The following is a 57,671-nucleotide window of genomic DNA, read 5'->3' as shown; positions in this document are numbered from 1 at the left end:
AGTCCGCCGACGGGTCATTTTCAAAATATTTTGCAACACTTGCGATCAGCGCCGCAAAGTACACGCACATCCGCGGATCAATATCCGGATTGTTGTCCCGCAGGTCATAGTCCTGCACGCCGATCAGCATCATGTGGGATGCCTCCCAGTCCCGCTCGAGCACCGGAAGGAAATCATCGATATCATCCTCATCATTTCCCACACAGAAAAAAATCTCAATATTGTTCTTCATCGTGTCAAAGCACCGGTAAAAATATGGGAGGTGTCCCTTCTCTGTCTCCCGTATAAATTCCGTCAGCTTCTCCAGGTCGTCGCGCATCGTCCTTAATTCTTTTTTTCCGATTTTCATAGGCCTTTCCTCTTGCCCGCGCCTCGAAAATACCACCAAGTCCTATCAGTATAGCATACTTGTATATACCGGGTCGAAAATGTCTGCATTTGAAGCAAAAATCTCTTGACAAGTCCTATATGAATAGTGTATATTAATCAAGGCGCACAAATGATGCGCAGATAAATAAGCTACCTTGGCGCAGTCGGTAGCGCGCATCCTTGGTAAGGATGAGGTCGGCGGTTCAAGTCCGCTAGGTAGCTTTTTAAAAACTTCTGAGATCGCAGATTTCAGAAGTTTTTTGTTTTTCTACGGTATTTCTGCTCTTTTACAGTGTATCCGAATCAAGCAGAACTGTGAACGGTCCGTCGTTAACCAGACTCACCTTCATATCCGCCCCGAATCTCCCGGTCTGCACCACGGGAACACTCTCCCGGCACTTACGGATGATATATTCGTAGAGAGCGTTCGCCTTATCCGGCTTCCCCGCTTCAATAAAGCTTGGCCGGTTGCCTTTCCTGCAGTTTGCATAGAGGGTAAACTGGGATACGAGAAGCAGGCCTCCCTCCACATCGGCAAGTGAAAGGTTTGTCTTACCTTCCGCATCTTCAAAAATGCGGAGCCCGATCATCTTTTTTACCATTTTATCGGCCACTGCCTCCGTGTCAGAATCCGACACCCCGATCAGCACCAGATACCCTTTCCCGATCTCTCCTGCTGTCTCCCCGCCGATCTGTACCGCAGCTTCGGTCACTCTCTGTATTACAAATCTCATGGTCTTTTTTCCTCCTGAACCTTTTTCCCTTTTTCTCCCACACGCAGCTGGATCAGTAACAGTGATGCCACCAGAAGCGGAATACTCTGGAGGATCAGCATCACCTGTCCGTACTGAGGGATAAACGTGCTCTCAAGCTCCACGAGCACTGTCCCGAACAGATTGAACAGGAAGTGCAGGAACATGGGAGCGAGAAGACTTTCGTAACGGTCTGCCAGATATCCCAGAAGGAACCCCATAACAACCGCATAGATCCCCTGAACCAGATTCTGGTGATAGATGCCGAAGCAGACTGCCTGGATCAGATTCGCCAGGATGAATCCCGCTCCTGCCCGCCTCAGATATCCGAGGATCAGCCCCCGGAAGATGATCTCTTCCGTAACCGGCGGAAGGATCAGGGTTCCCACGAACCAGAGCAGAGAATAATTGTTCATTCCGCTCACCTCGATCATCTGCGTATATTCATTCATGGCATTTGGAGCGAGCGCCGCAACCAGCATCATGATAAGCGATGTGGCATGCTGTGCCGCAAACGCAAGAAGAAGCATCCACACAAAGGACAGGGGACTGAACTGCGCCACACTGCCGCGGGCATAGCTCTTCATTCCTGTCTTCTGAACAAAGGCAAAGTAATACCACAGGCCGAATACAGACAGCACGATCAGATATACCAGCACGCTGTACAGATTCATGTTATCCATCAGATAGCTGTATACCCTCCCGGCTCCGTTCATTCCCTGCAGCAGGACAGCCGCAAGTGATATTCCGAAAGTAAGCACGCCGGCAGCCAGATACATCAAAAGCATGGTAAGACCGAATACCAGCAAAGCCAGCAAATAGTTGAATTTTCCTGTTGATTTCCGTGTCATATTTCATTTCTCCTGGTCTGTATTAATCCGGGCTTTGCAGCATCTTCTCCGCCTTGCCCCTTATCCTCTGAAGCGCGTTGTCTATGGACTTCGGGCTCTTTCCCAGAAGCTCCGCAATGGTCCGGTAATCCGTGCCCATCAGGTGCAGATAAAGCACATGATTTTCAAGAGGGCTTAAGCTGTCCTTGAGCTGTTCCACAAACGCTTCCGTATACTCTCTGCTGAAATACAGTTTCTCCGGGTCATTCTCCTGGGGCGGTTCGATCGTATCGATCAGCGGGGTCTTCCTGCCGTCGTCCGCGGAGGTATCGCTCTCCTCATAGAGAGAAACGTAGGAATTCAGCGGGAGATGCTTCTTCCTTTTTGACATCTCGATGGCCGAATACATCTGCCTGGAGACGCACAGTTCCGCAAAGCTGGAAAAAGAGGTCCCCTGGGAAAGATCGTAATCCCTCACCGCTTTGATCAGCCCGATCATGCCCTCCTGGATCAGGTCGTCGTTATCGCCCCCGATCAGGTACATGGCACGCGCCTTCCTCTTCACCATGGACTTGTATTTCACCATAATATAGTCCATCACATTCCGGTCCCCTTCCCGCAGTTTCCGGATCAGTTGCTCATCTGTCAGTCTTTCATATTTTCCCATCTGGTTCTCCCTGCTATCGCCTTCCATCCGGCGTTTATTTCCTCCCGAGCCGCTGTCTGACGATCTCATATGCCAGGACACCTGCTGCCACCGATGCGTTCAGGGATGTGATTTCGCCCTTCATGGGGATTCCTGCGATAAAATCGCAGTTTTCTTTCACAAGCCTTCCCACGCCCTCTCCTTCGCTTCCGATCACCAGACCGATCGGGCCGGTCAGATTCAGGTCATACATGGATGTCCCGTCCATGTCCGCACAGACAAACCAGATGCCTCTCTTCTTCAGGTCCTCCATAGTCTTTACCAGATTTGTCACCTTGGCCACCGGGGTATAATTGAGCGCTCCGGCAGAAGTCTTTGCCACAGTCGCCGTAAGTCCCGCCGCCCGGCGCTTCGGGATGATGACGCCGTGGGCTCCTGCTATGTTTGCCGTCCGGATGATGGCTCCCAGGTTATGGGGATCCTCGATATTATCCAGCAGAATCAGGAAAGGATCTTCCCCCCGCTCTTCGGCCAGCCGGAGCATGTCCTCCACATCCGCATAGTCATAGGCGGCCGCAAATGCAATCACCCCCTGGTGCTTTCCCGTCTCTGAAAGGTGGTCCAGACGTTCCCGGCCCACGAAATTGAGAATGGTGCCATGCTTCTTCGCCTCTCTTACAATCGTCCGCACCGGGCCGTCCTGACAGCCGTCAAGCACAAAAAGCTTGTCGATGGTGCGCCCGGAACGAAACGCTTCGAGAACGGCGTTCCTGCCCTCAATCGTGAGGGTGTGTTCCATCCGGCCGTTCTCCTCCTCTCTTCTGCTTTCGCTGTTTCCTTTTGTATACTGATCCATTTTCCACTCCCTGCCGTATCACTTATTTTTCTTGTTTTCCCGGTTCCTTCTCCGCGTCCTCCATGCTTTTCAGACCGATGGAGACCAGCTCCGTCAGCCGGGCATACTCCCGGCGAAGATACAGATAGCCGATCAGCGCCTCGAACCCTGTGGCGCGCCGGTAGTCTGTAATCGACTGGTTTTTCGCGGGAGTCACACTTCTCGTGTTTCTCCCCCTGCGGTAAATCACATGTTCCTCCTCCGTCAGATGTTCCTGAATGGCGCGCATCATAAAGGACTGGGAAGACGCCTGCACGTAATGGCTTGTCTCCTCATGGAGCCTGTGTACCTGACGGTTTCCGCGGCTTATCACCAGAGACTTGATAATCAGGTCAAACACGCAGTCCCCGATAAAGGCAAGCGCCAGAGGGGAATAGGTCTTTACATCCGTCTTCCCCATACCGGGCATATTCTCTATATAATGTTCCAGGCCAAATTCTACGCTCTTTTCCATTTTACTCCTTCCCGTGTATCTTCCAGGATAATCCCCTTTTCCAGCAGCTCGTCACGAATCCGGTCCGCAGTTGCGAAGTCTTTCGCCTTTCTCGCCGCCTGTCTCTCCTCGATCAGAGCCTCAATATCCGCGTCCAGGATCTCTTCCTTCCGCTCGATGATGATTCCAAGCACGTCTGTCAGCTTTTTCATCTGCGCATAGAGGGCATTCAGATACCCCTTTGAACTGTCGGATCCTGCTGTTGTATTGATGAACTTCACCAGGTCGAATACCGCAGCGATGGCGTCTGCTGTATTGAAGTCGTCCTCCATCGCCTTCTCGAAGCTGCCTGTAAATGCAGCCGCTTTCTCCAGATTTTCCTTCTCTTCCTCAGTCAGGCTGTCTGTCCCGGCATTTCCCAGAAGGAATTTCAGATTTTCCGCAGCCGTCACAATTCTCTCAAGACCGCTCTTTGCCGCTTCCATCAGCTCAGCGCTGAAATTCAGCGGGCTTCTGTAGTGGGCGCTGAGCATAAAGAAACGGAGCACCTGGAGATCGTACTTCTCGCTGATCTCCCTTACAGTGAAGAAGTTTCCGAGGGATTTGGACATCTTCCGGTTGTCAATGTTGAGGAAACCGTTGTGCATCCAGTATTTTGCAAACTCCTTGCCGTTTGCAGCCTCGCTCTGCGCGATCTCATTCTCGTGGTGGGGGAAGATCAGATCTTCTCCTCCCGCATGGATGTCAATCTGCTCACCCAGATATTTCTTGGACATCTCCGAACACTCGATATGCCATCCCGGGCGTCCTTCGCTCCAGGGTGACTGCCACGCAGGTTCCCCCTCCTTCTTCGGCTTCCAGAGCACAAAGTCAAGAGGATCTTCCTTCTCGTCCTCACCGGTCACAAGAAGCGTCCTTCCCCCGGACTGCAGATCGTCCAGATTCTTGTGCGAGAGCTTCCCGTAGTCTTTGAATTTCCTCGTGCGGTAATAGACCGTTCCGTTCTTCTCATAGGCATATCCCTTGTCGATCAGCGTTTTGATCATCTCGATCATGCCTCCGATCTCCTCCGTAGCAAGGGGATTCTTTGTAGCCGGCTCAATGTTCATGCCCTCCATATCCTTTTTGCACTCCGCGATATACCGCTTGGAAATCTCGTCGGCGGACACGCCCTCCTCGTTGGCCTTTTTGATGATCTTGTCGTCCACATCCGTAAAATTGGATACGAAATTCACATCGTAGCCCTTGTACTCGAAATATCTTCTGACCGTGTCGAAAACGATCATCGGACGCGCATTACCGATATGAATCAGGTTGTATACGGTAGGCCCGCACACATACATCTTGACCTTTCCCTCCTCAAGCGGGACGAATTCTTCTTTTTTCTTTGACATTGTATTATAAATTTTCACTGTTTTCTCCTCCTTTTTCATTCTTCTGCAGGCATTCCACCTTTTCAAGCAGGCCGCGCAGCTCCTCATGGAGCCGGATATTCTCCTGCTGAAGCTCCCGGATATCGTTGAGCACTGGATCCGGCAGATGCACCTGGTCCATGTCCAGTCTTGGAATCTTCTTATTGTTCATGCGCACGATACGCCCCGGCACGCCCACCACAGTACAGTTGGGCGGCACTTCCTCAAGGACTACCGAACCCGCGCCGATCTTCGAGTTCTCCCCGATTGTAAAAGAGCCGAGAATCTTGGCGCCGGCGCTCACCATCACATTGTCCTCCAGGGTGGGATGACGTTTCCCTTTCTCTTTCCCGGTTCCTCCCAGAGTCACGCCCTGATAGAGAGTCACATTGTCTCCGATGATGGCGGTCTCTCCGATGATCACGCCGCTTCCATGGTCAATGAAGAGTCCCTTGCCGATAGTGGCTCCGGGATGGATCTCGATTCCCGTTTTGCGGACTCCCCTCTGGGAAATCCACCGTGCAAGGAAGTAATGCCCTTTCAGATACAGCTTATGCGCCACGCGGTAGCGGAGTATCACCTTAAAACTCGGGTAGAGAAATACTTCCATATTCGACTTGATTGCCGGATCCCGCTCACGGATCACCTGCATCTCTTCTTTAATATAAGATATAATGCCCATTTTTCCTCCTTCTGTACATCTGTCGCGGAAAATAATATTACGGGTGTATGCCGCACATAAGAAGAAAACTCCGCCTCCTGTTAGAGACGAAGTTTTCCGCGGTTCCACTCTAATAAAAGAATCTCTTCTCTTTCCGCAAAAGAGACGCTGTTCTTTCCCTTACATGCATGTAACGTATGCCAGACGTACGCCGCTACTCTTCCTTTCACAGCGTCGGCTCCCGGATGCACTTCACTGATCCTCTGTTCACAGGAACGTTTTCAGCCGGTGACGTTCCCTCTCTGTGTGCGTCGTATCAGTTACTCTTTCCGCTCACTGCCTTTTCTCTGATTCAGACATATACTTATATTATTCAAGTTTGGCCGTTTTGTCAACAAAGACTTTTCCCCGCTGTCTCACTGACTTTTCCCATAACGTCCCACTGACCGGAGAACTTCCCGGCCCCGGAGGCGGAAAGCTCAGACAGCTCCCGGGAAAAGGGCGCCCTCGATATAGGTCAGATCCGCCTCGGAGATGGTGTAAACATTGTCCTCATCCCGTGTGACATTGACCTGAACCTCCTGGGTGTCTCCATATTCGCAGGATGAGACGGCGTCATTGAGATACCCGTTCAGAGAGGCAATGTATTTTGTCTCGTCGTATGTCCCGTCGGCAACCGCCTGCTCTGCCCTGGCAGTCATCTCTTCTTCCAGATTGGCGAAGATCATGCAGGGCTGTACTTCCACAGTTACCACATAGTTGCCGTCCTTCTCCACGCTTCCGGTCACCTCGTATTTTGCCAGTTTATATACATTGACAATAGCGTCGGAATATGCCTGTTTGTCTTCCTCGGAAGTCACGGTATCCCCGAGGAAAGCCTCATCGACCGTGGACTGAAAATCCCCTTCCAGATCCGATTTTGCCTCGTCCGCACTGATGCCGACCATGTCCGCATAGGCATCGTACTCCCTCATGTAGAGAGCGTCCAGACAGGCTTTCACATATCCCTCCGCATCAAAATCCCGGGCGCAGCCACACAGCATGGCAAGCGTCATAAAAGCAGTGAAAATAACTGCCGCAGTTTTTCTGACAGTACCTTTCATAAACCTTTTCCTCCTCACAGCTGTTTCTTTACATCACACAACTTCGTTTAAAAATACCTTTGTCAGCTTCCGGATCTTTCCCAGCTCCGCCTCCAGTCTCCCGGAAAGGATCACGCCTTCCCTTCCTTTTAATTCTCCGGGGCGGACTCTTCCGAACAGCAGCTCTGTCAGTTCAGCGACCGGGAGAACCCCCTCGGAATCCTCGGTCTCACGCACATGGACCGCTTCTTCCTCTTTGCCGCTCTCCAGCTTCCACCCCCGGCTGTTCCGTGGAATAACCGGATCAATTACCGCAAACGAACAGCTCATTTCCGTACCCTCCGGCACTTTAAGCGCTTCCAGAAATGTGCGCAGACAGACAATCCTTGCCATAATGACCGGCTTTGTCTCCCTCCTGCCGGCAGATTCGGAATCACAGAGGCTGTCCCCGTAGACAGGAATGGACTCCTGACCGTCCTGCGCAAGGTCTTTGAGAGCCGACCGCATCGCCTCCCCGCAGCCGTCCAGGCAGAGGGGTTCCCGGATCTCTGTCGCCTCTTCCCTGGCATATGCGGCCATGCCAACGATCCTGCCATCCTTCTTCAGCAGACGCACGCCGCCTCTCTCACTTTGCTGCTCCATAATCATGGTCTGGTAATACCCGGCATCCCGCACCGCATACACCTGCCATCTGTCCTCAAAGCCATCGTGGAAAAACTGTGCCATCGCCTCTGCATCCCACAGCCCCGCATCTGCCGTCTGGTAAGACGCATCGCAGGGTGCGGCAGCACCCCCACCCTCTCTTTGCAGGTTTCCCTTCACCTGATCGTAGATGAACCGGAAATCATAGGGCGTATAAATCGCCTCCGCCGCAGGCATGAGAAAAGTGAAGGGAATCTTCTGTCCGAACATGTCATTCAGCGACCGGATGAGAAGCGCCCGCATATATCCTCTGCTGCGGTATTCCTTCTCTGTCGCAACCGCTATAATATAATTGCCCGGAAACGTCTGCCCCTCAATCCGGATCTGGTAGGGATTGAGCTGCAGCATGGAGACAATCTTCTCATCTTCCTCGATCACATAGATCTGGTTGCTGCGTGTCTTGATAAAATAGTAGTAGTCCAGGAATGCTTTCGTATCTTCCGGGAAAACCTTTTCCCACAGTTCTCTTGTCTTCCCATGTTCCTCTGTATTCAGCAGGCGCAGCTTCATGACTCTTCCTCCCCGGACGCCATGGAGGCACAGCACCCGCCGCAGCCCGGCATTGTGCCGGAATCTGTCACATCCACACTTGCATAGTTGGTGAACTTCTCAAGCAGGCACACCGCCTGGGAGGAGATCCCTTCCCCGGATCCGGTAAATCCAAGTCCCTCCTCTGTAGTCGCCTTTACATTCACCTGATCTGTCCCGATGTGAAGCGTCTCCGCAATATTCTCCCGCATCCGGTCTATATAGGGGCGCATCTTCGGACGCTGGGCGATAATGGTGGCATCGATATTTTCAACGATATATCCCTTCTCATCCAGAAGTGCTCCCACATGCTCCAGAAGCCTGATACTGGAAATCCCCTTATATGCCGGATCCGTATCCGGAAAATGCTTTCCGATATCTCCCAGCGCCGCTGCGCCAAGGAGTGCGTCCATGATGGCGTGCAGCAGCACATCTGCATCCGAATGTCCCAGAAGCCCCTTCTCATAAGGAATCTCCACGCCTCCCAGGATCAGTTTCCGGTTATCTGTCAGTTTGTGAACGTCATATCCCATACCGACACGCATTTGCATCTCTCCTCTCTTTTTCTTCTAAACCGCAGAATAAATATAAAACGCGGACGGACTAATTATCCTCTGCGGATTTTTCATCCGTGGATTCCGCCTGTGCGGTTTGCCCTGACTGCTCTTTATTATCCCGCGCACCGGAAGCCCCGGTCTCTTCCGCATTCTCCCGTGTGCCGGAAGTCCCGGTCTGTTCCGCATTCTCCCGTGCGCCGGAAGTCCCGGTCTGTTCCCCGGTATCCGGCGTATCTGCCCCCAGATCTGTCACCGCGGCAGGCGCCACACCGCGTTCCGGCGCTGCCGGCTGCTGTGCTGCCGTGTTCTGCGCCTGCGATGCGGCATGTACAGCCATGTCATCGATTACAGGCAGTTCCTGTGTCTTGTCCAGATCCCGTACGGCTTTTTCATTCTTCAGAATCTTCCACAGCTTTCTGCCGGAATAGATGGCATAAGCCACGCCAAGGATCATATAGACCACGGCAATAAAAGACATTGCCCCCATGTTGGCCGGTCTCTGCTCTATCATCACATACAGGAGCCTGCCGCCGAGAAAAGCCAGATATGCGGCCAGTACAATCCGGAAAATGTATGCGTATTTACTGTTCATGCTTTTATCCTCCGTAACCTTCTCTGTCCCCCATTTTAACATAGAATCCGCGGCAGTTCCACCGCAAAAAAGCTCCCGTCAGCAAAGCTGTCAGGGATTTCAACGTATTTTCCCCGCCACTTTTGCATACATCGCGATCATCAGGATGTTAAAAATAATCAGGTATACCGGAAACAGAGATACCGAGATATGATTGGCAATCAGCCCGAACAGGGGCGGCATAAAACAGGAGCCCACATAGGCGCTTGCCATCTGTACCCCGATTACCGCCTGGGACTTATCCGCCCCGAAAATAGCCGGTGTCGAATGGATGATGCAGGGATAAACCGGGGCGCACCCGCAGCCGATGATCACCAGTCCGGCGACTGCGGCAATATTGCCGAAAGGCAGAACGAGAAGCAGGATTCCCAGAGTAATCAGAGCCTGTCCTCCCCGTATCATCTGTTTGTCATTGAAACGCATGGTGAGAAAACCGCTGACAAACCTTCCTCCGGTGATGCCGATGCAGAAAAGGCTGGCATAGGCTGCCGCCTCCTGCGCTGTAATGCCATTATGCAGCACCATATAACTGCTCCCCCAGAGCATGGACGTCTGTTCTACCGTTGTATAACAGAAAAAGGCGGTCATGGTTGCCTTCGCTCCGGGAATCGCAAAAATTTCTCTCAGAGAAAGTGCTCTTCTCTCTTTCGGCACACCTGTTTCCGCTTCTTTCGCCGCTTCCTGCTTTCTCCAGACCGGAAGGCTTAAAAAGAGTCCCGCGCTTAAAACAATCTGAATTACAGAAATAATAAAATACCCCCGGTTCCATGTCATCCCGTTGGTCAGCGCATAGCCCATGACATTAGGCCCCACGATCGTCCCCACGCCCCACATGCAGTGAAGCCAGCTCATATCCCGGCTGGAATAATGAAGCGCCACGTAGTTATTCAGCGCAGCATCCACGCTTCCCGCTCCAAGGCCGTACGGAACCGCCCACAGGCACAGGGCACCGAAAGAGCCGCTGACCGAAAACCCGAACAGGGCAGCCGCAGTCATCGCAACACTGATGGCAGTAACCATGCCTGCTCCCAGTTTCTTTGTCAGGCGGTCGCTCTGCAGGCTGGATACGACCGTTCCCATGGAAATAATCATGGAGATAATTCCGGCAAAAGATACCGGCACGCCGAACTCCCCGTACATCGTCGGCCAGGCTGACCCGAGCATGGCATCCGGCAGCCCGAGGCTGATAAATGCGACATAGATAATCGTTAACAATAAATGAACCATGTTTAATATCTTTCCTCCTGCTACAATATATTTCATTGGCGCTTACCGGCATCCAGATTGTGTCCGCAGGATGTCTCTGAGCGCTTTTACAGACCACTGTCAGAAGCGGTGCACCCGCAAGAAATACACCTTCAGCATGTCAGGTAATAATTTCAAAGTTCTTTAAAATCCGGCCTGACTTTTTACTTGCGGGCTTTTCTGGGGACTGAATTTTATGTACAAGAGACATTTTAAGGTTTGAAGCACTTTTTGTCCATACATTCCTGTCATATTTTTTCTGATCTTCTTTATTCTGTCTAAATCGTATCTATGCCGATTTTCAAGAGTATATTATAGTATGGGAAGGGGACGGCAGCGTGTTATACGTGCCGTAAAACGGAAAAAGAGAATACAACGAACGCTTCTATTGAAAATCGCAGCAGACATTCAGCAGCGCATAACCGCTCGGCGCCGAATCCGCAGCGTTTGGGATATACAGGCTTTCCCGGTGTATCTGTCTCCGGAAAATGCCCGTATATCCCCTTCTTTTTGCAGAAAAATTACAGATATTTTTTTATAAATCTGATCTCATCATCATTTGCCCTTTCAGCCAGTTCCGACCGAATATTCAGATGGAATACATGTCCTGTGTTTTCATCCCCGTAGATCTTATACTCACAGGGAATCCCTTTCTTCCTCAGAAACTCAGCCATAGGCTCACACTTATCCCTCAGGAAATCACCGCCCGAACTCAGAAGGTATGCCGGCGGATAAACCGGCGTAACAGCATCCAGCACATTCAGTTTTTCCCCGAACTGCTGCGGATCTGTACCGAAATAATCTGACTTCTTCAGACCGTTCATTTCTTCGTGCAGCGCCTGCGCCTTCAGATCGTACATTCCGCAGTTGAGTCCAAGCGCGCAGATTTTGACAGACGGCGGGAAAATTCCCATCACCTCAGCATACTCGGGATTCGTGCAAACGGCCGCATACTGGCTTGCGATCTGGGCGCCGGCAGAATCTCCCACCAGAGCGGCTCTCTCCGTATCAAGCCCATAGATTCCTGCCTTATCCGCAATCCACCACATCACCTGATTCAGATCCTCCAGCGGCGCGGGAAATTTATACTCCGGAGCAAGACGGTAATTGAAGCTTACCACCGCAAATCCCTTCTGCGCCAGGTTCATGCAGTAAAACTGATACTGCTTTGTGCTCCCATAAACATATCCGCCGCCGTGTACGCTGACAAGAACCGGCAGTTTTCCCGGCACGGACTTTGGTCTGTATATATCAAGTGTATTCCACGCTCCTTCCGGACCATAGGGAATATTGTCAATGCGCCGAATATCCGGCGGAGTTCTTAATCCTTTATCTCTTGCCGCATCAGCAAATGTACAAATTGTTCGAAATAATACGGATTGTAATGACATAGTTATCCTCCTGTTCTTCCTGCTTTTCAGGGCATCCCGGCGCAGACCCGGATACCGCTGCAAAACGGACCGGGTTTTTCTGATCAGAACGCGAATCTTCCGTTCCCGGCTCTTCTTTCGTTTCCGTCCGGCAGAACAACCACCGCATCGGCGTTTGCGGGGATTTCGCCCTGTAAGGATACCTTTTCCCCGCATTTCTCCCAGCGGACATGGACTATGCCGCAGGGCGTATCCAGGCTCCCTTCTGCAAATTTCAGACCACAGTCATAAAGCGGGGCAATGCGGATTCTGTCATAGCCGGTTCCTTCATTCTGAATACCGAGTATTCTCCGGTACAGAAAATCACCCACACAGCCGAAAGCATAGTGGTTGAAGGAGCATCCGCACACAGCGCCGTCCTCCCGGATGGCGTCCCAGTTCTCCCACATGGTAGTGGCGCCGTGCTCCACCTCATAGAGCCAGGACGGGCAGCGCTTCTGCCAGAGGACCTTCCAGGCAGTGTCCCGGCATCCGCTGTCACAGAGTACATCCAGAATATGCGCCACCGACATAAACCCTGTGTCCAGGCGGTCATTGTTCTCATGGATCATCTGGTCCAGCCTTGCTGCAAACGCCGGGCGCTCCTCCTCCGGAATCATATTGTACTTAAGTGCAAGAATATAATTTCCCTGCATCTCCTGCGTAAGCTTTCCTTCGCAGACAAACTCCTCGTAAAATGCCTGTCTTACACGGCCCGCATACGTCCGGTATTCCTCTGCCGTATCCTTATGCCCCAGCAGTTCGGAAACATCCGCGTACATATCTGCATCCGCCGCAAGGAGTGCCGTATCTACGCAATTCATAGTCAGGAATGAGGACGCCGGGCCATCGGAGAATCCGTTCGCATCCCGCACACTCGGCACAAGCCAGTCGCCGAAATGGAATCCTGTATTGATCACATACTTCTGGTTCTCTTTCCTCCTCTCTGAAAGAGAATCAAACTCCTCCCGGGTCATTCCCCCGAACGGCGAATTTACCGGGAGTTCTGCGGCGGCAAGGCGCATCGCATCCATCCACTTCCCCATCGCTTCATAGTTGTCTGTTAATACCTTTTTATCCCCCATAAGACGATAGAGCTGCATGGGAAGCGTCAGGATCACATCTCCCCACCCGAGGGAACCTGCCGCAGTCTGCTGTACATAATTTTTAATCAGAGGTACCGTATTGAGCACATGTCCGTTCCCGTTCTGTTCTGCGCGGATACTCTTAAGCCAGTCTTCATAGAAAGCGGTCATATCCTGATTATACATCGCTGTGGCTCCATATACAACCACGTCTCCCGTCCATCCTGCTTTTTCTCTTGTAGGACAGTCTGTAGGAATCGTAATGTTATTGGAACGCTGGCTCTGGAAAATATTGTGCTGCAGCTGATTTAATTCTCCGTCCGAACATGAGAAGGAGCCGGTCACTTTATTGTCGGTTCCGATGGCAAGGGCAGTAAGGCGTTCCGCTTTCCAGTCACTTCCGCCTTTCATCCGCACATAGCGGAATCCGTGATAAGTAAAACGGGGAGAAAACACCTCTTCCCCGCTGCCTGCGCAGATATAGGTATCTCTCTGGGCGCGTGTCTCATCCCCTTCAAACGCATAGGTAAAGTTCCCGTCCGGGTCCAGGACTTCTCCATGCTCAAAGGTGACGGTTTCCCCTGCTTCTCCACGGATGACGGCGCGGATTACGCCTGCCAGGTTCTGTCCGAAGTCCGCAAGAATGTCACCGTTCGGCGCGGTCCAGACTTTTTTTGCCGGAAACTCTTCCAGGACTTTTGCAGGCGGGAAATTCTGTCCCTCCGGAATTGGAAACGCATAGGGTGCGCTGCCAGAATCTTTCTCTCCCTGTTTCACATACCTTTCTCCGATTCCGCCCTTTGTGCGGACCGGCTTCCAGAATGCGGCATCTTCCTGCGCGGCAGGATAATCTATGTCCGAAGGATCCTGCATATCCCTCCTGGCGTCCACCGTCTCTCCGAGAAACAGGTCTGCCATGCGCACCGGACCGTCAAAGGAATATTTCCATTCCCCGTCGGTGCAGACGGTTTCTTCTGTCCCGTCTGCATACTCTATTTCGAGCTGTGCGAGAAGCCCCGGCGTCTCTCCGTATTCACACCCTCTGCCAAGCGCGATCTTTCCCTTGTACCAGCCGTCTGCAACTGTGACGGCGATTGCGTTTTCTCCTTCTTTTAGCAGCGTTTCCGCCGGATATGCCTGATAACGGATTCGTTTGTCATATGTGGTAAATCCCGGGTTCAGCAGTGTATCTGTCACTGCCTTCCCGTTAATCCTGACATCATAGATCCCATGCGCGGTAATGTAAAGCCGCGCACGTTTCACACCGTCCTTTACCGGGAACAGCCTTCGCATCCGCACGGGAGGATCATAGGGTTCCAGTCCGTTTGACCGGAGATTTGCCTCATCCGAAAGCATATCCACCTGCTCTCCTCTCATCATCGCCTGTACAAACTCCCCCCACTTCTTCTGCGCTCCGGTCAGCGGATTGACCGGAAGCTGCGGCAGCGGATCCGGCTCGATCCAGACCGCCTTCCAGTCTGCGGCATGGAAAAATCCGGTTTCAAACTCTGCGTCTGCACTCTCTGCCTCCATCCCGGATTCTGTCCACACAGTCACACGGAACCGGTAGCCGCAGGCGGATTCAAGTGCCTCTCCTGCATATTCGATCTCTGACTGGGCAGCGGATTTTACCCTTCCGCTGTCCCAGACCTCCCTGCCGGACCGTTTTTCCACGCAGATGCGGTACGACTCCTGGTATACATTCCTTTCACCGCTCTCCAGTTTCCAGGAAAAGCGCGGAGACTGTGTCTCCACCGCCATCGGATGTACCATATGTTCACATTTTAAATCTGTTATATGTATCATACTGCTTTCCTCCTTGGTTTTTCTGCCGGAACATCATCCTTCCTGCTCGTTCAGCGCCCGGATCACAGCTTCATACAGCGGTTTTGCCTCCGGCACCATACCGGCAAGTTCCGATACGGTCATCTCATAGGCCATCTTAATCATGGGATTGTCCATCATCCCCGGAACCATCTGCTCAAACATCTGTACTGCAAGCGGCTGTGACAGAATCTCCCCGAAGGTGCTCTCCATGGTAAAACGATCCCGTTTCAGACTGGTGGCGGTGTCATACTCATATTCGTACACACCGGAACCGGCTTCAATCTGCTCTTCTTTCTCCGGAAGGACAATCACCGCCGTTGTATTCGCCGGAATCTCGGCGTGAATTTTCAATTTTCCGTCCCGGCAGACATATCCGGATGCGATCTGTCCGTATGGACACTGAAGTTTCGCGTGGACTTCCTCCAGACCTTTCACGAGCATCGGACGGATCAGTATCTTTTTGTATCCGGGCTCCAGCTGGCTGATTCCTGCCGCCTTCCGGTACATCCAGTCCCCGATGGAGCCGTAGGAATAATGGTTCAGGGAATTCATTCCGGACTCGTCAAAGGTTCCGTCCGGTTTGATGGAATTCCAGCGTTCCCATATGGTGGTCGCCCCCATGTTCACTGCATAGAGCCAGGACGGGTAATCCTCACGCATCAGCAGCGTGGACGCCATGCCGTGCGCGCCGTTTTCCGAGAGAACATGGCAGAGGTACGGCGTACCGACAAATCCGGTCGCCAGATGGTTTTTATGGTTTTCAATGTTGACAACCAGTGTCTGAAGGATCCGCTCCCGGTCCTCCGGCCTCGCCAGGTTAAAGTACAGGGAAAGCACGCAGCCTGTCTGTGTCTCGCTGACGATCCGGCCCATGGGCGTATAGTACTCCCTGCGGAATGCTTCCAGTGTCTTTCCGTAGAGTTCTCCGTATTTCTCAGCTTCCTCTTTCTTTCCCAGTACCTCTGCTGTCTGCTTTACAAGGTCCGTCACGTAAAGGTAATAAGCATTGGCGATCAGATATTTGTCTGTCGCCCCGGTGCGGTCCGCGCTTTCCTCCTTGTCGAGCGCTAGCCAGTCTCCGTACTGGAAGCCGCTCATCCACAGTCCGTTGCTCTCACGGTGGTCTGTAATATAATCCACCCATTCATGCATACATTTCCAGTTTTCTTCCAGAATCCGTGTATCTCCGTATGTCTGGTATACAACCCAGGGAACGATTACCGCCGCGTCGCTCCACGCCGAAGAACTGTATTGCCCGAGAATATCAGGAACCACATGGGGGACGCCCTTCTCCAGGGAAGAATCCGCAGATACATCTCTCATCCATTTGCTGAAAAACAGCGCCGTGTTCCGCAGATATGAGGCGGTCCAGGAGAACACCTGGGCGTCCCCGGTCCATCCCAGACGCTCGTCCCGCTGCGGGCAGTCGGTAGGAATATCGAGGAAATTTCCGCGCATTCCCCAGGAAATATTGCTCTGCAGCTGGTTGATCTTCCGGTTCGAGGTATGGAAGCTTCCGGTTTCCTCCATATCAGAGTGCATCACACAGGCGGTAAACATCTCCGGACGCATATGCTTTTCTTCGATTCCCTCCACACAGATATACCGGAACCCGTGGAAGGTAAAATGCGGGAAAAACACCTGTTCCTCTCCGTTGCAGATATAGGTATCCTCAGACCGCGCCTGACGCAGGTTTTCTGTATAGAAATTGCCGTCTTTATCCAGGGTTTCCGCATGCCGGACTGTTATTTTCTGTCCTTTCGTCCCATGGATCCGGATCTCCGCCGCCCCGGCAAGATTCTGACCGAAGTCCACCACTTTCTCTCCCTTCGGGGTAACGAATATCTTCTGGGCAGGGATACGCTGCGTAATCCGCACAGGCTCGTTTTCCTGCGCGTGAAGGATTGTGCGGTCAAATTCCATGATCCGGACTTTTCCGGAAGCCTCGCCGGGAACGTATGTCGTATCGATCGTCTCACCCATGTAGATCTCGCTGCTGCGGATCTCTCCGGTGCGCACATACCATGTGTCATCGGTGGCAATTACATCCGTGCTTCCGTCTTTGTAAGTGAGATGGAGCTCGGCGAACGCAGCGGTCCGGTCCCCATAGCGGTCCGGTCTTAGATCGAAACCGAACATACCTTTATACCATCCGTTTCCCACCGTGATCTCAATCCGGTTATCCCCCTCTTCTCCGTTGCCCGAATTCAGCTGCCCTGTAATGTTGTACACCTGGTACAAAAGGCGTTTATGGTAGCTTGTCCACCCCGGCGTCATATGGTCCTCCCCCACACGTTTCCCGTTCAGCGTCATCTCATATACCCCCAGCGCCGTGGCATAGACCACAGCCTTTTGCAGAGGTTTCCTGACAGAAAATTCTTTTCCGAACACCGGGCATGCCGTCTCATCCGCCGGGAAATCATGTGTGATCATCTGCGCCTGGAAGGAAGCCGGGTCAAAGATTCCTGTTGCGAAGGACATCTCCGCACAGTCCGATTTTCCGTGATTATCCCACACATTCACCTTTACAAGATAATCCGTCTCATCCGTCAGGGCTTCGCCGCCGTAGGGAATCAGCACGGAGTCCGCGCTCTTTACTTCCTGTGTATCCCATACCTTTTTGTCTCCCGCCGTCACCTCAATCCGGTATTTCTCCTGAACGGTATTCTTTTCCTCTGATTCAATTTTCCAGGAAAATCTCGGTACAGCCACATCCAGGCCAATAGGATTCTTTCTGTATTCTGTTCTGAGATCATAAAGTTTCATTTTCGCAATCCTGTCCTTTCTTACAAACTGTTTTTTGTTTTTTTATTCTCCAAAACACTCACTGATAAAACTCTGTACTGCTTTCAGGTCTTCCTGCGCTTCCGGCAGTACCGGAAGGAAGATGTATCCGTGCATCATGCCGCTGCGGGGAAGAAATACTGTCCTGACGCCCTGTTCCTTAAGTCTGCGGTCAAGAAGAACCGCATCGTCATACAGCACCTCAGACCCGGAAACATTAACCAGTACTGGCGGGAATCCGTGAAAATCACCGGACAGCGGAGCGCCGTAGGGATTCTCCAATACATTGCTCTCACTGCTCTGAAAGTATTCTGCCTTTACTTCTTGCGCCAGATTTGTAATCATACAGTCTGTCCCGGCATTTTTCTTATAACTTTCAAGGTCCTTTGTATACTGCAGAGTAGGGGATGCCGTTACAATACACGCCGGAAGGGGAAGCCCCCTGTCTTTCGCCATCAGGGCGGCAGAAAGAACCAGATTTCCCCCGGCGCTTCCTCCCATAAAAGCTATCTTCTCCGCAGGATACTCCTCCAGAAGAGCACGGTAGACGGCAAAACAGTCTTCTGCCCCCGCCGGGAACGGATGTTCGGGCGCCAGCCGGTAGTCTGCGGATATTACGTTAAATCCAAGCTCCGCAGCCACATATCCGGTAATGTTCCTGCTCTGTCTGGAACTTCCGCTCACAAATCCGCCGCCATGAATGTAGAAAACAATCCGGTCCGTACGGTTTTTGCCGCATGAGATATATTCCACAGGCACGTTTCCAAGCTCCCCGACGCTGAATTCTGTGCCTTCCGGAAGAGGGCTTTGGGCGGACATTTCCTCCTCCTGCTTTCTTCTCGCCGTGTAATCAGGCCGGTTATCCGGATCGTATACGCTTCTCCCTTTCATTATCATATCAAATATCATCGTGTGGATCTCACTCATTTTATCCTCCTTCCCTGTCATCTGCCGGAAAACATCGTCCAGCTCCGGATTTTAAGTTCTTCTGTGTCCCGGAACCTCAGAACTGCTTCATATTTTCCCGGAGGGGCGCTGATCCGGCTGTTCTCCTGGACACCGTCCGCAATCCGGCGCAAAGAGCAGCAGTTCCTGCTCTTCTGTCTGCTCCTGATGTTCCGTCATACATTCCTCCGGCTTTTCTTCCGCAGGATACGGGAATTTTCCGCTGTTCCTGCTTATAAAAACGTCTCGTGCCGGAATGGAGTCCTCTCCGCCCAGGCACAGGACATTCCCTGTCATTCGTATTATGGTCCTGATTCTTTATCTCGCGCTTTTCCTTTTTGCGATCTCCTCATGGATAGCCGGGAGTCTCTTCTCCAGGTCAAACAGGATAGAGAGCACGAACATCAGCGCAAACAGGGCAAGCGGTACATAGATATTAAAAGTAAAGATCGCCTGCACGGTCGCCGGTGAAGCCGTCGCCGCGTCCGGATTGTACGCTGCGATCGCCAGGCACCACGCAACCATGGACGTACCCAGGCCGCTTCCGACCTTGCTTCCGAAACCGGAAGCACTCTGGGATGTCGCCAGCATCCGGTTGCTGAACTTATATTCATTGTAGTCGATCGCCATAGCCGTCAGAACGCCGAGCAGGCACATCATCGGAATATTCGCAAAGGAACTGAAACATCCGAGTACGGTATTGTATACAAAATCGTACGGATTAATAAGACGCAGAACATTCGCAGCCATTCCTATAAAGAAAGACACCCGCAGCGTCTTCGTCACACCGAGGAATTTTGTCAGCGGTCCCACAAGAGCAAATCCGAGGACTGTCGGAATCAGACCGACCGCTCCCTGGATGCCTACCAGATTATCGTTTCCATAGATCCATTTCGCATAATAGGTTCCGGCTGAGTTCGCAAGACCGTATGTAATGTTTGCAGCCAGTCCGAGCACCAGAACGATCACCCAGTATCTGTTGTGGAAGAGATTGACGATCGCCTTGAAGAAGGGGATCGCTTCCTCCGCATCCGGCGGTACAGTTCCCGCTTCTTCGGCGGGATTGGTCTCTCTGCCGGTCTTGTAGCAGATCAGCAGGAAAATCAGGGTAAGCACCGCCAGTACCACGCTGAATTTGATCCATGCCATCTGGTCGCCGCCGAGCATATTGGTAATCGGAATGATCGCCACTGCGATAATCATACCTGCCACATATCCGGCTCCCGCTCTCCAGGTTCCCATATATCCCCTCTCCTGCTGGCTTGCCGTACGGACAACCATCAGGGAACCGTAGGGAATGCAGATTGCCGTATAGATCACTGCAGTCAGCAGAAAGTTCGTAACAAACATGTATACCAGCTGTGCCGTCGAACTGATGCTCGTGGGAACCGTAAAGAGCAGAACGATCATGACCGCCGCCGGGACCGCCATCCTGAGCAGCCACGGACGGTAGCGTTCCTTTCCTGCCGGAGTGTGGTCTACAATATTTCCCATAATCAGATCGGTAAACGCATCCAGAATTTTTACAATCAGGAATGCCGTTCCCACGGCGCCCGCTGCCAGCCCGACCTTATCCGTATAGAAATAGGTAAGCTGTCCGACCAGTCCGGAGATCGCGTTTAGGGAAAACTGCCCAAGGGCGTCGCCGAAATAATCGCCTGCGCGCATAACCTTCTGGATTCCGTCTTTGTCTTTCCCAAGTGGTTTCTTTGCCATTTTTCTCATCCTTTCTTTGTCCTTTTGTTTTATGAGCTTATTCTATTTCAAACCTCATATTTTGTATTTCATATTCGTCTTTTATATTATATATTTGTTCTGTCTTTTAATTATATTTCTGTTCTGTCTTTTGTCTCTTTTTTACTTCACAAACCGGAGAATAAATGATATAAATATAAAGATGTGATAAATAAACAGATCAAGAAAGGAACATTAAAATTAATGAATCAAAAACAGCGCAAAAACAAGAATCCTCTTATCATCGCACTCCACCTCCTTCAGGGGGCGCTGATCGGTCTCGGCGCCGTACTGCCCGGCATATCAGGAGGTGTGCTCAGCGTGATCTTCGGCGTGTACAAACCGGTCATGGAGCTGCTTTCCAACCCCTTTAAAAATTTCAGGTCGCACGTTCCCATGCTGATCCCCTACATTGCCGGGGCAGCAGTTGGATTCCTCGGAGTAGCCAATATTCTTGCGTTTTTCCTGGAAAAATACCCTGATCCGTCTGTATGTGTGTTTATCGGTCTGATCACAGGGATGCTCCCGTCTCTGTTCCGTGAGGCAGGAGAACAGGGAAGAAGCAGAGGCTCCTGGATTTCCCTGGCAGTCTGTGCCTGTGTGATCTTCGCCCTGCTGATCGGGCTTGATATGACTTCCGTAGAAGTTGTGCCGAACTTTTTCTGGTACCTGTTCTGCGGTTTCTGTCTTGCCCTGTCCCTGATCGCGCCCGGGATGAGTTTCTCCACGCTTCTGATGCCGCTCGGACTGTATACTCCATTCGTGGACGGCATCGGACACTTTGACCTTGCCATTCTCATTCCTGCGGGAATCGGCGCACTGGTTACGGTCATCTGCCTTGCCAAAGCAGTAAACGCTCTTTTCGACCATTTTTATTCGATTGCCTTTCACGGCATTATCGGCATCGTAATCGCAGCGACCGTTATGATTATCCCGGTATCCGGATTCCTAAGCCCCGGTACCGCTGTCGTCAACGCCCTGTGCATCATTGCCGGCATCGCCGCGGCGCTTGCACTGGACAGATTCAACAGCAAAGTAAAGGTAGAATAATATAAATAATAGCGGGAGGGATTCTGTTCTATGGATAAAGTTTCAGACATTATAGATTTTCTGGAAATGCTGTACCCGGACTCCGGAGTGCCCTGCTGCCTCCTGGACGCGGACGGATGTCTTCTGTCCGCCTGTCCGGACTGGATGGAATCTTTCCCGATCCCGGAAAAATATACCGGCCGCCTTCTGGACAGCCCGGAGCACATCTCTTATCTTTCCACCGCTTACGGCGTATATTTCGGCTGTGTCCGCGCTGCTCTTTCTGCGCAGGATAACAGCCGCAGTCTGTCCGGAGCAGACTTCTGCGGCTGTTATTATCTTATCTTCGGTCCCGTGAACCTGACCCCCTATTCGGAATCTGAACTGCACCGCCTGTTTGACGATTACGGCGTACGCCAGGAAGCGCAGTCGTCCCTCCGGTCTTTTTTCCGGATGGTTCCCCAGTTTTCCCTGAACTCTTTTCTGCAGAAGCTTGTATTTATCAATTACTGTGTCAACCAGGAAAAACGTTCCGTCAAAGATGTGCTGCCTGCCGTCTTAAGCGACGATGTCGCAGTGACAGCGCAGAGTACGGAGAAACTTTATGAGCAGAAATCTGCCGAAGAGCACAATAACTCACACGAACTGGAAACGGTGCTCATGGAACTGGTGCGTACCGGGAGACCGGACAGCTTTCAGGATATCATGATCAATGAATCCGGTCTGCATGCCGGAATTACCGGTCCCACTTCCCTGCGCCAGCTTAAGAACAACATCATCATTACAACGACTCTGTCCACCCGCGCCGCCATCGAAGGGGGGCTTGATTCCGATACGGCATTCCAGCTCTCGGATACCTTTATTCAGACCGCCGAGCAGATCTCCGACCCGGATGCGCTCAACGAACTGATGGGGAAAATCGTATACACGTTTGCCCGGCGGGTTCAGGAAGTCCAGACTCCGGTCACATCCGACAGCATCATTATGAAGGCGGTCCGCTATATCCAGAAGAATACGGCAAGCCATATCACCGTTTCCGATGTGGCCAGATACATGGGCTTCAGCCGCAGCTACCTTTCCTCTTACTTTAAAAATGAACTGGGGTTCTCCATCGGAGACTTTATCACGCGCTGCAAGATGGAAGAGGCCAGACAGCTGCTCCGCTATACGGACCGCCCGGTCAGTTCCATCAGCAGCTGCCTGTGTTTTTCAAGCCAGAGCCATTTCCAGACTGCATTTAAACATAAATACGGCGTCACGCCGCTTCAGTACAGAAGAGAAGCTCAGAAAGAAGGACTCCGGAAAGCGGAGTCCTGACTGCCTTTTTCTATTCAAGTTCCAGTTTTTTCTTTAACTCCTCTGCAATCTCAAATGCACTGTAACGCATCGGAATCTCATACGTCTCGTCCGGGCTGTGCTGCGAGTTCCAGACCTGGGCGTAGAACGGATTCTCCCGCGCAATCTTCGGATAAGCCCAGGAATTCTTCATACATTCCGGACACCAGTGACCTCCCTGCAGTACAGCATTCACCGACATCATAAATTCATGTCCCGATGCGCAGCGCCATCTTGCCGGCGTATAAATATCTTTCACCGTTTCCTCGAGATATTCTCCGCCGCGGAACTCTGCCGCCTTCCTGAGATCCTCAGGATCAAGATTCTCTATTCCCTTTTCCTCATCGTACCCGTGGTCAAGACATACGGCCGGCTCTTCCGCCGGATGGTGCAGTTCGAAAGGCTTCGCGTTTTTCTTTGCTTCCAGGGAGCCGAAGAACGCCTGTATCCAGTCTGTTTCATTATTTTCTTCCATCCAGTCCGGTCCCATTGGTTTTGCCGCGATCTCTTTATTGTGGGCCCGCATCGCCGCGGCGTCAGGCATCATAGACGCAATCAGCGGATTCGCCATCATCCGTTCCATCTCCTGTTTTACAGATCCCCAGTAAATATCTGCCGGAATCTGACGGAAATGAAGCTGCTCTTCCAGTTTGTCAGAATCTGTGTAGTACTGGCCATGGAAGTTAAACCGTGCCACATCATGAGGATCATAGATGTCCTCATACCGGATTCCCATAGGCTCCAGGGAAAGTCCTGCCAGTTCCCAGGTCGCCATACGGTAATCTCTGCCCGAGCTTAAATTGTATGCCTTTCTCCAGAAGCTCTCATCAACCCAGTCCTCGCACAGATTTGCCATACAGATACCGGAATCGACAGATGTGCTCCACTCCAGCACGTTATTTGCCGGCTGGTGGAAAATGATCGGCTCCTCGCCTGCCCCTTCCGCACTCGGATGCTGTCCGGTCTGGCGGATAGACACCCAGTATTTTAAACCGCTGTCAAACACTGCCGCCTCGGAAAATACTTTCGACACTGCGTAATAATCATGAATGGACGGATTCATCGGATCTCCCACCCGTCCGAACTGAACCGGTTCCAGTCTGCTTCCCGTCATGGCTACGGTTCCCACATAGGCGAAATGTACTTTATCCGGGTCCGGCTGTTCTTTGATGGCTTTGATAATATTCAGCGTAGATCCTATATTTGTGTACAGAGTTTTCTCCGGGTATTTATCCGCGGCGGGAGATACCATGGCCCCGATATGAAGAACATAGTCCGCTCCGTCCACGCCTTTTTTGATAGTCTCATAGTCCGCCATATCCCCCCAGATAATTTCCAGGGACGGGCACATATACTTTTTAAGAAGCGTCCGGTTCTTTTCCGACGGTCTTGCCAGAATCCTGACCTGGAACCGGTTGTTCCTGGAAAGAAGCTGTTTCATCGTCTCCTGTCCCATAATTCCGGTCGCTCCGGTCAGAAATACGACCTTCTTCGGCTTCTTCGCGTAATTGTGCTCCTCTTCCCTGTCAAAATTCAAAGCCGCGTCAAAGGCTTCCCTTGTGGCGTTTATCGCTCTTCTCGCCATCGCCGCGTCGCCGATCTCATAATAACCGATCCCCAGATCATAACAGATCTCTCTCAGGGCGGAACTGTCGCGTTTCACTGCCCCGACCGCCACAACAGCATAATCGCAGGGATACTCCACCCTGTTTCCGTCCTTATCTCCGATCACTTTTCCGTCGGCGATCTCTGTAACCTTCACTTCTGTCTCCGGCCGGATGCCCGCTCCATAGATACTCTCTGTCACACAGATCTTCCGTGTGCTCCCCATATCGGCGCAGAAGTCTTTCATCATCTCAAGAACTGTTACCTTTACGCCTTTTTCCGCGAGATATTCCGCTGTCTCCATTCCTACCATTCCGCCGCCGATTACAACCGCCGTTCCGCTTACCGGAACCCTTCCGTCCAGCACATCGTGGGAATTCACGACAAACGCCTTATCTATTCCCGGGACAGACGGAATCACAGGCACCGCTCCAATAGCGCTGATTACGGTATGGGGATGAATTTCACGGATCAGGTCCGGAGTAACTTCGGTATTCATCCGGATGTCAACGCCCAAACGCTTTGCCTTATCAGCCATCTTCTGAACCGCCTGCTTCATCTCCGCTTTTCTCGGGGCCTCCCCTGCTGTCAGGAACTGGCCGCCCAGGACAGCGGAAGCTTCGCACAGAATCGGGTTATGTCCCCTTTTTTTCAGGATAATCGCCGCTTCCAGGCCTCCGATGCCGCCGCCTGCGACGAGAACCGTCTCCGGTTTTGCCGCCGGGGTAAGAACACATTCTTCTTCCCTGCCAAGTGCCGGATTCCGCAGACAGGTGATACATGGCGAGTCCACATTTTCAAATCCGTCATAGCATCCCTGGTTGCATCCCACGCAGTAATCAATATCCTCTGTGTCCCCGTTCTGCGCTTTCACACAGAAATCCGGGTCCGCAAGCTGCGCCCTTCCGATCACAACCAGATCCACCTTGTCTTCCTCCAGGATTTTCTCTGCCAGTTCCGGCGTATTAATACGCCCGACCCCGACGGTAAGCATGCCTGTCTCTTTCCGGATACGCGCTGCATTCTCAATGTTGAACGCTCTCGGAATATCAACCGGCGGCACTTCATACTTCAGTCCGGCTGTCAGGATATTCCCCCTGGAAATATCGAGCACATCCACCCCTGCTTCTTTTGCCATTGTGCAGAAGCGGATTACTTCCTCGATTGTAAGTCCTCCTTCCAGATAGTCGTCGTGGGCGTCGATCCTCATAAACAGCGGCATATCGTCCGGCATATTCCCGCGGATTGCGCGGATGCACTCCAGCGGGAATCTGCTGCGGTTTTCAAAACTTCCTCCGTACTCGTCCGTCCTGTGGTTGATGCCTCCGGACAGGAAGGAATGCGGAAGATAATTGTGGGCGCAGTGAAATTCCACACAGTCAAAGCCTGCCTTCACGGCGCGCTCCGCCGCTTTCCCGAAACATTCCGTCACCTCTTTTATCTGCTCCTTTGTCATACCCGGCAGCGTCAGCCCCGGCCCCATCGGCATGTCCGATGCCACGAGAATCTGTGCCGTCTGGTCCATTCCTACCGCAAGACTTCCCTGCCAGAGCTGAAGACCGGCTTTTCCTCCTGCTTCATGGATGGCATCCGTCAGAGATTTTAAACCGGGGATATATTTGTCCTCACTGATGGAAAGAAATCCTCTCGGCGCACTGGGCGTGTGTACCGAACATACCTCGACAATGTTCAGGCCGCATCCGCCCTTTACTCTTGCCAGATGATAACTGACCAGCTTTTTTGTCACATAACTGTCCCGTCCTGAAAATTTCGTTCCCATTGCCGGAAGAATCACACGGTTTTTCAGTTCCATCCCTCTGATCCTGACCGGACTGAATAGTTTTTTAAACATGTAACCTGCCTCCTTTTCTTCTTGCAGCAGTTTTTGAAAACCGTTAAAACTGCCCTTGTCATTACTATACATAATACATCCGATGGACAGTCAAAAACAAATAATACACAATTTTGACCGCCTGTTTTTGTGAAATTCTGATAGATATTTTTGTCTTCAGTCCACATTTCCCTATGGATTTTTTTAACAGGACTGTTTATAATAAAAAAAAGCCTACACCAGGTGAACACTTAGAAAAAAAGGAGGGCCCCTTCTATGACTATCCGTGATGCTGTCAGAAAAACCGGACTCCAGAAACGAACTATCTATTTCTATATCAGCCGCCAACTGCTCTCCCCTCCGGTCAATCCCGACAACGGCTATCATATTTTTTCAGAAGAGGACATCACACGTCTGAATATCATCCGGTGTCTGAGAGAATGCGGGGTTCCACTTGCGGATATCCGCGCCATCCTTACAAACCCCCGCACAGCTCCCTATTATCTGCACAAACGGCTGAACCGGCTTCAGACAGAACTTCTTTCGGCAGAGACGGTTATGGAAGAACTGGACCGGATCACTGCGGATCTTCCGGTCTGCCGCTCATTAAGTGAAATTGCGGACCGGCTTTCCTCCGCCAGATTCCAGCCCGATCTTTCCCGCTGCCAGCCGCAGTTTGAATCCCGGGATGCCCGTCTGATCGCGCGTTATCTGTGGCAGGCATATCTGGACGGCCCCATGACAGACTACCGCCAGTTTCTCTGGCAGAAGATTATGCAGGATACCGCGGCGCACATCCACACTGACCTGAAAGCAATGGCGCGTTATCTCCAGTTTCTTCCTCCGGAACAGCTGGATGAGGCAAGCGTAACACAGTTTATCCGCGCCAGAGAGATTATCGCACTGGAACCCTGCGGCTATTCCAGATTTGTGGAAGAAATGGAACAGTCTCTGGAACGCTTCTGCTCAGATCCCGTCCAGCAGGAACAGTGGAAGCTTCTGTACTGCCCGGTCATCCGTCCTTCCACCACATTTGCCTACAGCGCAAGCCACTGGATGACCGAATTTCATCCCGACTACCAGCGCTATTACAACAACATCCATGCCTGCTGTATGATGTTAAAAGAAAAGCTGAAAGAAGAATGCCTCCTGGACCGGATCGCTGATGCTTTTGCCGGAGCGTATGATTTTGAATCAAGCAGCTATGGTGAACTTGAAATAGCTGCTTCATTTCAGCACAGCGTTTATTCTATGCTTACCCCGGAACAGATCCGGGAATTTTTGAAAACGCTGTGACGCTGCCGGCAGAGATTCCGCCCAAGGCGCAAAGGTGCCTTATCCCTCCCGGCACGACTTTCTCCGGCTCCATACTTTCTGCATGACCGGCGCAACTCTCCCGGACCGTATTTCCAACTGTATTCGTTAAAACAGGACCCGTATTCCCTTCTGTACCAGGCGCAGCCCCTGGAATTATAAGCGCCCGGGCAGTCACATTCATGACCTCACTCGCTGCCTCCATCACTGCATTCGCAATACCAGAATTAAAACCAGACAGTAAAAGAAGGACCTCCGGCTTCAATAAGCCGCGGTCCTTCTCCTGCTGTCTGATTCCGTTTTTATCAGATTCTGCCGGGGTTCTGTTTTATTCAGCCGGCTGTCTCAGACTACATAGTATTCCATCGGATAAGTGAGATAGCTGTGAGGCTCCAGCTGGTCACAGGTTACATAACCGGGCTGAGCGATCAGCAGGGACGGAATCCTGTTGACAATCGTTGCACAGGTATGCTCTACTGTTGCAGGTTTCACTACATGGAATTCCGTATCGGGTTCACCGGTGATCCACCAGTCGCACTGATCTCCATCTTCCGGTCCGTAAACCTTGCCGATTGTTTCCTCCTCGATGGTAATCCCCTGCAGAGTCTCAATAGTCACTACCGCCGACATACCGATGCATCTGCCCGCCTCAATGGTCTTTCCCAGTGTAGCACTGTAGACGTCGTGATCTACTATATACGGCACATGTCTCTGTGTAATAGACTTGACAGTGAGACCCAGCTTACTGCAGATCGCCTCACTTGCATTCCATGCGTAGGACGGCTCGAACTCAGCCGGATGGGCGATCTGGGCTTCAAATTCCTCTGCTGTCAGGTCACAGCCGTGGGCTTCTGCCAGAGCCAGTCCGTAGTCCTCCACATTATAGCTGTATGCCCCTTTGATCTTTTTGATCTGGTTGCATCCGGACGCCACCATGGCTACCATGTTGATCCAGAAAATATCCTGCATACCGGAGCCTGTTATTGTACAGCCGTGCTCTTTCGCAAGAGCGTCCAGACGGTTGATCTCAGCCGCAGCAGTCGTCCAGGGATAGATCGCTTCCTCACAGGTAGTTATCACATTGATTCCGCGGGAAACACATTTCTCTACATGCTCGTAAATATCCCCGATAAAACTGAACAGAGTTACCACTGCCACATCGGCATCACACTCGTCAAGAACCTTGTCGGCATCACTGGAAATACATACTCCGGTTTTGATCCCCAGTCCGGCGTAATCCCCCACATCCATTCCGACAACATCGGGATTCACATCAATCGCTCCTACGATCTGCGCGCCGTGCTCATGCAGGTAACGCAGCGTATATTTCGCCATTTTCCCGCATCCATACTGAACAACTTTGATCTTTTCCATCACAAAACCTCCTGACTGTTATTGATGATTATTGTTTCTGAATAAACCTTAAACCCTCATGCCGCTTGAGAGTCAAGAGATTTTGTGAAATTTCTGTCATTCTATTTCCGGAAACTTACAGGAACCTGCAGGCGCAGAAACATGCTGCGCGGATCATTGTCAAATACCTGAAAACCTGTCATGACCTCACAGATATAATCTCCGGATACCGTATAGCCGTTGTCCCGGCAGAAGTTCAGAAGACGGCGCGCGAAAGTGATTTCATCATCATAGTTGTCCAGATAGACGCAGGCATACATCCCGCTCTCCACCACATCCGCGTTTTCTCCGCCGGACAGTTCTCTGCGGCCGGTAAAGATAAAGATCCTCCCTGCCCTGAACTGTTCCTTTTCAAAGTCTTCCTGTGTGATGGAGGTGCCGATATTGTATGAATGAATCTGGGTAACCCCCTCCCTTTCAAGCTTTCTTCTCAGATCCCGGAGCAGGTCTTCATAGCTGTGAATATCGTCCTGATAAAAGTTATGCCGGCAGGGGACACCCCATATATAGCGGCGGTCAATATATTCCAGAGAAAATGTCCCTGTATCCGGCGACTTCCGGTATCTCTCAATGGACATAATCGCCCGTTCTACCGCATCGTGTCTGTCTTTCAGCTGACGCAGCTGCTGATGGAGCTGTTCATTCTTCCTTGAAAGAATTTCCTCAATCAGAGAAATGTCCTCCTTTTGCAGTATCTCGGCGATCTCCGCCAGACTCATTCCCAGCTCTTTCATATATACAATCATGTCCAGACGCGCATTCTGATTGATGTCATAATACCGGTAGCCGGTCTGCGGATCAGTATAACATGGTTTAAGCAGTCCCTTTTCATCATAGAGCCTCAGGGTTGAAACGGAAATCCGGTTCAGCGCAGCCATTTTCCCTATGGAAAGCAGTCCTTTATGCATTCGTGTCATCTCCCGAAACTCTCACCCACAGAGGAGAGCTATTTGTTTATTCCTGTATTGTAACAGTCCTGTCTGATAAACATATCGCGGCTCACCGGAGCCTGGTAAGACTCCGGTGAGCCTCTGCAATTAAAGCATATAGGAAACTCCCGGCATTGTCCATATAATTTTTATCCGAGTAAACAAAAAATATTTGATAAACTTATTTTCTGCGCCAGAGGGGGCGGTATCTCACCTCATCCTTCGAATGATAGAGCCCGATACCAACCGAGTTGTTGATCAGCCCGATAATCGGACAGAGCATGGGGAGAAAAGTAAACGGGATAAAATCCATCACACTGATTCCTCCGAGAACCACTCCATATCCGATAACCCATGCGCTCCACGGAACAATCGCTGCAACCATGGTTCCCACATCTTCCAGTGTACGTGATAGAACAGCACGGTTGATATCCATATCATCGCAGACATCCTTAAAAGCAACTGCCGGGATCGCAATTGCAGGATACTGTCCGCCAATAAGACAGATAATTAAACTTGAAATCCAGACACCAAATAAAATAGTTCTTGGTGTATTTAACTTCTGGGAAAGTCTGTTCACAAGAACATTTAACACATTTGTCTCGGAGAACAGACCACTGAGCATTCCCAGGACAAGCAGGATTCCCACCAGAGAAAGCATACTGGAAAAGCCGCCTCTGTTTACAAGAGTATCTACTGCCTCCACACCGCTGTCAATAGAGAAACCATTCAGAACATAGTCGAGATCCTCCATAAATCCCCTTCCCTGGAAAATCATGGACCAGATAATACCGGTTCCGATTCCGATACCAAATGTCAGGAAAGCCGGCACCTGCATTACCGAGAGGACAAGTACAATCAGTACCGGAATAATATGAACCGGACTGATGTTAAAATTCGCTGTAAGTCCGTTTGAAATCTCATTGACTGCAGACGAATCAATATTTCCCGAGGCATTCAGGCCGAGTACCGTGTAGATGACAAGACATATCACAGTAGCCGGAACCGTTGTGTACCACATGGATCTGATATGAGTAAAAAGGGGTACTTCACAGGATGATGAAGCCAGCAGAGTTGTATCTGACAGAGGGCTCATCTTGTCTCCGAAAAATGCGCCGGATATCACAGCGCCTGCTGCCAGAGGAACCGGGATACCCAGTCCTTCTGCCATCCCGCAGAGAACTACACCGATCGTACTGATCGATCCCCAGCTTGTACCCGTACATACTGCCATAAACGCAGGAAGGATCAGACAGATCGGCAGGAAAAGGTTCGGGGTAATAATCTTCATTCCGTAATAAAGCAGAGACGGTATCGTACCGGAAGCCATCCACACTGCCACCAGACAGCCCACGAGAAGCATAATCATCGTAGCCGTCGCGATCTGGCGGACACCTTCGGCCATTGCCGAATCTATAACATCCCACTTGTATCCCATATAGTAACAGAATATAAGCATCAGAAACAGCGCGCCCAGTGCTCCTATCGTAACGTCAGCACCCAACGCAATCAATATGATAAGTAACAGGATGGGTGCAAAAAAACCAACCAAAGCACGCCCAACTGTCATTTCCTTCAGTGTCATTTTCTTGTTTTCGGTCATCTTTAGTCCTCCTCTGATTCAACCTCTGACTCAATCAACAATGTCTAAACTTCACTGAGAGCAGCACGTATCCTTTCCAGTGCCTCCTTCAGAACTTTATTCGTAACAGCGAAATTTATCCGGATATAGCCTTTGCCTTCAGACCCGAAGTTCTCTTCTCCGTCATCCAGATCGATATGCGCCTTTTCCATAAAAAACCGTCCCAGATTCTCCGTTCCTATTCCGGCTTTGCTGCAGTCCAGCCACAACAGAAAACTTCCCTCAGGAACATACGGAACCAGAGGGAGATTATTATCCCTGATGTACTTCAGAATCTCCTGCAGGTTGTTGTAAAGATAACCGGTCAGTTCCTGCATCCACTCATCGGCTTCCCCTTTCATAATAGAGGTAACGGCAGCAATCGCAAAACTGTTCACCGCATATCCAAACGAATAGGCCTGGATCTGACGCATCCACGCCTGGCGCATCTGCGGATCCGCCACCGTGATGATCGCATGCGGAAGGCTCATGATATTATAGCCTTTGCTGAGACTTACAATCTGAACACTGATCTCCTGTGCCTTCTGATTTACGGCAAGGATGGGGATATGTCTGTTGTCTCCATATAAAATCAGGCAATGTACCTCATCGGAAACAATCCTGACATTATATCGATAACAAATCTCTACCAAACGTTCTAATTCTTCTTTTGTAAACACGCGTCCGGTCGGATTGTGCGGATTTACAAGCAGATATAAAGACGGATGATACTTCCTGATTTTCTCTTCAAAATCATCGAAATCAATCTCATAGTGTCCATTGACCGGTTTCATAGGATTGCTGATCAATGTCTGATCCGCTCCCTCAACCGCCCAGCGAAGGGGACTGAAAACCGGTGTCTGCACGATGACTGCATCGCCAGGCTTTGCATAAATTCCCAACGCCATCCTGACCGCTCCTATCGTACTCGGAACATTGCTCAGCCACTCGGGTTCAATCTGAAGGTTATAATTTTTCTTATACCAGCCTACAACTGCATCATAGTACTCCGGTGTATGCTGCCTGTAGTTATAACAGTTCTCCGTGGCTATGGGAACCAGCGCTTCGCGGATACACGGCGCACACGTAAAGTCAAGATCTGCCGTTCCCATCCCGATTACATCTTCCGGCATTCCCGGCATTCCCCATCGATAAGAATAATTTTTCCGATGATCTAAGGTCCTGTCAAATTCATACTTCATTCCATTGCTTCTCCTTTTCCGGATCTTCTCCTTTTTCTCATTCTGTCACAATTTTTCCTTCTGATAAAACTTACTCTATATTCTCGAATCCCTCCTTTCACAGAACTTTTTAAGTCTTTTTGCCCCCTCTTCTATATTTGCCCGGGACGTCGCCAGATTCATCCGTATAAATCCTGCGCCGCCTCTGCCCAGCGGATATCCGTTTTCCACAATCATGTGTGCCTCCTGTTCGATCTGATAACTGAGCGTCTGAGGACGGATTCTCAGTTTTCTCAGGTCGATCCAGGCAAAATAGGACGCATCACTTTTCATCACTCTGCATCTCCCCGGGATCTGTGACTCAAAATACTGTGTCAGGAATCTGTGATTTTCCGCGATTTCTTTTCTCAGCCTGTCAAGCCAGGCATCACATTCATTAAAAGCCGCGATTGTTGCCACAATTCCCATCAGATTCTGTCCGTATTCCATGCTCATCGCATTCAGCGCTTCCCGGTACTGTTTGTAGATTTCCGGATTTTCGGCAACGATAAAAGCATGGCGTAAAGCTGCAGTATTATAAGTTTTACTTGTCGAGTACAATGTAATTGTCCGATATGATATTTCCCTGGATAATGATGCAATCGCCGTGTACCTGCCCTCCGGAAAGATCAGCCCGCAGTACACATCATCTGAGAGGATCCACGCCTGGTATCTGAGACAGAGATCTGCGATTTTCTGCAGCTCCTCTTTCTTCCATGCTCTTCCTACCGGATTATGCGGGTTGCATATCCAGAGAACTTTTGACCCGGCTGCCAGACACGCTTCCAGAGCACCAAAATCGATTCTGTAACCGTCTTCCTCCAGAATCAGAGGGCACTCCATAACCCTGCGTCTGTTCAACGTCAGTATTTCTCTGAAACAAAAATGGACCGGGGTTAAGATCGCCACTGCATCTCCCGGTGCTGTCAGAATATTGAGCGCTGTCCAGGCGGCCATATAGATTCCTGCATTCTGCAGTACACTGCTGCGTGCATCAATCTCCCATGCGTTTGTCCTTAACAGCCAGTTCTGAATTGCTTCATAATAAGCATCCGGAATCATCGGATAGCCCAGATGCCCCCTCTGAATTACCCTTTCGAGAGCATCCAGAATCGGCTGGGGAGAACGGTAATCCATATCGGCGGTTCCGAAACAAAGAAGGTCATCCCATGGTTTCTGCTCTTTTTCGTATTCCCATTTCAGACGAAACAGGCCCTTATCATCCGCAATTTCCAATCTCTGATCCACCATAGCTGCCTCCTTTTTTCGTTTTCCTGCTCTTCTTCCCCCTGCTCCCTGTGCACTTTTGTAAACATTATATAAACTGAAATATATTAATGTCAATATGAAATAATTCATTCGAAATCCCCTGTTTATTTCATTGTAAAAGTCATTTTGCTATGCTAAGATACAGATAGTTTAATTGGATGGAGGACAATATGAAATTAACGAAAACCGACAGATTAATTCTTGATTCATACTCACAGATGGTGGAATATCTCTCCGCCTACCTCGGCACTGTCTATGAAATCAGTCTGCACAGTCTGGAAGATCTTGATCATTCTGTCATCAAAATAATGAACGGATATCACTCCGGACGTACTGCGGGAGCTCCCCTTACAGATCTTGCCTTAAACATGCTGAAAAGGATTAGCGATCAGGGCCTTTCCTCTGCAAACACTTATATTTCTTACAATGCCGTCAACTCTATGGGAGAGCGTCTGAAGTCTTCCACAATCCCGATTTTCGGGGAAAACCGGCGCATTATAGGAATTTTATGCATTAATATGTATCTGGATTCTCCGCTTTCGGAAATCCTGGAAACACTCACAGATACAAACGGAGGGGAACCTCAGCAGGAATATTTTGCCAAAGATACGTCAGACAGCATCCATCGATTGATTAATGATGCCCGCAATCAGATCATGTACAATAACAGTATCGCCCCGGTAAATAAAAATAAGGAGCTGATCCGCCTGCTCCATGAGCGCGGGGTTTTTCAAATCAAGAATGCCATTCCGCAGGTTGCCGATGCCCTGGGAATTTCGAAAAATACTGTTTATATGCATCTGCGCAACATTACAAATGAAGATGAGAAATAGTGTTTTTTTCAGTGAAAGGGAGGTGACTAATAGATAATTAGATAAATTTCTAATATATACGGGATTATATACAGAAAAAAGTCCATAATCATGGACTTTTTTGAGTAGCGGAAACTGGATTTGAACCAGCGACACCACGGGTATGAACCGTGTGCTCTAGCCAACTGAGCTATTCCGCCATATTCATTTGGTATATATGGGGCCTATAGGGCTCGAACCTATGACCCTCTGCTTGTAAGGCAGATGCTCTCCCAGCTGAGCTAAGACCCCATATCTTTTTGTCTCTCGGAAGTTTGTCTTCCGCAGCCGACTTGTTAAGTATACTATCAGAGGCGAAAAATGTCAACACCTTTTTTTCATTTTTTTACATTTTTTCTTTCTTTTTTTCTCTCGCCCTTTTTCAGCCTCTTATTCCCGGGATTTATCAGCATTTAGTACTAATCGAACTACCCGGTATAATTAATTATAATACACATTATTATGGAGCGGATTCATTCATCCGCTCCATCTGAATCTCCGGATCATCTCATATACCGGCTCATCCGACCTCCATCTCATCCGATCTCCGACTCATCCGATCTCCGACTCATCCGATCTCCGGCTCATCAAATTCCAGAGTAATATATTTGAAGCGGTCATCATGCCACTTCTTCACGACTTTTCCCCGTCTTGTCTGCAGGCGTTCCCTGTTTTTGAAGTTTCCGCTCGCCCCGTATGCATGTTCGATCATATACCAGTATGATGTAGGCAGAACGTATTCCTCCACCTCCAGATAATCGCCTTCCTCGCAGCAGTCCGGTGTCTCTGTCGTAAAATCCATTAACCTTGCCATATCGATGCTCCTGTTGTCTCCTATCTGAAATACTTCACTCCGGACTCGAATATCTTCATATCCTGCTCGCCGTAAATATTAATCGCAACAGAATCTCCCCGGCGCTCGGAGTGTGCCATCTTGCCCAGCACTCTTCCGTCCGGGCTTGTGATTCCCTCGATTGCGCGGTAGGAACCGTTGATATTCCACTCTTCATCCATGGAAATATTACCTTCCGGATCACAGTACTGAGTCGCAACCTGCCCGTTGGCAAAGAGTCTGTCCAGCCATTCCTCACTTGCGACAAAACGTCCCTCTCCGTGGGAAGCCGGATTTGTATATACTCCGCCGGGCTGCGCCTCCTGAAGCCATGGCGATTTGTTCGTTACAACCTTTGTATAGACCATCTTTGAAATATGACGTCCGATGGTGTTGTAGGTCAGTGTCGGAGAATCATCCTTCTGTCCCACAATCTCTCCGTACGGCACAAGCCCCAGTTTGATCAGTGCCTGGAATCCGTTGCAGATACCGAGTGCAAGTCCGTCGCGCTCATTCAGGAGCTTCTCCACTGCCTCTTTGATCTTTGCATTCTGGAATGCAGTAGCGAAGAATTTTGCCGATCCGTCCGGCTCGTCGCCGGCGCTGAATCCGCCCGGGAACATGATCATCTGTGCCCCGGATATGGCTTTCTCAAACTCCTCCACAGATTCCCGGATATCTTCTGCATTCAGGTTCCGGAATACCTTTGTAACCACTTTCGCGCCTGCTCTCTCGAAAGCTTTCGCGCTGTCATACTCGCAGTTCGTGCCCGGGAATACCGGGATAAATACGGTAGGCTGTCCGATCTTATGGCTGCAGATATGAATATCTGAAGTCCGGTAAATCTTCTCCTCCACCGGCTCCTTCGAATCTGCCGCGGATTTCGTGGCAAACACGCTCTCCAGAGTTGATGTCCATGCTTTTTCTGCCTCGTCAATGGAAAGCACCGTATTACCGTATTCAAACACATCCTTATCCGTCACTTCACCGATGACCGTATAACTGATGGCAAGATTCCCCACCTGTCCGTCCGGCACCTCGGCAATGATATCGCCGAATGCAGGAGCAAACAGATCTCTCGGATCCATACTGTGCTCGATCTTTACTCCCATCCGGTTGCCGAATGCCATCTTGCTTACTGCAGCCATCACACCATGGCGGTCAAGGGCATAGGCAGAGATAATACGTCCATTGCGGATATCCTCCGTAAACTTTCCGTACTGATCCATAACCTGGGAATAAACCGGAAGATCATTGGAATCTCTTTCAATCCGGAGCCACACGATCCTGCTTCCCGCTTTCTTGAACTCCGGCGTAATAATGTCTTTGTCAAGCGCCATGTCAACGGCGAAAGAAACCAGGGTAGGCGGTACGTCAATGTCCTGGAAAGTTCCGGACATACTGTCCTTTCCGCCGATGGACGGCAGACCGAACCCGATCTGTGCCGCATATGCACCGAGAAGGGCTGCAAAAGGCTGGCTCCATCTCTTCGGATCCTCGGACATCCGGCGGAAGTATTCCTGGAAGGTAAAGCGGATCTTCCGATAGTCTCCGCCCGCTGCAACGATCTTTGCCACAGACTCGGTCACTGCGTATACAGCTCCGTGGTACGGGCTCCAGCTTGAGAGATACGGGTCAAATCCATAGCTCATCATGGACACGCTGTCCGTGGAGCCGTTTAGCACCGGCACTTTTGCCACCATGGTCTGTGTCTCTGTCATCTGATATTTTCCGCCGTGAGGCATGAATACAGAGCCTGCCCCGATGGAACCGTCGAACATCTCCACAAGTCCCTTCTGGGAGCATACATTGAGATCTCTGAGCATATCGAGCCATTTTTCTTTCACATCGCCCACTTCTTTTCTGCAGAACAGACTGTCTTTTCTGTCCGGCATCTCCACTTCCACGCTGGTCTCCTGGTGGGCTCCGTTTGTATCAAGGAAGGCGCGTGAAAGATTGACGATCTCTTTTCCTCTCCATACGAGAACCAGTCTCGGGGACTCTGTGACAACCGCCACCTCTGTCGCCTCAAGGTTTTCTTCTTTTGCATATGCCATGAACTGCGCAGCATCTTTCGGATCAACGACAACTGCCATTCTCTCCTGGGACTCGGAAATTGCAATCTCCGTTCCGTCAAGGCCTGCGTACTTCTTCGGCACTTTGTCCAGCTCTACACGCAGTCCCGGCGCAAGCTCTCCGATAGCCACGGACACACCGCCCGCTCCGAAGTCGTTGCACTTCTTGATCAGACGGCTGACTTCCTCTCTGCGGAACAGCCTCTGGATCTTTCTCTCGGTAGGCGGATTTCCTTTCTGCACCTCTGCACCGCATGTCTCGATAGATTCCTCGGTGTGTACTTTGGAGGAACCTGTTGCGCCGCCGCAGCCGTCACGCCCGGTCCGTCCGCCGAGCAGGATGATGATATCTCCCGGATCTGAATTTTCGCGGATCACCGCGCGTCTCGGAGCAGCACCCAGCACGGCGCCGATCTCCATACGCTTCGCTACATAGTCCGGATGGTAGATCTCTTTTACCAGACCGGTAGCCAGACCGATCTGGTTTCCGTAGGAGCTGTATCCCTTTGCAGCTCCGCGCACCAGCTTCTTCTGGGGCAGTTTTCCTTTCAGTGTCTCTTTGACGGAAACTGTCGGGTCAGCAGCTCCGGTTACACGCATGGCCTGGTAGACATAGGTACGCCCGGAGAGCGGATCCCGGATCGCTCCTCCCAGGCAGGTTGCCGCGCCTCCAAACGGCTCGATCTCCGTGGGATGGTTGTGCGTCTCATTCTTAAAGTTGATCAGCCACTCCTCTTCCACTCCGTCTACTTTGATCGGCACGACGATACTGCAGGCATTGATCTCGTCAGACTCTTCCTGATCTGCAAGTTTTCCTTCTCTTTTCAGCCTGCGCATTGCCATCAGTGCCAGGTCCATCAGGCAGACAAACTTGTCCTCCCTGCCGGCAAAGATCTCACTGTGATCCTTCAGATACTCTTTGTATGTGTTCTCGATGGGCTCTCTGTAATCTCCCTCGTCGAACTTCACATCCTTAAGCTCCGTAGAGAAAGTCGTATGACGGCAGTGATCGGACCAGTACGTATCCAGAACCCGGATCTCTGTCATGGTAGGATCTCTGTGTTCCTCTCCGCGGTAATAATTCTGAATATGGAGGAAATCCTTAAACGTCATGGCAAGGCCCAGAGAATCATAGAGCTCCTTCAGAGGCTGCTCCTCCATGTTCTGGAAACCGTCGAACACTTTGATATCCTCCGGTTCGTCAAAAACCGTTACCAGAGTATCCGGCTTCTCTTTCGCAGCCTCCCGGGAATCTACCGGGTTGATGCAGTGTTCCTTGATCGCCTCAAGTTCGCTGTCTGATATATTTCCTTCGATAACATAAGTGGTGGCGGTGCGGATCACCGGCTCCTCGTCTTCCTTTATGAACCGGATGCACTGTTCTGCAGAATCGGCACGCTGGTCAAACTGTCCCGGAAGGAATTCCACAGAGAATACCCGGTCATTTTCACCTGCCGGAACTTCTTCTCTGTAGAGAATATCTACCGGCGGCTCGGCAAACACACCCCGGCACGCCTTCTCGAATGTCTCGTCCGAGACATTCTCCACATCATAGCGGATCAGTTCTCTGACACCGGTCACGTCCATGATTCCCAGATAGCGTCTGATCTCATGCCGCAGTTCCTTCGCAGCAACGGCAAACTCGGGCTTCTTCTCCACGTACACGCGCTTTACATTACTCATATTTTGTCTCCTTTGCTCAAAATTTCCTAAGAGTATCGTACCACACTTTTCCTCATAAGTGTAATTAATATAATTAAAGTTTATGATAAGAATGCCTAATCTTCCTGGCAGGCATTCCCGCCTGACCTCCCCCTCAGTTCCCGGTATGCTGTCCGGAACCGTTCTTCTTCTTTCCGGCGGAGAGCCTTCCCGGGATAAGACTTAATGCGAAGCACACTGCCAGCCCGATAATGAAGATCACACCGATGCGGATTACCATATCTGCAAACAGACCTTCCGGCAGCATACGGATCATATAGTCCTCCGCCGGATCAAACAGCCAGAGATCATTGTCAAAAAAGATATGGTGAAACTCCACAAACACTGCATTGAAGTCCACGGCAACCGCAATTCCCAGAAGCACGACCAACGCTCCGGTAACAGCCAGCACAATCTGCCAGGACCGCGCCAGAATCCGCTTCCAGTCCGCCCTCACCGCAAGCAGAAAGACAAGACAGATCACCGCGGCGGCGCAGGCACCCCACCTGAGATTCAGCCCTCCGATAAACAGATCCCGGACCTCTCCCATATGAAAGCGGTCCTGTTCGTTAAAGAAGTCCTGTTCCACGCCTTCCACAGTGGTCGTAACAGAGAGCGCCTCTCTGTCGCCTCTCAGGTACGCCATCATCTCTCTGGTCACGTGCATCACATCATCCATCGTCATGTCGAGGTCAGAGAGCACGTCATATTTCTCGTATTCCTTCTGATATACATTAAAGTCTGCATACATGGCAATCTCAAAACTTGAAATCAGCAGAATAATCATGAGGGCAACAGAAAAAACAATTCCCGCCGCCCAGTGTAGCTTGTTCATATTGTGTCAACCCTTTCATCATGTTATAATACAACCAGTATTTATCAGGAGGACTAATAATTATGATTGATATCAATTATGAATTATACAAAGTATTCTATCATGTGGCTTCCACTCTTAATTTCTCGGAAGCCTCCAAACAGCTTTTCATCTCACAGTCCGCAGTCAGCCAGTCCATCAAGACACTGGAAAAGAAACTGGATCAGGTTCTCTTTATCCGCAGTACAAAGAAGGTCCGGCTCACTCCGGAAGGCGAGATCCTGATGCGTCACATCGAACCCGCCATGAACCTGATCCGCAAAGGGGAAGCCCAGCTCCTTGAAGCGGCCTCCACAGGCGGTCAGATCCGCATCGGTGCCAGTGATACGATCTGCCGCTATTTTCTGATTCCCTATCTGGAACGTTTCCACAAGACGTTCCCCAACGCGCACATAAAGGTCATCAACCAGACCTCTGTCAAATGTGCAGAACTTCTCCGGAATGGAATGGTGGACCTGGTTGTCGTCAATTACCCCAACAATTACCTTGGAACCGCCGCCTCCGTAACGCGCATCCGGAAATTCCGGGACGTGTTCATCGCCGGAGAGCCTTTCTCCGAACTGAAGGGCAGGAAGCTTTCTTTTACAGATCTGGTCCGCTATCCGATCCTGATGCTTGACCGGAACAGCACGACAAACGAGTTTCTCCACAGCCTGTTCCAGCAGCATCAGCTGGATCTTGTGCCGGAAATCGAACTGACGAGCAATGACCTTCTGGTAGATCTTGCCCGGATCGGCCTTGGCATTGCCTTTGTGCCGGATTACTGCATCGCCGGCAGAACTGACGGGATCTTTGTCCTGGAAACAGAGGAGGACCTCCCGGAACGGGAGCTTGCCATCGCTTTCAACGGACACCTTCCCCTCTCCCGCGCATCCCAGGAGTTCCTGAGTTATTTCCAGAACTCTTCGATATAGCTTCCGACCGTCCGCACAGTACAGTACTGACACCGGTCCCACTCACGCGGGAATGTCTCTCTGTACTGCCGCTGCCGGAACCGGTCGTCCAGCAGCAGGATCACACCTCTGTCGCTTTCCGTACGGATGACGCGTCCTGCTGACTGGAGCACCTTATTCATCCCCGGATAGAGATAGGAATACTCAAATCCCTGCATCCCTCTGCCGTCGAAATACTGTTTGACAATCTCACGCTCGTTGCAGACCTGGGGCAGTCCGGTTCCCACGATAATGGCACCGATCAGCCTGTCGTCCGCCAGGTCAATCCCCTCGGAGAAGATTCCTCCCATCACGCAGAAGCCCACCAGGCTCCTGTCCCTTTTCTGCTCAAACTCCTCCAGGAACTCCTCTCTCTCCTGCTCTGTCATATACTGTCCCTGTATGAGCATATCAACGTCATTTCCCATCTGTTCAAAGCGTTCACATACTTCGTCCATAAAGCGGTAGGATGGAAAGAAGGCGATGTAGTTTCCCTGTCTCGCCTCTGCCGTTTTGCGGATATAGACGGCGATCTTTTCATACATGTCCGGTCCCCGCATGGTATAGCGGGTGCTCACATCCGTTCCGATCAGCAGTAAGCGGTTGTCATTCGGGAAACAGGAATGTGCATAGACTGCATAGTCATCTTCTTCCACAGAAAGCAGTTTCTTATAATAGCGGATCGGCAGCATTGTGGCGGAGAAGAATACCGTACTGTTTCCCTGTTCCAGGTAAGCCTGCAGATTAACCGCCGGATTCACACAGAACAGCTTCACCATAAATCTGCCGTCCGGTTCCATCTCGCTGTATATGACATAATTTTCATCCAGTATATCATAGATGCTCAGAAAAGAACGGACCTGAAAGTAGAGCTCCAGTACCCGCTCCCGCTTTTCCTGATCCGTACATTCCTCCAGAAAAGTTTCCATCTCTGTAAAGAGACTCATGAGCTTCAGAGCAATGTGGGAGACACTGTTAAGGATCTGATAGTTCTCACACTCCCGCTTCAGTTCCAGGAACAGCCGGTTCACCTCATCCAGTCTCCTGGCGAGCCTGCCGTCCATCGGCTTTACAAGCCGCTTTACTTCCAGGAAGTCCTCTTTATAGAGAGCTGCACTGTACATTTCCCTTCCCCGTTCCACCAGGTTGTGCGCCTCGTCAATCAGGAAGAGATATCCACCGGAAGTACCCTCCCCGAAGAACCGCCGCAGATGTGCATTGGGGTCAAAAACATAGTTGTAATCACAGATCACGGCATCCACCCATGTGGAAATATCAAGGGACATCTCAAAGGGACATACACGATACTTCTTTGCCGCCGCCTCCACGGCGCTCCGGCTGATCTCAAAGCCCTGTGTAATCATCTCGTACACCGCATCGTTGACCCGGTCATAGTGTCCTTCCGCATAGGGACATGCCTCCGGATTGCAGTCCGCCTCCTCGCAGAAACAGATCTTTTCCCTGGCAGTCAATGTAACCGTCTTAAACCGAAGCCCCTGTCCGGCCATAGCGCGGAACGCCTGCTCTGCCACAGTACGGGTAATGGTCCTGGCTGTGAGATAGAAGATCTTTTCCCCCAGTCCTTCTCCCACTGCCTTCACGGCAGGGAATACTGTGGCAATGGTCTTTCCCACTCCCGTCGGCGCCTGGATAAAGAGCTTTTTCTTCCGCAGGATCGTGCGGTAAACAGACGCAGCCAGATCCTTCTGACCTTCCCGGTACGGAAAGGGAAATACGGTTTCCCGGATCGACTCATTTCGAATCTCCCGCCATTCGATCTGGAACCGGGCCCACTTCTCATATCTGCGGATAAGATCCCCGAACCATGCTTCCAGCTCATCAAACGTGAATTCCTGACGGAACCGCTTAATATCTTCGGTGTCCAGATTACAGTAAGTCATCTGGACACCGATTTTCTTCAGATCATGCTGCTGTGCATAGATATACGCATAACACTTGGCCTGGGCAAGATGGACGCCAACCGGTTCAGTGATCAGCTCCAGATCTCTCAGAACACCCTTGATCTCATCGATCACCACATCCGGCTCTGCCAGATGTTCCGGTATAATGATCCCGTCCGCCCTGCCCTCAAGCTGTATGGTAATATCACCGCACGGGACCTGGATCTTCAGCGGCACCTCCGCGTGATATTCCGATCCCATGCTTCTCTGGATCTTCCGGTGCAGCCGGCCGCCCATCTGCATGGCATCCTTCTCCATACTCCCGGAAATGCGGTTGTCGATATTCCCTTCCCGGAGGATGAATTCGACCAGATTCCGCACGGAGATACGGACGGTCCTGTTCTGCTCAGACTCTGTCAATGCTCAGCCCCGTCCTTTTCTCCGGACTCAAAGCGGAAGCGGGTTTCTTCCGTCCAACCGTCCCCGGACACATTTTCCCCGGCGAAATGACCTGCAGCGGATTTTTCTGCGCCTTCACCCACACCGGAATCCGTGGACCTCTGCACTGCGCCGGCTGTTCTGCTCCACTCTTCCGCCTCAGGTCCGAAATCATCCATTCGGGCGACTTCGGCGATGGTCTTCGTCAGCCCGGCGATGCCCTGCAGCTCGGAAGGAATGATAATCTTTGTCGCCCTTCCGTCCGCAGCTTTGGCAAACGCCTCAAGACTCTTGATAGTGAGAACCGCGTTGTCTGCACCTGCATTCTTGATATACCGGATTCCGTCTGCAGTTGCCTGCTGTACGGTGCGGATTGCCTCTGCCTGTCCTTCCGCTTCCTTGATCCGCTTCTCTTTCTCGGCTTCCGCCCGGAGAATCGCCGCCTGTTTCTCCGCCTCAGCTTCAAGGATCACAGACTGTTTCTCTCCTTCTGCGACAAGAATGGTAGACTTCTTCTCACCTTCTGCGCGCAGGATCGCTTCTCTTCGCTCACGCTCCGCTTTCATCTGCTTCTCCATGGCATCCTGGATCGCCTTGGGCGGCATAATATTTTTCAGCTCCACACGGTTCACTTTGATTCCCCATTCGTCTGTGGCAGTATCCAGTGTCGTCCGCATCTTGGTATTGATAGTCTCGCGGGAGGTAAGCGTCTCATCCAACTCCAGATCGCCGATGATATTACGCAGCGTTGTGGCTGTCAGGTTCTCTATCGCCGAGATCGGATTCTCCACTCCGTATGCATACTTCTTCGGATCTGTAATCTGATAGAACACAACCGTATCAATCTGCATCGTAACATTGTCCTTTGTGATAACGGCCTGAGGTTCAAAATCCACAACCTGCTCTTTCAAGGATACTCTTCTCGCCACCCGGTCGAGAATCGGGATCTTAAAATGAATCCCCACATTCCAGGTTGCCAGATATCCGCCGAGACGCTCCACGACAAATGCGTTCGCCTGGGGAACAATCCGGATGCTGCTTGCAATCAGCAGTAAAATAATAATCAGAATTACAATCAGTACAAAAATTCCCAATGTCATGCCTTTCCCTCCTCACGCTTCTTCAAAATCAGTTTCACTCCGGAGATTCTGACGACCTCAGCCATGCTCCCGGCCTCGATCTTCTCCCCGTCCTTCTCCGTCCTGGCAGTCCACTCCAGTCCCTTTGCCAGGGCTGTGCCGGTCTGTGCATAATTGTCCACAGTCTCCGTCACCTTAACCATCCTGCCGATCAGTTCATCGCTGTTTGTCCTCTCATGGCGGAAATTTATGTACTTCAGCGCAAATGGCCGCGTAAACGCCAGAAGAAGAAATGATACGATGAAAAAGCCCGCGATCTGCCAGACCAGTCCCGCCCCTGCCAGCGAGATAATCAGCGCCGTCAGAGCCCCTCCTGCAAACCAGATCGACGTAAGCCCTACGGTGGCCACTTCCACAGCCACGAACAGGACAAGCAGGCCAAGCCATACAAATACTTCTGTCTCCATATGTCTCCTCTCTTTTCCGTCAGGAATATCCTGAACTGCTTTATCTGGTGTCATTACTATCATAATCTCTCCGGACGTTTTATACAACCAGAATTTTTTAACTTTCGCTCCTGTCCGTCCAAAATTCCGGCATGTCTCCCCGGTACCGCAGGGGAAGCATATTCCGCTGCAGCCCGGGATTCTCCCGCTCTTTGATGGAGATGGATTCAAAGAACACCCGCCAGAGCGTCTCATATGCCTCTTCCGCGTCGGAAACCGCACCTGCCGCTTCCGGATTCAGTTCCACTCCCCACACCAGCCGGCACTTATCCCGGGCAGGATGGACAAGAGAGATCCCGTGGGTCTTATCGCAGATCATCCAGTTCTCCAACGGAAAACGGTTGGAAAAATGCTCTGCAATGCAGGTCAGAATCTGGGTCCTGGGCGAGATTTCGGAAAACAGGACGCCGTTTTTCAGTTCACGGAAACGGATGAATTCTTTGTATCTGTGCGCCTCGTTGGACACTCTCCTGCTCAGTTCAAACACTTTCGCCACATCCGGATGGCCCAGATGCTCCATGATCTTTCTGCTGTCCGGGATCCGTCTTGCTTCCTGCATGGCATGAAACACCGCCTCTCCCTTGGCACTGTCATCCGAAAGAAGTGCATTGCAGATATCCCAGTATGCATTGTAACCCAGATGCCGTTTGATCATTCCTGCAATCTTAACCGCTTTGTCCTCACATTCCACCACAGTCTTATATTCACAGAAAAGCTGCTGCTGTACTTTTCCCCGCAGTTCGATTCCCGCTTCTTTATCCCGGCTCTCCTTCCAGGCGTCATAGAGCGCGGAGCCGAGCCCCGTCATCGTATCCGTACAGATATAGACCTGCTTCATCGCCTTATCCCATCCTTTCCACATGAAGCCCCGGCCCTTTCGCCGGGGAATTTCCCGCCTGCATCGTAAAATTCATGTCATCAAACAGCGACATCTGACGGTATGTCATTCCGTCCGCTCCCTCCGGCAGGCGTTCCTTTGTATTGAGAAGATTTCTTGTGATATAGTCCTCATCCATCCTTGTCGGATACATCATCTTTCCCTGGCAGGTAAGAAAATACAGCGCTCTTTTGAGAACAACTCCCATCTTCTTCAGATCCTCAAACCGAAGATTTCCCATTCTCCTTGCCTTCACTATCCTCGACGCCGACTTGTACCCGATTCCCGGAACTCTCAGGAGCATCCGGTGATCCGCCCGGTTCACCTCCACCGGAAACTGATCCAGGTGTTTCAGCGCCCAGCAGCACTTCGGGTCGAGAAAAATATTGAAATTGGGATTCTCCTCGTCCAGCAGTTCCTCCGCTTCAAAATGATAGAAACGGAGCAGCCAGTCCGCCTGGTACAGACGGTGCTCCCGCAGAAGCGGCGGACCGCTCTCTTTCAGGGCAGGGAGCGCCTTATCCTCATTGACCGGGACAAATGCCGAATAGAACACCCTCTTTAACTCAAACTTCTTATAAAGTGCTTCCGCAACATTCAGAATCTGATAGTCTGTCTCGGGTGTAGCTCCGATAATCATCTGTGTGCTCTGCCCCGCCGGGACAAAACGGGGTGCATTCCGGTAAACCGTGATCTCCTGCCGGTTTTCCTTCGTCTTTTCCTGCACCATCCTCATGGGAGCCAGGATATTCTTCCGTGACTTGTGGGGCGCCAAAAGACGCAGGCTCTCAGCCGTGGGAAGCTCCATATTTACGCTCATCCTGTCCGCAAGATAGCCGGTCATCTGAATCAGCCGGGGATCCGCGCCCGGAATTGCCTTGACATGGATGTATCCCTGGAAATTACAGACATGACGAAGCCGGTACAGAGTCGCATAGATCTGTTCCATCGTATAGTCCGGGCTTTTCAGGATACCGGAGCTCAGAAAAAGTCCTTCGATGTAATTTCTCCGGTAAAATTCCATGGTCAGGCTGCACACTTCCTCCGGTGTGAAGGAAGTACGCTCCACATCATTGGACGAACGGTTGACACAATATTTGCAGTCAAATATACACTCATTCGTATAAAGGATCTTGAGCAGCGAGATACATCTCCCGTCAGCGGAAAAACTATGGCAGATCCCGGCGCTGCTGCAGTTTCCCATACCGGTGCCGTCCCCCTTCCTGTCCACGCCGCTTGACGTACACGCCACATCATACTTTGCCGCATCAGACAGGATGCGCAGCTTCTCATACACATTCTTCCGCCCCGCCGATCCCGTCTGTACAATATGCTTCGTTCCACACTGTATGCTGTCCTTTATGTTCTTCATGGTATCCATCGCCCGGCTCTGAACCCTCTGCATAATCTCATCAGACATATCTCTCACCTCTCAATTCGAACATATGTTCTGTTCTCATATTATCACAGGGTCCTGTCCTTTTCAAGGGAAAATGAAAGATGGCGGAAAGTCCGCACAGAAAAAGCGGCGGGAAATATTGAATTTCCCGCCGCCAGGTCTCTTATATTCTGTTTTTTATTCGCACTCCCGGATACGCTTTCTCAGCGGAAGAACCATGGACGGTGACACGGACAGTTCGTCCAGCCCCATCTTCAGGAATTCCTCCGTCAGCTCCAGGTCTGCCCCGAGCTCGCCGCAGATACCGATCCATTTGCCCTCGGCGTGCGCATTCTCCGCCGCCATGCGGATCATAGCCAGAACGGCCGGGTGATGGGGATCATAGAACTCATCCAGCTTGGAATTCTGACGGTCAATCGCCAGCGTATACTGGGTGAGGTCGTTGGTTCCCACACTGAAGAAATCCACTTCCTTCGCAAGATCCCGGCTGATCATCACTGACGCCGGTGTCTCGATCATGACTCCGAGCTCCACCTCGTCCCGGAAAGGAATTCCTTCCTCTTTCAGCTCCGCCTTTACTTCCGCGATAATCGCCTTGATCCGGTGGATCTCATCCACAGAGATGATCATCGGGAACATGATGGAGATGTTGCCGTACATGGCCGCACGGTACAGAGCGCGAAGCTGGGTCTTGAAGATCTCCGGGCGCGTCAGGCAGATGCGGATCGCACGGTATCCGAGGGCCGGATTTTCTTCCTTATCCAGTCCGAAATAATCCACCTGCTTGTCCGCTCCGATATCCAGAGTACGGATGATAACCTTCTTGCCCGCCATGTTCTCGGCCACCTGCTTGTATACAGAGAACTGCTGATCCTCCGTGGGGAATGTACTGTTCTCAAGATACAGGAATTCACTCCGGAAAAGCCCGATGCCGCCTGCATCATTTTTCAGCACGGCTCCTACATCGGAGACGTTGCCGATATTGGCATATACATTGATTCTCTGACCGCTCTTTGTGACATTGTCCTTGCCTTTGAGCTGTTCGAGAAGCGCCTTCTGGTCCAGATCCTTCTGACGTTTCTCCTGCATCTGCGCCAGGGTCTCCTCATCCGGATCCACATAGAGTGTTCCCGTAAATCCGTCGAGAACCGCCATCTTTCCGTCAAAGGAAGGCTGAAGATCCTCTCCCAGGCCGATGACAGCCGGAATATTCATGGTCCGCGCCAGAATCGCCGTGTGGGAGTTGGAAGATCCGTGCATGGTCGCAAACCCCAGGACCTTGCTCTTGTCAAGCTGCACTGTCTCGCTGGGTGCCAGATCGTCCGCCGCCACAATACACGGCTCTGTCATCTCATGCACTCCTTCATCCACACCGCAGAGAATATCGAGAACACGCTCGGAGACATCCTTTACATCGGCTGCCCTCCCCTGCATGTAAGCATCATCCATGGAAGCGAACATCTGTGCAAAATTATCCGCTGTCGTTGCGACTGCAAACTCAGCGTTCACCTGCTGTGAGCGGATAATGTTCTCGATTGATTCAAGATAATCCAGATCCTCAAGCATCATCTGATGGATCTCAAAGATCATCGCATTCGCCTCTCCCACATCGTCAAGAGCCTTGTCATGGAGCTCCTTAAGCTGGGATACCGCTTTGTCCTTCGCCTCGTGAAATCTCTTCAGTTCGGCGTCTATATCATCGACATGGCTCCTCTTGATCACCTTCTGGTTTCTTTTATAAAAGGTAATTCTGCCGATCGCCACGCCTCCAAAAACACTTTTTCCGCTAATTGTAAACATATCTTATAAGTTCTCCTTGAAGAATGTCTCAAGTTCGGCAGCTGCTTTCTCCTCGTCTGCTCCGTCAACTGTAACCGTAATCTCTTCCCCGGTCTTAACTCCAAGGCCCATAACTCCGAAAATTCTCTTCGCATCCGCGCTCTTCTCGCCTTTGGCAATCTTAACTGCGGACTGATAGGATGCCGCCTGTTTTACAAGGATTCCTGCCGGTCTTGCATGGATTCCCTCCGGGTCTGTAATCACGTATTTGAATTCTTTCATAACATGGTACCTCCTTATTGGTTCAATGTAATTTTGTAATAAGTATATAACACGCCCTGATTTTTTTCAATGAAAGATTCACAAAATAATTTCTTAAATATTTGCTTTATTTGCAAATATTTCTACAAATCAAACAATGGCGTTGACAGATACCGCTCTCCTGTATCCGGCAGAAGAGCTGCAATCACTTTTCCTTCGTTTTCCGGTTTTTGTGCTTCCAGGATTGCCGCGTGAAGGGCAGCCCCCGAAGTGATGCCGGTGAGGATTCCCTCCTGGTGCGCAAGCAGTCTGGACGCCTCATACGCCTCTTCCTCCGTGACCGGACAGATTCTGTCGTACACAGATGTATCCAGCACTTCCGGCACAAACCCGGCACCGATCCCCTGAAGTCCGTGGGGACCTGTCTTTCCGCCGGAGAGGACAGGCGAACCTGCAGGTTCAACGGCGACAATCTCCACTGCCGGTTTCTTCTCCTTCAGATATTTTCCGACGCCGGTTATGGTTCCGCCGGTTCCCACTCCTGCCACAAACAGGTCGATCTCCCCGTCTGTGTCTTCCCAGATCTCCGGGCCGGTGGTCTTATAATGCGCCATGGCATTGGCAGGATTTACAAACTGTCCGAGAACAATTGCATTCTCGGTCTCTTCTGCCAGTTCATCCGCCTTCTCGATGGCGCCCGCCATTCCTTTTGCACCATCGGTAAGGACGATCTGCGCCCCGTAGCCGAGAAGAAGTTTCCTTCTTTCTATGCTCATGGTCTCCGGCATCACAAACACCGCTTTGTACCCCCGCGACGCTGCGATGGCCGCCAGACCGATCCCTGTATTCCCGCTGGTCGGTTCGATGATGGTTGCGCCCGGACGGATCTTCCCGCTCTTCTCTGCATCCTCAATCATATTCAGGGCAGCCCGGTCCTTCACGCTGCCTGCCGGATTGAAATATTCCAGCTTGACCAGGAGCCTTGCATGGAGCCCGAGCTCTTTTTCAATATTTGCCGCCTCAAAAAGCGGCGTTCTTCCCACAAGTTCCGTAATGCTTCTGTATACTTTCATGGTGTTATCCTCCTTTTGCGCTATACTCCTATTTTACCCGTTCCTGCCGGGAATTACAACGTTTCTTCCATGTTAATGTTTTGTATATTTTTACAAAACAGATCTTTCATCCGTTGACTTTTATTGTTAAACATGCTACACTGTCACAGTATCGGTTTAGCAGAGCCGGTACAGAAACTTATTATTTTCTTTATGGAGGGCTACACAATGACAGGTACAGTGAAATGGTTTAACAACCAGAAGGGTTACGGATTCATCTCCGATTCTGAGGGAAACGATATCTTCGTTCACTACTCAGGGCTTGTTATGGATGGATTCAAATCCTTAGAAGAAGGCCAGGCTGTCGAGTTTGACGTGACAGAAGGCGCAAAAGGACCTCAGGCAACCAATGTAGTAAAACTTTAATCAGAATTTTTAATGTACCTTTTAATTATATAAACCAGAATGGCATTTAATATTTAAAAGCAATACAGAAAAACGAGATTAAAAAGAACTGCCGGACAACTCTTCCCAGGTCGTCCGGCAGTTCTTTTTCTCCTGATTTCTTTCTCAGCCCTTTATGTTCGCCACGTAAGCTTCCGATGCCTCCCAGACATCAAATCCGCTTCCCCGCAGGATGTCCACAACTCTCGCAGGGTCGTCCGTCTTGATGACCGCCGATGCGTCGGAGCCGTTTGCAAAGGCATACATGTACTCAATGTTCACGTCGCCTTCTACAATCTGATGCATTGCCCGGCTCAGAGATCCGGTCTCGTGGGGTACGCGCAGAGCAACCACATCTGTCAGCATGGAAGTAATCCCGTTTTCTCTGAGGACAGCCTTCCCCTTGTTCGGATCGGAGACAATCATCCTCAGCATCCCGTACTCTGCGGTATCAGCCAGGCTCAGGGCAACGATGTTGATGTCATTTCCCGCGAGGACGGACAGGACTTCATCCAGACGTCCCTCTCTGTTTTCCAGGAAAACGGATAATTGTTGAATGGTGATTCCCATAGTAAATACCTCCCTTTTTACAGATTTCTGTTATCGATCACGCGGACAGCCTTGCCTTCGCTTCTCTGGATCGTTTTCGGCTCCACGAGTTTCACGCGTACGGAGATGCCGAGAGCTGTCTTGAGTACGGCAGCGATCTTGTCTCTGAGTGCATCCAGTTTCCGGATCTCGTCGGAGAACATGGACTCGTCCACTTCCACCATGACCGTCAGGACATCCAGGTTGTCCTCTCTGTCGACGATCATCATGTAGTGCGGCGCCACTGCCCCGCCCATACTCAGAAGTGCAGTCTCCACCTGGGTCGGGAATACGTTCACGCCGCGGATCACTTTCATGTCGTCGGTTCTTCCCGTAAACTTGGAAATTCTCGGAAGAGTTCTTCCGCACTCGCACGTGCTGTGGTCGATGCTTGTCAGATCCTTTGTGCGGTAGCGGATCAGCGGCATGGCCTCCTTTGCAAGAGTGGTGAATACAAGCTCACCGGTCTCGCCGTCTGCACATTTTGCCTGAGTCGCAGGATTGAGTACTTCCGGATAGAAATAATCCTCATGCACATGGAGTCCCGCATGGTGGATGCAGTCCTGGGCAACACCCGGTCCCGTGACTTCGCAGAGACCGTAGATGTCGAAGCAGTTAATATGGAGAATGCTCTCGATCTTCTTGCGCATCTCTTCCGTCCAGGGCTCAGCTCCGTGGATTCCCGCCTTCAGTTTCAGACGATCCACAACACCCGCTTCCTGGAGGGATTCTGCCAGGTAAAGGGCGTAGGACGGCGTGCAGGCAAAAGCGGTTGCCCCCAGATCCTCCATGCACATCATCTGGCGCTTCGTGTTTCCCGCAGACATGGGGATCGCTGTCGCTCCCAGCGCCTTTGCGCCGAAATCAAGTCCCATCCCTCCGGTAAAAAGCCCGTACCCGTAACATACATGGATGATATCCTCATTGGTAAGTCCCGCCATCACGAGACCTCTTGCGACACACTCTCCCCATACATCCACATCTTTCTGGGAATAGGGAGCGATCGTCAGTTTTCCCGTCGTTCCGGATGTTCCCTGGACACGGACCACATCCTTCATGGGGATTGCAAGGAGTCCGAATGGATAGTTGTTCTTCAGGTCCTCCTTTGTGGTAAACGGAAGTTTTTCGATATCCTCGATGGATTTGATATCTCCGGGTTCCAGCCCGATATCTTTCATCTTTTTGTGGTAGAACTCCACATTGTTGTACACCCTGTTTACAACATCCACAAGGCGTCTGCTCTGCAGGGCGCTCATCTCATCCCTGCTCATGCATTCAATTTTCGGGTCACGGATCCGCTCAACCCAGTTTTCTAATGATACTGCCGCCATTTCTGTTTCTCCTTCTAAAAGTTTCTCCTTCTGAAGCTTCTCCTTTGCGAGACTCTTCCGCTGAACATATGGTTCTCTCCTACAGTTCTTCCTCTTCCACAAGCTTTACGCCCGCTGCTTTCAGAACTTCTTCCGCCCTGTCGAAATCGTCTGTATGGAGCACCATGACCGGTGCCCTTCCCTGCCGGATCACAAAAGAATAGATATAATTTACGTTGATCTTCCCGTCCGCAAGAATCTTAAGCATATGGTTCAGGTTGCCGTTCTCATCGATCAGCTCCGCGCCGATCACGTTGTTTACACGGTTCACAAATCCTCTTTTCGTCAGTTCTTCCTTCGCCCGGGCGGGATCGCTCACCACAAGCCGCATGATCCCGAACTCCGGAGCATCAAACATTGAGATTGCCCGGATATTGATCTGCGCCTCTGTGAGCACGGAGGTAACTTCCATCATGCTCCCGGGCTGATTTTCTACAAAAACCGATATCTGTCTGATCACCTTCTCCCCTCCTTTCTTCCTGTCTGTATTTATGCGTTCAGGGTATATCCCACATCAAATGCTTTCTTGTTGATCTCAATGGTCTTCGGAGGCACGGTCTTCTCGATCACCTCATACCACTGTTCTTTCGTAAAGTCCATATGCTGCGCCGCAACGCCCAGGACGATCAGGTTAAACACCTTCGGGTTTCCGAGCTTTCTCGACTCCTCTGTGGCGTCAACCCTGTATACCTTGTACTCTTTCTCAAGGTTTTCCAGAATGTGTTCCGGATACTCTGCCGCCCCGATCACAACCGGCATGGGATCGATCCTCCAGTCATTGACGATCAGCACTCCGTCCTTTTTGAGAAAATGCGCGTATCTTAAAGCCTCAAGCCGCTCAAATGCGATGATCACATCCGCCTGCCCCTCTTCCACGATGGGCTCCGCCACCTTGTCGCCGTAGCGCACAAATGTGACAACGCTTCCGCCTCTCTGCGCCATTCCGTGCACCTCGGATAATTTCACATCATAGCCGCCTGCAATCGTAAGTCCGCCGAGGATCCGGCTTGTGAGCAGGGTGCCCTGTCCGCCGACTCCGACGATCATAATATTCTTTACTGCCATCTCTACTCACCCTCCCTAACAAGTTCAATCGCGTCAAATTTACACAGAGTCTCGCAGAGTCCGCAGCCTGTGCACATGGTGTCGTCGATATGTATGGTTCCGTCCGCGTTTCTCGTCATTGCGGGACAGCCCGGCTTCATGCAGGCTCCGCACTTCTTACACTTGTCTGCATGGGCGGTGTAGAGCGGTTTCTTCCTCTTGTCGAGAAGCACGCAGGGAGTCTTCGTGATAATGACGGAGATCTCGTCCTTTGCCACTTCCTCTTTCACCGTCTTCTCCAGAAGGGCAATGTCAAGGGCGTTGACCTCTACCACATTTCTGATTCCCATTGCCCTGCAGATTCCCGGGATACTGATAGCGTATGTGGGATCACCCTGGAGTGTCTTTCCGGTTGCCGCATGGTCCTGATGCCCGGTCATTCCCGTGGTGGAATTGTCCATGATGATTACAGTTCCCGTCGCCTGATTGTAAACCATGTTCATCAGAGAGTTAACTCCGGTGTGCATAAATGTAGAGTCGCCGATCACTGCCACCCAGTTTTTGATGTAATCTTTTCCCTTTGCCTTCTCCATGCCGTGGAGCGTGGAAATACTGGAGCCCATGCACATGGTCGTATCGATCACGCTCAAAGGTGCGACCGCGCCCAATGTATAGCATCCGATATCTCCTGCCGCATGCATTTTCAGCTTGTTCAGCACATAGAACACACTTCTGTGAGGACATCCCGGACAGAGAATGGGCGGACGTCCCGGAGCCTGTGCCGGCGCCTTCAGGTGAAGGTCCTCCTTCAGGATCGCTTCTCTTAACATATTGGCGCTGTACTCGCCCTGAACCGTCAGGATCTCTTTTCCGATGGCTTTGATTCCCCAGGACTTCACCTGCTCCTCAATCACCGGGTCAAGCTCCTCCACAATATAAAGTGTCTCCACTTTCGAGGCAAAGTCTTCGATCAGTTTTCTCGGAAGAGGATTCACCATTCCCAGTTTGAGCACGGATGCATTCGGAAGTGCTTCTTTTACATACTGGTAAGGAATACCGCTTGTGATGACGCCGATCTTTGTGTCGTTCATCTCCACACGGTTCATGGGCAGCGTATTTGCCGCCTCTGCCAGCTCATTGTTCAGTTTTTCAATCGCCACATGACGTACTTTGGCATTGCCCGGCATCATGACGTTCTTCTGCACATTCTTTACATAAGGTTTGTCTTCCGGTTCTTTCCGCTCACACAGTTCTACAAGTCCCTGGGAGTGGGCGAGCCTTGTGGTGGTGCGGAAGATAAAGGGGCGGTCAAACTTTTCGCTCAGTTCAAAGGCTTCCTTGAACAGATCCTTTGCCTCCGCGCTGTCGGATGGCTCGATCACCGGGATCTGCGCCGCTCTCGCCACCATTCTCGTATCCTGCTCGTTCTGGGAACTGTAAAGTCCCGGATCGTCTGCCACGACAATGACAAGGCCGCCGTTTACCCCCATGTAAGACACGGAATAGAGAGGATCTGCAGCCACATTGAGTCCCACATGCTTCATACATGCCATGGCCCGGACTCCCGCCAGGCTGGCTCCGACTGCCACCTCGGTCGCCACCTTCTCGTTTGGCGCCCATTCCTCATATACATCGTCCCGGTACTGCACCAGGTATTCACTGATCTCCGTACTCGGAGTTCCCGGATATGCAGACGACACTTTCACGCCCGCCTCGTAAGCGCCGCGGGCAATCGCCTCATTTCCAAGCATAATCACTTTCTCTGCCATATTTTACAGTCCATCCTTTCGTAAATCTGTCACTCTCTTTGCCTTTCCCTCGAAACGCTTCAGAGAATTCGGTCCCACAAGCCGGATCTGGGTTGCCAGTCCAAGCTGGGATTTCAGCATGGATTTGATCCTTGCCTCCAGTTCGTTTAATTTGCCGTAACTGTCGAGCAGCCTGTCGTCGATGAGTTCCACGGTGATGGTCATCACATCCAGGCGGTTCTTCCGCTCCACCAGAATCTCATAGTGTGGTCCGATCTCATCGATCTTGAGCAGTACTTCCTCGATCTGGGTCGGGAATACATTCACGCCGCGGATAACGAGCATGTCGTCCGCACGTCCGGAGATGATCTCCATCCTCGCAGTCGTCCTTCCGCATTTGCATGGCTCATACATCAGTCTTGTCAGATCTCCGGTGCGGTATCTGACAAGGGGCAGCGCCTCCTTGCCGAGACAGGTCACTACCAGCTCTCCCAGCTCTCCCGGCGGAAGTACTTCCTCCGTATCCGGGTCAATGATCTCCGGAATAAACCAGTCCTCATTGATATGCATGCCGCACAGTTCGGTACACTCTCCTGCCACGCCCGGTCCGCAGAGCTCGCTCATCCCGTAGTTCTGCGTACAGACAAACTGCGGTCCCCAGACTTTGTGCATCTCATCCCTCATGGGCTCCGTCATGCCCTCGCCGCCGAAAAGGCCGATCCGGAGTTTCAGGTCTTTCTCCGGGTCAATCCCTCTCTTCCTGATCTCTTCACCCAGGTGAAGCGCATAGGAAGGAGTCGCCACGAGAAGAGTCACCCCCATATCCTGCAGAAACATGATCTGCTTGTTGGTATTGCCCGAAGACATGGGAATCACGGATGCCCCGATCTTCTCCAGTCCCCCGTGAAGCCCGAGAGCCCCGGTAAACGTCCCGTATCCGAATGAGATCTGCGCCACATCGTCTGCAGTTGCGCCGCCCATGCACGCCAGTCTCGCCACATTGTTCAGCCACATGTCCAGGTCGTTTCTTGTATAGCCGACAACCGTCGGTTTTCCCGTCGTCCCCGAACTTGCGTGGTAGCGGATGATCTCCTTTTTATCCACCGCAAACAGGCCGTCCGGATAATTGTCGCGGAAATCTGCCTTGTATGTAAAAGGCATCTTCTTCAAGTCTTCCAGAGTATGAATATCCTCCGGTTTTATATGTGCCGCGTCCATCTTGTCGCGGTAAGGCTTTACCCTGTCATAGATATAGCGCACCGTGTCCTTAAGCTTTGCAAGCTGTATGGCCTCGATCTCGCTTCTCGGCAGAGTCTCTTCCTTTGCCCATATCATTGATGTACCCTCCTTCGTCTGATAAACATTCGCCTTTCTCCAGTATACCATAATACTTTGGTGAGTTAAAGTGCGAAAATAAAATAATTTCCTGTTTATACAGACGTACACACCCCTGCTCAGCCGAGCAGTTCCAGGGCAGCCAGGACGGCCCGGTACTCCCTGCTGCAGGCGTCATAGAGTTCCGGTATCTCATCCGTGCGCTTCTCCCGGGCTGCTGCAACGAGCGCCTGGCAGGCGCCGCCGAGACGGTCCAGCCCCAGATTCAGCGCCACTCCTTTCAGCGTGTGGGCACTTTTCGCAAGCACATCCAGGTCCGCAGGCTCCGATTCCGCCGCAGACGTAATCTGTGAAAATGCCGGATCCGAGCTGAATTTCTTCAGAAACTTTACATAGAGCTGTTCGTTTCCCGCAAAGCGTTCCATGGTCTTTGCCCGGTCTATTCCCAGGCTCTCACAAAACATATCAAGATTCATTTTTTCCTCCTCTTTC

The 57,671-nt window shown here is 51.2% G+C and carries 47 protein-coding genes, 3 tRNA genes, 1 pseudogene and 1 other annotated feature (1 of these 52 only partly in view); of the genes and pseudogenes, 7 read left to right on the top strand and 44 right to left on the bottom strand.

What is annotated here, in order from left to right:
* Positions 1-349, bottom strand: the 5' portion of a protein-coding gene (locus B5F07_RS04655; RefSeq protein WP_087160116.1) for a hypothetical protein. It extends 32 nt beyond the left edge of the window; the window shows 349 of its 381 coding nt (coding positions 1-349); the start codon lies at positions 347-349; the stop codon falls past the left edge of the window.
* 169 nt (positions 350-518) lie between these two features.
* Here B5F07_RS04655 and B5F07_RS04650 point away from each other — a divergent pair.
* Positions 519-591: transfer RNA gene (locus B5F07_RS04650), tRNA-Thr, on the top strand.
* A gap of 65 nt (positions 592-656) precedes the next feature.
* On the opposite strand, the gene dtd is transcribed toward B5F07_RS04650, so the two are convergent.
* The 17 genes from dtd to B5F07_RS04560 all read right to left on the bottom strand — a co-directional run bounded on the left by dtd (position 657) and on the right by B5F07_RS04560 (position 20,509).
* Positions 657-1,103 (bottom strand): D-aminoacyl-tRNA deacylase, encoded by a 447-nt coding sequence (gene dtd, locus B5F07_RS04645; protein WP_087160115.1) that lies wholly within the window; start codon positions 1,101-1,103, stop codon positions 657-659.
* The gene (locus B5F07_RS04640; RefSeq protein WP_087160114.1) at positions 1,100-1,972 is read right to left on the bottom strand and encodes a CPBP family intramembrane glutamic endopeptidase; all 873 of its coding nucleotides are present in this window, start codon (positions 1,970-1,972) and stop codon (positions 1,100-1,102) included. Before B5F07_RS04640 ends, dtd begins: the two co-directional genes overlap by 4 nt.
* 22 nt (positions 1,973-1,994) lie before the next feature.
* Positions 1,995-2,645, bottom strand: coding sequence for an RNA polymerase sporulation sigma factor SigH (sigH, locus tag B5F07_RS04635; RefSeq protein WP_275533108.1), 651 nt, complete (start codon positions 2,643-2,645; stop codon positions 1,995-1,997).
* Positions 2,646-2,652: 7 nt separating this feature from the next.
* A complete protein-coding gene (gene rlmB / locus B5F07_RS04630) occupies positions 2,653-3,396 on the bottom strand; it encodes a 23S rRNA (guanosine(2251)-2'-O)-methyltransferase RlmB (protein WP_087160202.1) in 744 nt (247 codons plus the stop codon).
* Positions 3,397-3,475: 79 nt separating this feature from the next.
* On the bottom strand, positions 3,476-3,946 hold the full coding sequence (locus B5F07_RS04625; protein ID WP_087160113.1) for a Mini-ribonuclease 3: 471 nt from the start codon (positions 3,944-3,946) through the stop codon (positions 3,476-3,478).
* Positions 3,931-5,337: a cysteine--tRNA ligase gene (gene cysS, locus B5F07_RS04620; RefSeq protein WP_087160201.1), complete on the bottom strand. Its 1,407-nt coding sequence runs from the start codon at positions 5,335-5,337 to the stop codon at positions 3,931-3,933. Before cysS ends, B5F07_RS04625 begins: the two co-directional genes overlap by 16 nt.
* Complete coding sequence (gene epsC, locus B5F07_RS04615) at positions 5,324-6,019, bottom strand: serine O-acetyltransferase EpsC (RefSeq protein WP_087160112.1); 696 nt, start codon at positions 6,017-6,019, stop codon at positions 5,324-5,326. The genes cysS and epsC overlap by 14 nt, the downstream gene beginning before the upstream one ends.
* A gap of 79 nt (positions 6,020-6,098) precedes the next feature.
* Positions 6,099-6,344: a binding site (T-box leader), on the bottom strand.
* A 133-nt stretch (positions 6,345-6,477) separates the two neighbouring features.
* Positions 6,478-7,101 (bottom strand): hypothetical protein, encoded by a 624-nt coding sequence (locus B5F07_RS04610; protein WP_087160111.1) that lies wholly within the window; start codon positions 7,099-7,101, stop codon positions 6,478-6,480.
* Positions 7,102-7,134: 33 nt separating this feature from the next.
* A complete protein-coding gene (locus B5F07_RS04605) occupies positions 7,135-8,292 on the bottom strand; it encodes a GNAT family N-acetyltransferase (protein ID WP_087160110.1) in 1,158 nt (385 codons plus the stop codon).
* A complete protein-coding gene (gene ispF / locus B5F07_RS04600) occupies positions 8,289-8,855 on the bottom strand; it encodes a 2-C-methyl-D-erythritol 2,4-cyclodiphosphate synthase (protein ID WP_087160109.1) in 567 nt (188 codons plus the stop codon). The genes B5F07_RS04605 and ispF overlap by 4 nt, the downstream gene beginning before the upstream one ends.
* A gap of 58 nt (positions 8,856-8,913) precedes the next feature.
* Positions 8,914-9,459 (bottom strand): hypothetical protein, encoded by a 546-nt coding sequence (locus B5F07_RS04595; RefSeq protein ID WP_087160108.1) that lies wholly within the window; start codon positions 9,457-9,459, stop codon positions 8,914-8,916.
* A gap of 99 nt (positions 9,460-9,558) precedes the next feature.
* A complete protein-coding gene (locus tag B5F07_RS04590; RefSeq protein WP_087160107.1) occupies positions 9,559-10,725 on the bottom strand; it encodes an MFS transporter in 1,167 nt (388 codons plus the stop codon).
* Positions 10,726-11,264: 539 nt separating this feature from the next.
* A complete protein-coding gene (locus tag B5F07_RS04585; RefSeq protein WP_087160106.1) occupies positions 11,265-12,134 on the bottom strand; it encodes an alpha/beta hydrolase in 870 nt (289 codons plus the stop codon).
* 83 nt (positions 12,135-12,217) lie between these two features.
* Complete coding sequence (locus B5F07_RS04580; protein WP_087160105.1) at positions 12,218-15,043, bottom strand: alpha-L-rhamnosidase; 2,826 nt, start codon at positions 15,041-15,043, stop codon at positions 12,218-12,220.
* 33 nt (positions 15,044-15,076) lie between these two features.
* Complete coding sequence (locus B5F07_RS04575; RefSeq protein ID WP_087160104.1) at positions 15,077-17,830, bottom strand: alpha-L-rhamnosidase; 2,754 nt, start codon at positions 17,828-17,830, stop codon at positions 15,077-15,079.
* A gap of 42 nt (positions 17,831-17,872) precedes the next feature.
* Positions 17,873-18,775, bottom strand: a complete 903-nt coding sequence (locus B5F07_RS04570) for an alpha/beta hydrolase (protein WP_162613053.1) — start codon at positions 18,773-18,775, stop codon at positions 17,873-17,875.
* A gap of 336 nt (positions 18,776-19,111) precedes the next feature.
* Positions 19,112-20,509 (bottom strand): MFS transporter, encoded by a 1,398-nt coding sequence (locus B5F07_RS04560; RefSeq protein WP_087160101.1) that lies wholly within the window; start codon positions 20,507-20,509, stop codon positions 19,112-19,114.
* 222 nt (positions 20,510-20,731) lie between these two features.
* Here B5F07_RS04560 and B5F07_RS04555 point away from each other — a divergent pair, with 222 nt between their 5' ends.
* Together B5F07_RS04555 and B5F07_RS04550 are read left to right on the top strand one after the other, a co-directional pair.
* A complete protein-coding gene (locus tag B5F07_RS04555; protein WP_087160100.1) occupies positions 20,732-21,577 on the top strand; it encodes a DUF368 domain-containing protein in 846 nt (281 codons plus the stop codon).
* Positions 21,578-21,607: 30 nt separating this feature from the next.
* Positions 21,608-22,873, top strand: coding sequence for a helix-turn-helix domain-containing protein (locus B5F07_RS04550; RefSeq protein ID WP_087160099.1), 1,266 nt, complete (start codon positions 21,608-21,610; stop codon positions 22,871-22,873).
* 10 nt (positions 22,874-22,883) lie between these two features.
* Here the strand turns inward: B5F07_RS04550 and baiCD are convergent, their stop codons facing one another.
* Positions 22,884-26,348 carry a bile acid Fe-S flavoenzyme BaiCD gene (gene baiCD / locus B5F07_RS04545; protein WP_087160098.1) on the bottom strand — a complete coding sequence of 1,155 codons (3,465 nt, stop codon included), beginning with the start codon at positions 26,346-26,348 and terminating at the stop codon, positions 22,884-22,886.
* A 255-nt stretch (positions 26,349-26,603) separates the two neighbouring features.
* On the opposite strand from baiCD, the gene B5F07_RS04540 reads away from it, so the two are divergent.
* The gene (locus tag B5F07_RS04540) at positions 26,604-27,623 is read left to right on the top strand and encodes a helix-turn-helix domain-containing protein (protein ID WP_087160097.1); all 1,020 of its coding nucleotides are present in this window, start codon (positions 26,604-26,606) and stop codon (positions 27,621-27,623) included.
* A 363-nt stretch (positions 27,624-27,986) separates the two neighbouring features.
* On the opposite strand, the gene B5F07_RS04530 is transcribed toward B5F07_RS04540, so the two are convergent.
* From B5F07_RS04530 to B5F07_RS04510, 5 genes are all read right to left on the bottom strand, one after another.
* On the bottom strand, positions 27,987-29,015 hold the full coding sequence (locus tag B5F07_RS04530; protein ID WP_330397726.1) for a Gfo/Idh/MocA family oxidoreductase: 1,029 nt from the start codon (positions 29,013-29,015) through the stop codon (positions 27,987-27,989).
* Between the two features lie 101 nt (positions 29,016-29,116).
* Positions 29,117-29,962, bottom strand: coding sequence for a MerR family transcriptional regulator (locus B5F07_RS04525; protein ID WP_087160094.1), 846 nt, complete (start codon positions 29,960-29,962; stop codon positions 29,117-29,119).
* Between the two features lie 202 nt (positions 29,963-30,164).
* Complete coding sequence (locus B5F07_RS04520) at positions 30,165-31,586, bottom strand: Na+/H+ antiporter NhaC family protein (protein ID WP_087160093.1); 1,422 nt, start codon at positions 31,584-31,586, stop codon at positions 30,165-30,167.
* A 44-nt stretch (positions 31,587-31,630) separates the two neighbouring features.
* Complete coding sequence (locus B5F07_RS04515; RefSeq protein ID WP_087160092.1) at positions 31,631-32,806, bottom strand: MalY/PatB family protein; 1,176 nt, start codon at positions 32,804-32,806, stop codon at positions 31,631-31,633.
* Positions 32,807-32,881: 75 nt separating this feature from the next.
* Positions 32,882-34,075 carry a MalY/PatB family protein gene (locus tag B5F07_RS04510; protein ID WP_162613052.1) on the bottom strand — a complete coding sequence of 398 codons (1,194 nt, stop codon included), beginning with the start codon at positions 34,073-34,075 and terminating at the stop codon, positions 32,882-32,884.
* Between the two features lie 188 nt (positions 34,076-34,263).
* On the opposite strand from B5F07_RS04510, the gene B5F07_RS04505 reads away from it, so the two are divergent.
* Positions 34,264-34,926: a helix-turn-helix transcriptional regulator gene (locus B5F07_RS04505; protein WP_242972433.1), complete on the top strand. Its 663-nt coding sequence runs from the start codon at positions 34,264-34,266 to the stop codon at positions 34,924-34,926.
* A 105-nt stretch (positions 34,927-35,031) separates the two neighbouring features.
* On the opposite strand, the gene B5F07_RS04500 is transcribed toward B5F07_RS04505, so the two are convergent.
* The 5 genes from B5F07_RS04500 to B5F07_RS04480 all read right to left on the bottom strand — a co-directional run bounded on the left by B5F07_RS04500 (position 35,032) and on the right by B5F07_RS04480 (position 40,387).
* Positions 35,032-35,105: transfer RNA gene (locus B5F07_RS04500), tRNA-Met, on the bottom strand.
* Between the two features lie 18 nt (positions 35,106-35,123).
* A tRNA-Val gene (locus B5F07_RS04495) sits at positions 35,124-35,196 on the bottom strand.
* 316 nt (positions 35,197-35,512) lie between these two features.
* Positions 35,513-35,758, bottom strand: coding sequence for a hypothetical protein (locus B5F07_RS04490; RefSeq protein ID WP_242972432.1), 246 nt, complete (start codon positions 35,756-35,758; stop codon positions 35,513-35,515).
* A gap of 20 nt (positions 35,759-35,778) precedes the next feature.
* On the bottom strand, positions 35,779-39,534 hold the full coding sequence (locus B5F07_RS04485; RefSeq protein ID WP_087160088.1) for a phosphoribosylformylglycinamidine synthase: 3,756 nt from the start codon (positions 39,532-39,534) through the stop codon (positions 35,779-35,781).
* A gap of 133 nt (positions 39,535-39,667) precedes the next feature.
* Positions 39,668-40,387 carry a TIGR01906 family membrane protein gene (locus B5F07_RS04480; protein ID WP_087160087.1) on the bottom strand — a complete coding sequence of 240 codons (720 nt, stop codon included), beginning with the start codon at positions 40,385-40,387 and terminating at the stop codon, positions 39,668-39,670.
* Positions 40,388-40,449: 62 nt separating this feature from the next.
* On the opposite strand from B5F07_RS04480, the gene B5F07_RS04475 reads away from it, so the two are divergent.
* Positions 40,450-41,340, top strand: coding sequence for a LysR family transcriptional regulator (locus B5F07_RS04475; protein WP_087160086.1), 891 nt, complete (start codon positions 40,450-40,452; stop codon positions 41,338-41,340).
* Here the strand turns inward: B5F07_RS04475 and B5F07_RS04470 are convergent.
* The 8 genes and pseudogenes from B5F07_RS04470 to cysK all read right to left on the bottom strand — a co-directional run bounded on the left by B5F07_RS04470 (position 41,316) and on the right by cysK (position 50,671).
* Positions 41,316-43,679, bottom strand: a complete 2,364-nt coding sequence (locus B5F07_RS04470; RefSeq protein WP_242972431.1) for an ATP-dependent DNA helicase — start codon at positions 43,677-43,679, stop codon at positions 41,316-41,318. The two genes, B5F07_RS04475 and B5F07_RS04470, sit on opposite strands and share 25 nt — an antisense overlap.
* A gap of 191 nt (positions 43,680-43,870) precedes the next feature.
* A pseudogene (locus tag B5F07_RS04465) lies at positions 43,871-44,797 on the bottom strand (SPFH domain-containing protein); the annotation flags it as partial.
* Entirely contained in the window at positions 44,794-45,243 is a 450-nt protein-coding gene (locus tag B5F07_RS04460) for an NfeD family protein (RefSeq protein WP_087160199.1), read from the bottom strand. The gene B5F07_RS04460 and the pseudogene B5F07_RS04465, both read right to left, overlap by 4 nt.
* Positions 45,244-45,340: 97 nt before the next feature.
* Complete coding sequence (locus tag B5F07_RS04455; RefSeq protein WP_087160198.1) at positions 45,341-46,120, bottom strand: TIGR03915 family putative DNA repair protein; 780 nt, start codon at positions 46,118-46,120, stop codon at positions 45,341-45,343.
* Positions 46,121-46,124: 4 nt separating this feature from the next.
* A complete protein-coding gene (locus B5F07_RS04450) occupies positions 46,125-47,579 on the bottom strand; it encodes a putative DNA modification/repair radical SAM protein (RefSeq protein ID WP_330397725.1) in 1,455 nt (484 codons plus the stop codon).
* Positions 47,580-47,735: 156 nt separating this feature from the next.
* Entirely contained in the window at positions 47,736-49,358 is a 1,623-nt protein-coding gene (gene ptsP, locus B5F07_RS04445; protein WP_087160084.1) for a phosphoenolpyruvate--protein phosphotransferase, read from the bottom strand.
* A 3-nt stretch (positions 49,359-49,361) separates the two neighbouring features.
* Entirely contained in the window at positions 49,362-49,619 is a 258-nt protein-coding gene (locus tag B5F07_RS04440; protein ID WP_087160083.1) for an HPr family phosphocarrier protein, read from the bottom strand.
* 122 nt (positions 49,620-49,741) lie between these two features.
* Positions 49,742-50,671, bottom strand: coding sequence for a cysteine synthase A (gene cysK, locus B5F07_RS04435; protein ID WP_087160082.1), 930 nt, complete (start codon positions 50,669-50,671; stop codon positions 49,742-49,744).
* A 207-nt stretch (positions 50,672-50,878) separates the two neighbouring features.
* Here cysK and B5F07_RS04430 point away from each other — a divergent pair, with 207 nt between their 5' ends.
* Positions 50,879-51,076, top strand: a complete 198-nt coding sequence (locus B5F07_RS04430; RefSeq protein ID WP_005609555.1) for a cold-shock protein — start codon at positions 50,879-50,881, stop codon at positions 51,074-51,076.
* A gap of 144 nt (positions 51,077-51,220) precedes the next feature.
* Here the strand turns inward: B5F07_RS04430 and B5F07_RS04425 are convergent, their stop codons facing one another.
* The 7 genes from B5F07_RS04425 to B5F07_RS04395 all read right to left on the bottom strand — a co-directional run bounded on the left by B5F07_RS04425 (position 51,221) and on the right by B5F07_RS04395 (position 57,655).
* Entirely contained in the window at positions 51,221-51,664 is a 444-nt protein-coding gene (locus B5F07_RS04425; protein WP_087160081.1) for an amino acid-binding protein, read from the bottom strand.
* A 17-nt stretch (positions 51,665-51,681) separates the two neighbouring features.
* A complete protein-coding gene (locus tag B5F07_RS04420; RefSeq protein ID WP_087160080.1) occupies positions 51,682-53,013 on the bottom strand; it encodes a phenylacetate--CoA ligase family protein in 1,332 nt (443 codons plus the stop codon).
* Between the two features lie 79 nt (positions 53,014-53,092).
* Entirely contained in the window at positions 53,093-53,512 is a 420-nt protein-coding gene (locus B5F07_RS04415; protein WP_087160079.1) for an ACT domain-containing protein, read from the bottom strand.
* 29 nt (positions 53,513-53,541) lie between these two features.
* Positions 53,542-54,117, bottom strand: a complete 576-nt coding sequence (locus B5F07_RS04410) for an indolepyruvate oxidoreductase subunit beta (protein WP_087160078.1) — start codon at positions 54,115-54,117, stop codon at positions 53,542-53,544.
* 2 nt (positions 54,118-54,119) lie between these two features.
* Positions 54,120-55,865: an indolepyruvate ferredoxin oxidoreductase subunit alpha gene (iorA, locus tag B5F07_RS04405; protein WP_087160077.1), complete on the bottom strand. Its 1,746-nt coding sequence runs from the start codon at positions 55,863-55,865 to the stop codon at positions 54,120-54,122.
* A gap of 3 nt (positions 55,866-55,868) precedes the next feature.
* On the bottom strand, positions 55,869-57,179 hold the full coding sequence (locus B5F07_RS04400) for a phenylacetate--CoA ligase family protein (RefSeq protein ID WP_087160076.1): 1,311 nt from the start codon (positions 57,177-57,179) through the stop codon (positions 55,869-55,871).
* Between the two features lie 119 nt (positions 57,180-57,298).
* Positions 57,299-57,655 (bottom strand): Hpt domain-containing protein, encoded by a 357-nt coding sequence (locus B5F07_RS04395; protein ID WP_140397982.1) that lies wholly within the window; start codon positions 57,653-57,655, stop codon positions 57,299-57,301.
* Between the last annotated feature and the right edge of the window lie 16 nt (positions 57,656-57,671).

Source organism: Lachnoclostridium sp. An169, assembly GCF_002160525.1.
Taxonomy (GTDB): domain Bacteria; phylum Bacillota; class Clostridia; order Lachnospirales; family Lachnospiraceae; genus Mediterraneibacter; species Mediterraneibacter cottocaccae.
This window is presented reverse-complemented; position numbering and strand designations above follow the sequence as displayed.

What these genes read in the sequence shown, in the direction of transcription:
- dtd (WP_087160115.1), bottom strand. Translation starts at nt 1,103, where the DNA reads ATGAGATTTGTAATACAGAGAGTGACCGAAGCTGCGGTACAGATCGGC.
- B5F07_RS04640 (WP_087160114.1), bottom strand. Translation starts at nt 1,972, where the DNA reads ATGACACGGAAATCAACAGGAAAATTCAACTATTTGCTGGCTTTGCTG.
- sigH (WP_275533108.1), bottom strand. Translation starts at nt 2,645, where the DNA reads ATGGAAGGCGATAGCAGGGAGAACCAGATGGGAAAATATGAAAGACTG.
- rlmB (WP_087160202.1), bottom strand. Translation starts at nt 3,396, where the DNA reads ATGGAACACACCCTCACGATTGAGGGCAGGAACGCCGTTCTCGAAGCG.
- B5F07_RS04625 (WP_087160113.1), bottom strand. Translation starts at nt 3,946, where the DNA reads ATGGAAAAGAGCGTAGAATTTGGCCTGGAACATTATATAGAGAATATG.
- epsC (WP_087160112.1), bottom strand. Translation starts at nt 6,019, where the DNA reads ATGGGCATTATATCTTATATTAAAGAAGAGATGCAGGTGATCCGTGAG.
- B5F07_RS04610 (WP_087160111.1), bottom strand. Translation starts at nt 7,101, where the DNA reads ATGAAAGGTACTGTCAGAAAAACTGCGGCAGTTATTTTCACTGCTTTT.
- B5F07_RS04605 (WP_087160110.1), bottom strand. Translation starts at nt 8,292, where the DNA reads ATGAAGCTGCGCCTGCTGAATACAGAGGAACATGGGAAGACAAGAGAA.
- ispF (WP_087160109.1), bottom strand. Translation starts at nt 8,855, where the DNA reads ATGCGTGTCGGTATGGGATATGACGTTCACAAACTGACAGATAACCGG.
- B5F07_RS04595 (WP_087160108.1), bottom strand. Translation starts at nt 9,459, where the DNA reads ATGAACAGTAAATACGCATACATTTTCCGGATTGTACTGGCCGCATAT.
- B5F07_RS04590 (WP_087160107.1), bottom strand. Translation starts at nt 10,725, where the DNA reads ATGGTTCATTTATTGTTAACGATTATCTATGTCGCATTTATCAGCCTC.
- B5F07_RS04585 (WP_087160106.1), bottom strand. Translation starts at nt 12,134, where the DNA reads ATGTCATTACAATCCGTATTATTTCGAACAATTTGTACATTTGCTGAT.
- B5F07_RS04580 (WP_087160105.1), bottom strand. Translation starts at nt 15,043, where the DNA reads ATGATACATATAACAGATTTAAAATGTGAACATATGGTACATCCGATG.
- B5F07_RS04575 (WP_087160104.1), bottom strand. Translation starts at nt 17,830, where the DNA reads ATGAAACTTTATGATCTCAGAACAGAATACAGAAAGAATCCTATTGGC.
- B5F07_RS04570 (WP_162613053.1), bottom strand. Translation starts at nt 18,775, where the DNA reads ATGAGTGAGATCCACACGATGATATTTGATATGATAATGAAAGGGAGA.
- B5F07_RS04560 (WP_087160101.1), bottom strand. Translation starts at nt 20,509, where the DNA reads ATGGCAAAGAAACCACTTGGGAAAGACAAAGACGGAATCCAGAAGGTT.
- B5F07_RS04555 (WP_087160100.1), top strand. Translation starts at nt 20,732, where the DNA reads ATGAATCAAAAACAGCGCAAAAACAAGAATCCTCTTATCATCGCACTC.
- B5F07_RS04550 (WP_087160099.1), top strand. Translation starts at nt 21,608, where the DNA reads ATGGATAAAGTTTCAGACATTATAGATTTTCTGGAAATGCTGTACCCG.
- baiCD (WP_087160098.1), bottom strand. Translation starts at nt 26,348, where the DNA reads ATGTTTAAAAAACTATTCAGTCCGGTCAGGATCAGAGGGATGGAACTG.
- B5F07_RS04540 (WP_087160097.1), top strand. Translation starts at nt 26,604, where the DNA reads ATGACTATCCGTGATGCTGTCAGAAAAACCGGACTCCAGAAACGAACT.
- B5F07_RS04530 (WP_330397726.1), bottom strand. Translation starts at nt 29,015, where the DNA reads ATGGAAAAGATCAAAGTTGTTCAGTATGGATGCGGGAAAATGGCGAAA.
- B5F07_RS04525 (WP_087160094.1), bottom strand. Translation starts at nt 29,962, where the DNA reads ATGCATAAAGGACTGCTTTCCATAGGGAAAATGGCTGCGCTGAACCGG.
- B5F07_RS04520 (WP_087160093.1), bottom strand. Translation starts at nt 31,586, where the DNA reads ATGACCGAAAACAAGAAAATGACACTGAAGGAAATGACAGTTGGGCGT.
- B5F07_RS04515 (WP_087160092.1), bottom strand. Translation starts at nt 32,806, where the DNA reads ATGAAGTATGAATTTGACAGGACCTTAGATCATCGGAAAAATTATTCT.
- B5F07_RS04510 (WP_162613052.1), bottom strand. Translation starts at nt 34,075, where the DNA reads ATGGTGGATCAGAGATTGGAAATTGCGGATGATAAGGGCCTGTTTCGT.
- B5F07_RS04505 (WP_242972433.1), top strand. Translation starts at nt 34,264, where the DNA reads ATGAAATTAACGAAAACCGACAGATTAATTCTTGATTCATACTCACAG.
- B5F07_RS04490 (WP_242972432.1), bottom strand. Translation starts at nt 35,758, where the DNA reads ATGGCAAGGTTAATGGATTTTACGACAGAGACACCGGACTGCTGCGAG.
- B5F07_RS04485 (WP_087160088.1), bottom strand. Translation starts at nt 39,534, where the DNA reads ATGAGTAATGTAAAGCGCGTGTACGTGGAGAAGAAGCCCGAGTTTGCC.
- B5F07_RS04480 (WP_087160087.1), bottom strand. Translation starts at nt 40,387, where the DNA reads ATGAACAAGCTACACTGGGCGGCGGGAATTGTTTTTTCTGTTGCCCTC.
- B5F07_RS04475 (WP_087160086.1), top strand. Translation starts at nt 40,450, where the DNA reads ATGATTGATATCAATTATGAATTATACAAAGTATTCTATCATGTGGCT.
- B5F07_RS04460 (WP_087160199.1), bottom strand. Translation starts at nt 45,243, where the DNA reads ATGGAGACAGAAGTATTTGTATGGCTTGGCCTGCTTGTCCTGTTCGTG.
- B5F07_RS04455 (WP_087160198.1), bottom strand. Translation starts at nt 46,120, where the DNA reads ATGAAGCAGGTCTATATCTGTACGGATACGATGACGGGGCTCGGCTCC.
- B5F07_RS04450 (WP_330397725.1), bottom strand. Translation starts at nt 47,579, where the DNA reads ATGTCTGATGAGATTATGCAGAGGGTTCAGAGCCGGGCGATGGATACC.
- ptsP (WP_087160084.1), bottom strand. Translation starts at nt 49,358, where the DNA reads ATGTTTACAATTAGCGGAAAAAGTGTTTTTGGAGGCGTGGCGATCGGC.
- B5F07_RS04440 (WP_087160083.1), bottom strand. Translation starts at nt 49,619, where the DNA reads ATGAAAGAATTCAAATACGTGATTACAGACCCGGAGGGAATCCATGCA.
- cysK (WP_087160082.1), bottom strand. Translation starts at nt 50,671, where the DNA reads ATGAAAGTATACAGAAGCATTACGGAACTTGTGGGAAGAACGCCGCTT.
- B5F07_RS04430 (WP_005609555.1), top strand. Translation starts at nt 50,879, where the DNA reads ATGACAGGTACAGTGAAATGGTTTAACAACCAGAAGGGTTACGGATTC.
- B5F07_RS04425 (WP_087160081.1), bottom strand. Translation starts at nt 51,664, where the DNA reads ATGGGAATCACCATTCAACAATTATCCGTTTTCCTGGAAAACAGAGAG.
- B5F07_RS04420 (WP_087160080.1), bottom strand. Translation starts at nt 53,013, where the DNA reads ATGGCGGCAGTATCATTAGAAAACTGGGTTGAGCGGATCCGTGACCCG.
- B5F07_RS04410 (WP_087160078.1), bottom strand. Translation starts at nt 54,117, where the DNA reads ATGGCAGTAAAGAATATTATGATCGTCGGAGTCGGCGGACAGGGCACC.
- iorA (WP_087160077.1), bottom strand. Translation starts at nt 55,865, where the DNA reads ATGGCAGAGAAAGTGATTATGCTTGGAAATGAGGCGATTGCCCGCGGC.
- B5F07_RS04400 (WP_087160076.1), bottom strand. Translation starts at nt 57,179, where the DNA reads ATGATATGGGCAAAGGAAGAGACTCTGCCGAGAAGCGAGATCGAGGCC.
- B5F07_RS04395 (WP_140397982.1), bottom strand. Translation starts at nt 57,655, where the DNA reads ATGAATCTTGATATGTTTTGTGAGAGCCTGGGAATAGACCGGGCAAAG.